Origin of the sequence: Arenibacter sp. 6A1 (genome assembly GCF_012272855.1) — a bacterium.
In the GTDB taxonomy this organism is placed as follows: domain Bacteria; phylum Bacteroidota; class Bacteroidia; order Flavobacteriales; family Flavobacteriaceae; genus Arenibacter.
In genome coordinates this window covers 230,687-288,357 of the sequence record NZ_JAAXCQ010000004.1, presented here as the reverse complement: position 1 = coordinate 288,357, position 57,671 = coordinate 230,687, and the positions used below count along the sequence as shown (strand labels likewise).

General features: G+C 38.1%; 59 protein-coding genes (2 of these 59 running past the window's edge). 28 read left to right on the top strand and 31 right to left on the bottom strand.

The annotated features are described in order from the left end of the window. The 4 genes from trmD to HCG49_RS05295 form a co-directional block, all read right to left on the bottom strand. A protein-coding gene (gene trmD / locus HCG49_RS05310; RefSeq protein ID WP_168468501.1) for a tRNA (guanosine(37)-N1)-methyltransferase TrmD crosses the window boundary here: on the bottom strand, positions 1-614 show its 5' portion. 61 nt of this gene lie to the left of the window's left edge; the window shows 614 of its 675 coding nt (coding positions 1-614); its start codon is at positions 612-614; its stop codon lies beyond the left edge, outside the window. 414 nt (positions 615-1,028) lie between these two features. Then, positions 1,029-1,652, bottom strand: coding sequence for a tRNA (guanine-N1)-methyltransferase (locus tag HCG49_RS05305; RefSeq protein WP_168468500.1), 624 nt, complete (start codon positions 1,650-1,652; stop codon positions 1,029-1,031). Between the two features lie 146 nt (positions 1,653-1,798). Then, complete coding sequence (locus HCG49_RS05300) at positions 1,799-3,247, bottom strand: glyceraldehyde-3-phosphate dehydrogenase (RefSeq protein ID WP_168468499.1); 1,449 nt, start codon at positions 3,245-3,247, stop codon at positions 1,799-1,801. Positions 3,248-3,375: 128 nt separating this feature from the next. After that, positions 3,376-4,773, bottom strand: a complete 1,398-nt coding sequence (locus HCG49_RS05295) for a S1C family serine protease (protein WP_168468498.1) — start codon at positions 4,771-4,773, stop codon at positions 3,376-3,378. A gap of 127 nt (positions 4,774-4,900) precedes the next feature. Here HCG49_RS05295 and dapF point away from each other — a divergent pair, with 127 nt between their 5' ends. From dapF to HCG49_RS05275, 4 genes are all read left to right on the top strand, one after another. Then, complete coding sequence (gene dapF, locus HCG49_RS05290; RefSeq protein WP_168468497.1) at positions 4,901-5,683, top strand: diaminopimelate epimerase; 783 nt, start codon at positions 4,901-4,903, stop codon at positions 5,681-5,683. Then, entirely contained in the window at positions 5,670-6,203 is a 534-nt protein-coding gene (locus HCG49_RS05285; protein WP_168468496.1) for a GNAT family N-acetyltransferase, read from the top strand. Before dapF ends, HCG49_RS05285 begins: the two co-directional genes overlap by 14 nt. After that, entirely contained in the window at positions 6,194-7,237 is a 1,044-nt protein-coding gene (gene mltG / locus HCG49_RS05280) for an endolytic transglycosylase MltG (protein ID WP_168468495.1), read from the top strand. The genes HCG49_RS05285 and mltG overlap by 10 nt, the downstream gene beginning before the upstream one ends. A gap of 150 nt (positions 7,238-7,387) precedes the next feature. Next, positions 7,388-8,023 (top strand): hypothetical protein, encoded by a 636-nt coding sequence (locus HCG49_RS05275; RefSeq protein WP_072765311.1) that lies wholly within the window; start codon positions 7,388-7,390, stop codon positions 8,021-8,023. A 50-nt stretch (positions 8,024-8,073) separates the two neighbouring features. On the opposite strand, the gene HCG49_RS05270 is transcribed toward HCG49_RS05275, so the two are convergent. From HCG49_RS05270 to dnaA, 3 genes are read right to left on the bottom strand one after another with little or no spacing between them, the layout of a single operon-like run. Beyond that, positions 8,074-8,796, bottom strand: coding sequence for an SAM-dependent methyltransferase (locus HCG49_RS05270; RefSeq protein WP_168468494.1), 723 nt, complete (start codon positions 8,794-8,796; stop codon positions 8,074-8,076). 9 nt (positions 8,797-8,805) lie between these two features. Next, positions 8,806-9,264, bottom strand: a complete 459-nt coding sequence (locus HCG49_RS05265; protein ID WP_168468493.1) for a low molecular weight protein-tyrosine-phosphatase — start codon at positions 9,262-9,264, stop codon at positions 8,806-8,808. A 12-nt stretch (positions 9,265-9,276) separates the two neighbouring features. After that, positions 9,277-10,701 carry a chromosomal replication initiator protein DnaA gene (gene dnaA, locus HCG49_RS05260; protein WP_072765308.1) on the bottom strand — a complete coding sequence of 475 codons (1,425 nt, stop codon included), beginning with the start codon at positions 10,699-10,701 and terminating at the stop codon, positions 9,277-9,279. A gap of 200 nt (positions 10,702-10,901) precedes the next feature. Between dnaA and HCG49_RS05255 the strand changes: the two genes are divergently transcribed. Further along, the gene (locus tag HCG49_RS05255; RefSeq protein ID WP_168468492.1) at positions 10,902-11,300 is read left to right on the top strand and encodes an acyl-CoA thioesterase; all 399 of its coding nucleotides are present in this window, start codon (positions 10,902-10,904) and stop codon (positions 11,298-11,300) included. Here HCG49_RS05255 and HCG49_RS05250 read toward each other — a convergent pair. From HCG49_RS05250 to ribD, 4 genes are read right to left on the bottom strand one after another with little or no spacing between them, the layout of a single operon-like run. Then, positions 11,297-11,905: an IMPACT family protein gene (locus HCG49_RS05250; protein WP_168468491.1), complete on the bottom strand. Its 609-nt coding sequence runs from the start codon at positions 11,903-11,905 to the stop codon at positions 11,297-11,299. The genes HCG49_RS05255 and HCG49_RS05250 overlap by 4 nt on opposite strands. An 8-nt stretch (positions 11,906-11,913) precedes the next feature. Continuing rightward, a complete protein-coding gene (locus HCG49_RS05245; protein WP_168468490.1) occupies positions 11,914-12,777 on the bottom strand; it encodes an EamA family transporter in 864 nt (287 codons plus the stop codon). 1 nt (position 12,778) lies between these two features. Beyond that, a complete protein-coding gene (locus tag HCG49_RS05240) occupies positions 12,779-13,381 on the bottom strand; it encodes an HAD family hydrolase (RefSeq protein ID WP_168468489.1) in 603 nt (200 codons plus the stop codon). After that, a complete protein-coding gene (ribD, locus tag HCG49_RS05235; RefSeq protein WP_168468488.1) occupies positions 13,374-14,426 on the bottom strand; it encodes a bifunctional diaminohydroxyphosphoribosylaminopyrimidine deaminase/5-amino-6-(5-phosphoribosylamino)uracil reductase RibD in 1,053 nt (350 codons plus the stop codon). The genes HCG49_RS05240 and ribD overlap by 8 nt, the downstream gene beginning before the upstream one ends. Before the next feature lie 42 nt (positions 14,427-14,468). Here ribD and HCG49_RS05230 point away from each other — a divergent pair, with 42 nt between their 5' ends. From HCG49_RS05230 to HCG49_RS05215, 4 genes are all read left to right on the top strand, one after another. After that, entirely contained in the window at positions 14,469-14,957 is a 489-nt protein-coding gene (locus HCG49_RS05230; RefSeq protein WP_168468487.1) for a GNAT family N-acetyltransferase, read from the top strand. 70 nt (positions 14,958-15,027) lie between these two features. Beyond that, entirely contained in the window at positions 15,028-15,903 is an 876-nt protein-coding gene (gene prmC, locus HCG49_RS05225; RefSeq protein ID WP_168468486.1) for a peptide chain release factor N(5)-glutamine methyltransferase, read from the top strand. Positions 15,904-16,012: 109 nt separating this feature from the next. Further along, positions 16,013-18,007, top strand: a complete 1,995-nt coding sequence (gene ligA / locus HCG49_RS05220) for an NAD-dependent DNA ligase LigA (RefSeq protein ID WP_168468485.1) — start codon at positions 16,013-16,015, stop codon at positions 18,005-18,007. Between the two features lie 106 nt (positions 18,008-18,113). Then, complete coding sequence (locus HCG49_RS05215) at positions 18,114-18,413, top strand: hypothetical protein (protein WP_168468484.1); 300 nt, start codon at positions 18,114-18,116, stop codon at positions 18,411-18,413. Between the two features lie 225 nt (positions 18,414-18,638). Here the strand turns inward: HCG49_RS05215 and HCG49_RS05210 are convergent, their stop codons facing one another. From HCG49_RS05210 to HCG49_RS05190, 5 genes are all read right to left on the bottom strand, one after another. Then, complete coding sequence (locus HCG49_RS05210) at positions 18,639-20,948, bottom strand: FdhF/YdeP family oxidoreductase (protein ID WP_168468483.1); 2,310 nt, start codon at positions 20,946-20,948, stop codon at positions 18,639-18,641. Next, entirely contained in the window at positions 20,948-21,319 is a 372-nt protein-coding gene (locus tag HCG49_RS05205) for a DUF7009 family protein (protein WP_168468482.1), read from the bottom strand. The genes HCG49_RS05210 and HCG49_RS05205 overlap by 1 nt, the downstream gene beginning before the upstream one ends. A gap of 146 nt (positions 21,320-21,465) precedes the next feature. Further along, positions 21,466-22,299 carry a formate dehydrogenase accessory sulfurtransferase FdhD gene (gene fdhD / locus HCG49_RS05200; protein ID WP_168468481.1) on the bottom strand — a complete coding sequence of 278 codons (834 nt, stop codon included), beginning with the start codon at positions 22,297-22,299 and terminating at the stop codon, positions 21,466-21,468. 10 nt (positions 22,300-22,309) lie between these two features. Continuing rightward, positions 22,310-23,221 (bottom strand): bifunctional metallophosphatase/5'-nucleotidase, encoded by a 912-nt coding sequence (locus tag HCG49_RS05195; protein WP_168468480.1) that lies wholly within the window; start codon positions 23,219-23,221, stop codon positions 22,310-22,312. 1 nt (position 23,222) lies between these two features. Next, on the bottom strand, positions 23,223-23,987 hold the full coding sequence (locus tag HCG49_RS05190; protein ID WP_168468479.1) for a 5'-nucleotidase C-terminal domain-containing protein: 765 nt from the start codon (positions 23,985-23,987) through the stop codon (positions 23,223-23,225). A 71-nt stretch (positions 23,988-24,058) separates the two neighbouring features. On the opposite strand from HCG49_RS05190, the gene HCG49_RS05185 reads away from it, so the two are divergent. The 13 genes from HCG49_RS05185 (at position 24,059) to HCG49_RS05125 (ending at position 36,423) form a co-directional block, all read left to right on the top strand. Continuing rightward, entirely contained in the window at positions 24,059-24,595 is a 537-nt protein-coding gene (locus HCG49_RS05185) for a DUF6913 domain-containing protein (RefSeq protein WP_168468478.1), read from the top strand. Continuing rightward, positions 24,595-25,485 (top strand): 4-hydroxy-tetrahydrodipicolinate synthase, encoded by an 891-nt coding sequence (gene dapA, locus HCG49_RS05180; protein ID WP_168468477.1) that lies wholly within the window; start codon positions 24,595-24,597, stop codon positions 25,483-25,485. Before HCG49_RS05185 ends, dapA begins: the two co-directional genes overlap by 1 nt. 144 nt (positions 25,486-25,629) lie before the next feature. Continuing rightward, positions 25,630-26,451, top strand: coding sequence for an outer membrane protein assembly factor BamD (locus HCG49_RS05175; protein ID WP_168468476.1), 822 nt, complete (start codon positions 25,630-25,632; stop codon positions 26,449-26,451). Between the two features lie 13 nt (positions 26,452-26,464). Continuing rightward, on the top strand, positions 26,465-26,797 hold the full coding sequence (locus HCG49_RS05170; protein ID WP_178338886.1) for a DNA-directed RNA polymerase subunit omega: 333 nt from the start codon (positions 26,465-26,467) through the stop codon (positions 26,795-26,797). Between the two features lie 5 nt (positions 26,798-26,802). Beyond that, positions 26,803-28,008, top strand: a complete 1,206-nt coding sequence (gene coaBC, locus HCG49_RS05165) for a bifunctional phosphopantothenoylcysteine decarboxylase/phosphopantothenate--cysteine ligase CoaBC (protein ID WP_168468475.1) — start codon at positions 26,803-26,805, stop codon at positions 28,006-28,008. Further along, positions 28,001-28,891, top strand: coding sequence for a DUF4835 family protein (locus tag HCG49_RS05160; protein WP_168468474.1), 891 nt, complete (start codon positions 28,001-28,003; stop codon positions 28,889-28,891). Before coaBC ends, HCG49_RS05160 begins: the two co-directional genes overlap by 8 nt. A gap of 54 nt (positions 28,892-28,945) precedes the next feature. Beyond that, positions 28,946-30,598 (top strand): DNA repair protein RecN, encoded by a 1,653-nt coding sequence (gene recN / locus HCG49_RS05155; RefSeq protein ID WP_168468473.1) that lies wholly within the window; start codon positions 28,946-28,948, stop codon positions 30,596-30,598. A 25-nt stretch (positions 30,599-30,623) separates the two neighbouring features. Further along, complete coding sequence (locus HCG49_RS05150; protein ID WP_168468472.1) at positions 30,624-31,436, top strand: enoyl-ACP reductase; 813 nt, start codon at positions 30,624-30,626, stop codon at positions 31,434-31,436. Positions 31,437-31,502: 66 nt separating this feature from the next. Continuing rightward, a complete protein-coding gene (locus HCG49_RS05145) occupies positions 31,503-32,525 on the top strand; it encodes a glycosyltransferase (RefSeq protein ID WP_168468471.1) in 1,023 nt (340 codons plus the stop codon). 64 nt (positions 32,526-32,589) lie between these two features. Then, entirely contained in the window at positions 32,590-33,471 is an 882-nt protein-coding gene (locus HCG49_RS05140; protein ID WP_168468470.1) for a hypothetical protein, read from the top strand. Further along, positions 33,468-34,049, top strand: coding sequence for a dephospho-CoA kinase (coaE, locus tag HCG49_RS05135; RefSeq protein ID WP_168468469.1), 582 nt, complete (start codon positions 33,468-33,470; stop codon positions 34,047-34,049). The genes HCG49_RS05140 and coaE overlap by 4 nt, the downstream gene beginning before the upstream one ends. An 85-nt stretch (positions 34,050-34,134) precedes the next feature. Further along, complete coding sequence (locus HCG49_RS05130; protein ID WP_168468468.1) at positions 34,135-35,709, top strand: sensor histidine kinase; 1,575 nt, start codon at positions 34,135-34,137, stop codon at positions 35,707-35,709. A gap of 6 nt (positions 35,710-35,715) precedes the next feature. Beyond that, a complete protein-coding gene (locus HCG49_RS05125) occupies positions 35,716-36,423 on the top strand; it encodes a response regulator transcription factor (RefSeq protein WP_168468519.1) in 708 nt (235 codons plus the stop codon). Positions 36,424-37,026: 603 nt separating this feature from the next. Here the strand turns inward: HCG49_RS05125 and miaA are convergent. The 6 genes from miaA to HCG49_RS05095 form a co-directional block, all read right to left on the bottom strand. Further along, on the bottom strand, positions 37,027-37,935 hold the full coding sequence (miaA, locus tag HCG49_RS05120; protein WP_168468467.1) for a tRNA (adenosine(37)-N6)-dimethylallyltransferase MiaA: 909 nt from the start codon (positions 37,933-37,935) through the stop codon (positions 37,027-37,029). Further along, a complete protein-coding gene (locus HCG49_RS05115; protein ID WP_168468466.1) occupies positions 37,932-38,771 on the bottom strand; it encodes an ion transporter in 840 nt (279 codons plus the stop codon). Before HCG49_RS05115 ends, miaA begins: the two co-directional genes overlap by 4 nt. A 3-nt stretch (positions 38,772-38,774) precedes the next feature. Further along, positions 38,775-40,142, bottom strand: coding sequence for an exonuclease domain-containing protein (locus HCG49_RS05110; RefSeq protein ID WP_168468465.1), 1,368 nt, complete (start codon positions 40,140-40,142; stop codon positions 38,775-38,777). A 71-nt stretch (positions 40,143-40,213) separates the two neighbouring features. Then, a complete protein-coding gene (locus HCG49_RS05105; protein WP_168468464.1) occupies positions 40,214-40,867 on the bottom strand; it encodes a YggS family pyridoxal phosphate-dependent enzyme in 654 nt (217 codons plus the stop codon). Positions 40,868-40,929: 62 nt separating this feature from the next. Beyond that, complete coding sequence (locus HCG49_RS05100; RefSeq protein ID WP_168468463.1) at positions 40,930-41,817, bottom strand: 3-hydroxyacyl-CoA dehydrogenase family protein; 888 nt, start codon at positions 41,815-41,817, stop codon at positions 40,930-40,932. 12 nt (positions 41,818-41,829) lie between these two features. Then, entirely contained in the window at positions 41,830-42,789 is a 960-nt protein-coding gene (locus HCG49_RS05095; RefSeq protein WP_168468518.1) for a Gfo/Idh/MocA family protein, read from the bottom strand. 83 nt (positions 42,790-42,872) lie between these two features. Here HCG49_RS05095 and HCG49_RS05090 point away from each other — a divergent pair, with 83 nt between their 5' ends. Together HCG49_RS05090 and HCG49_RS05085 are read left to right on the top strand one after the other, a co-directional pair. Further along, positions 42,873-43,046 (top strand): hypothetical protein, encoded by a 174-nt coding sequence (locus HCG49_RS05090; RefSeq protein ID WP_168468462.1) that lies wholly within the window; start codon positions 42,873-42,875, stop codon positions 43,044-43,046. Between the two features lie 111 nt (positions 43,047-43,157). Further along, positions 43,158-43,799, top strand: coding sequence for a protein-L-isoaspartate(D-aspartate) O-methyltransferase (locus tag HCG49_RS05085; protein ID WP_168468461.1), 642 nt, complete (start codon positions 43,158-43,160; stop codon positions 43,797-43,799). Positions 43,800-43,824: 25 nt separating this feature from the next. On the opposite strand, the gene smpB is transcribed toward HCG49_RS05085, so the two are convergent. Next, complete coding sequence (gene smpB / locus HCG49_RS05080) at positions 43,825-44,286, bottom strand: SsrA-binding protein SmpB (protein ID WP_168468460.1); 462 nt, start codon at positions 44,284-44,286, stop codon at positions 43,825-43,827. A gap of 112 nt (positions 44,287-44,398) precedes the next feature. Here smpB and HCG49_RS05075 point away from each other — a divergent pair, with 112 nt between their 5' ends. After that, positions 44,399-45,145 carry a DUF6503 family protein gene (locus tag HCG49_RS05075; RefSeq protein ID WP_168468459.1) on the top strand — a complete coding sequence of 249 codons (747 nt, stop codon included), beginning with the start codon at positions 44,399-44,401 and terminating at the stop codon, positions 45,143-45,145. Here the strand turns inward: HCG49_RS05075 and HCG49_RS05070 are convergent. Beyond that, positions 45,142-45,672, bottom strand: a complete 531-nt coding sequence (locus tag HCG49_RS05070; RefSeq protein ID WP_168468458.1) for a SixA phosphatase family protein — start codon at positions 45,670-45,672, stop codon at positions 45,142-45,144. The genes HCG49_RS05075 and HCG49_RS05070 overlap by 4 nt on opposite strands. A 95-nt stretch (positions 45,673-45,767) precedes the next feature. On the opposite strand from HCG49_RS05070, the gene HCG49_RS05065 reads away from it, so the two are divergent. Beyond that, positions 45,768-46,670 (top strand): PorP/SprF family type IX secretion system membrane protein, encoded by a 903-nt coding sequence (locus HCG49_RS05065; RefSeq protein ID WP_262888033.1) that lies wholly within the window; start codon positions 45,768-45,770, stop codon positions 46,668-46,670. 452 nt (positions 46,671-47,122) lie between these two features. Here HCG49_RS05065 and HCG49_RS05060 read toward each other — a convergent pair whose 3' ends face one another. Together HCG49_RS05060 and clpB are read right to left on the bottom strand one after the other, a co-directional pair. Next, a complete protein-coding gene (locus tag HCG49_RS05060) occupies positions 47,123-47,719 on the bottom strand; it encodes a TetR/AcrR family transcriptional regulator (protein ID WP_168468456.1) in 597 nt (198 codons plus the stop codon). Positions 47,720-47,825: 106 nt separating this feature from the next. Continuing rightward, complete coding sequence (gene clpB / locus HCG49_RS05055) at positions 47,826-50,429, bottom strand: ATP-dependent chaperone ClpB (RefSeq protein ID WP_168468455.1); 2,604 nt, start codon at positions 50,427-50,429, stop codon at positions 47,826-47,828. A gap of 169 nt (positions 50,430-50,598) precedes the next feature. Between clpB and ytxJ the strand changes: the two genes are divergently transcribed. After that, on the top strand, positions 50,599-50,994 hold the full coding sequence (gene ytxJ, locus HCG49_RS05050; RefSeq protein ID WP_168468454.1) for a bacillithiol system redox-active protein YtxJ: 396 nt from the start codon (positions 50,599-50,601) through the stop codon (positions 50,992-50,994). A gap of 167 nt (positions 50,995-51,161) precedes the next feature. Here ytxJ and HCG49_RS05045 read toward each other — a convergent pair whose 3' ends face one another. Beyond that, positions 51,162-52,349, bottom strand: a complete 1,188-nt coding sequence (locus HCG49_RS05045; RefSeq protein ID WP_168468453.1) for a hypothetical protein — start codon at positions 52,347-52,349, stop codon at positions 51,162-51,164. Positions 52,350-52,466: 117 nt separating this feature from the next. Then, the gene (fahA, locus tag HCG49_RS05040; protein ID WP_168468452.1) at positions 52,467-53,756 is read right to left on the bottom strand and encodes a fumarylacetoacetase; all 1,290 of its coding nucleotides are present in this window, start codon (positions 53,754-53,756) and stop codon (positions 52,467-52,469) included. Positions 53,757-53,869: 113 nt separating this feature from the next. On the opposite strand from fahA, the gene glyA reads away from it, so the two are divergent. Beyond that, a complete protein-coding gene (gene glyA, locus HCG49_RS05035) occupies positions 53,870-55,144 on the top strand; it encodes a serine hydroxymethyltransferase (protein ID WP_168468451.1) in 1,275 nt (424 codons plus the stop codon). Positions 55,145-55,225: 81 nt separating this feature from the next. Here glyA and HCG49_RS05030 read toward each other — a convergent pair whose 3' ends face one another. From HCG49_RS05030 to HCG49_RS05020, 3 genes are all read right to left on the bottom strand, one after another. After that, positions 55,226-55,885 (bottom strand): hypothetical protein, encoded by a 660-nt coding sequence (locus HCG49_RS05030; RefSeq protein WP_168468450.1) that lies wholly within the window; start codon positions 55,883-55,885, stop codon positions 55,226-55,228. Positions 55,886-56,078: 193 nt separating this feature from the next. Then, the gene (locus tag HCG49_RS05025) at positions 56,079-56,747 is read right to left on the bottom strand and encodes a response regulator transcription factor (protein WP_168468449.1); all 669 of its coding nucleotides are present in this window, start codon (positions 56,745-56,747) and stop codon (positions 56,079-56,081) included. A gap of 48 nt (positions 56,748-56,795) precedes the next feature. Further along, a protein-coding gene (locus HCG49_RS05020) for a sensor histidine kinase (RefSeq protein WP_168468448.1) crosses the window boundary here: on the bottom strand, positions 56,796-57,671 show its end. It continues 1,158 nt past the right edge of the window; only the last 876 of its 2,034 coding nucleotides appear in the window; its start codon lies beyond the right edge, outside the window; it ends in the stop codon at positions 56,796-56,798.

The window sequence follows — 57,671 nt, the reverse complement described above, 5'->3', positions numbered from 1 at the left end:
TCTTCAATTTTTGGGAAGTTTCCGCTTAATAAGACATCGGGTACTTTGGTGCCTTTATATTCTGCAGGCCTTGTGTATACGGGAGGGGCAAGTAGGTTGTCCTGGAAGGTGTCCGTTAAGGCCGAAGTTTCATTGCTCAATACTCCTGGTATAAGTCGAATAATGGTGTCGCACAAAACAGCGGCTCCAAGCTCACCACCAGATAAAACATAATCGCCGATAGAGATCTCTTTAGTAATAAACAGATCCCTAACCCTTTGGTCTACCCCCTTATAATGTCCGCATAAAATAATGATATTATTAAGTAACGATAGACTATTGGCTATTTTTTGATTTAAGGTAACCCCGTCTGGAGTCATATAAATTACCTCGTCATAATCGCGCTCCTTTTTTAAGGCTGTGATACATTTATCAATAGGTTCTATCATTAAAACCATCCCTGCACCACCTCCAAATTGGTAATCGTCAACCTGGTTGTAACTTAAGTCGGTGTAGTCGCGTAAATTGTGTACGTGGACTTCAACAATGTTTTTTTCTATAGATCTTTTTAATATGGAAGCCTCGAACGGACTTTTTAATATATCTGGTACTACGGTGATGATATCTATTCGCATCTTTTAATGGATAAGCAGTTTGTCAATTCCTTTATTAAGGAGCCATGCAAAAGTAAGGAAACCTTGCGAATCTTTAGGCAACACTTAGTAGTAGGAATAAGAATTGTCTATAGCTTTGTGTTGCTTCCTGATAGTATAACGCATCACTTGGAACTTAATTAGGATAAGAACAATATGTCATGGTGGTTTAAAATCTTACGGTACAGGATATAAGCACGGTAAAGTGAGCTGTAAAAAAAAGGATCGGACGCCCATTTTTCTTAAAAAATAGTTTTGTGGTCGGAAATTAAAACCAATATATCTGGATTTAGTAAATATCCTTTAGGATTAAAACTATTTCTTAAGGGAGGTCGTTTTAAAAAACGGGAAGTAGGCGCTAGCAAGACATAAAAAAAGCTCCATTAGGAGCTTTTTTTATTTTGTCTTTTTTTGCTTATTAATCTCGTCCTGTAATTGTCGGCTAATCTTTTGCTCTCTTTCCAAGGCGCGTCTTCTGTGATCTTCAAATTCAACTTCTACTTCGGCAAGGGATGTTTTGGCTTCCTGGGTTAGGATGTTACTGTTTCTAAACTTGTAAATAAAGAACAATAAAAGTAACAGTAGGCCAGCTATAATAGCCCATACGATAAAATTATAGGTGCTTTTTGCTACTAATAATCCTAAAAACGACATGCTGTCTTTTTCTTCCGTTACGGCAACAAGGGTATTTGTTGTTTCTTCCAGTTTCTGGTTTAAAGAAGCTACAGTTTCTTCCTGCCCCTGAATGGTAGCATTGAGTTTATTTATCTCTTTGTAATATTCATTGATAGAATCTAATACGTTTTGTCTTAACTTCAGTAGATTAGATTCCTTTACTACTTCGTACCGAATGCCATCGGCCCTGTAATTTCCCGATTTAACGGAGATATACTCAAATTGTGAACTCACTGGACCCTCATCTAAAGAAAGCTTGTCTGTTTCTTCTTCCGCCGTTTGGGAAAAGTGAATGTTAAATGACAATAGAGCCATTACAATAAAGAGTATTTTCGAAAATTTCATTTATGTAATTCTTATTGTTAATACTGATTTTGAACAGACAAAAGTACTTTAATAATCCCAATTAAGAAAAAAAAAGGGACACTACCTAGTTTTGTATTAGAAAACCGTGGTAGCGTCCTTTTCTTAGGTTTAGGGTTTGCTTCTTATTAATAGTAAGTAAATCTTCTGACCTTAGCGATGTATTTCGCCAATCTGATGACCTGATTAGAATAGCCGTATTCGTTGTCATACCATATATATAGAACAAGGTTTTTTCCGTCTTCCGAAACTATGGTTGCGGCACTGTCATAAATAGCCGGCGCGGAAGTGCCTACAATATCTGTAGAAACCAATTCTTGGCTCATCGAGTATTTTATCTGTTCTACCAAGTCGCCTTCCAAAGCATATTTTTTAATGATAGCATTAATGGTTTCTTTAGACGTTTTGCTTTTTATCGCTATATTTAAAATAGCCAACGAGCCATTTGGAACAGGGACTCTAATAGCATTGGAAGTGAATTTACCTTTTAGTTGTGGTAATGCTTTGCTTACTGCATTGCCAGCACCGGTTTCGGTAATCACCATATTTAGAGCAGCAGCTCTTCCACGCCTGTATTTTCCGTGCATGTTGTCTACCAAGTTTTGGTCATTGGTGTAGGCATGAATGGTTTCTATATGTCCTTTTTCGATGCCCAATGATTCCTCTACCGCCTTAAGGATTGGAGTAATGGCGTTTGTTGTACAAGAGGCTGCTGAAAATATTTTAGTAGTGCTAGGATCAAATTTTAGGTGATTGACACCATGTACAATATTAGGAACATCCTTTCCTGGGGCAGTAAGTAACACTTGACTGGCACCATTGGATTTTAAATGTCTGCTCAAGGCTTCATTGGTCCTGTAGGCACCTGTATTATCTATTATTAAGGCCGATGAAATTCCGAAAGCAGTATAATCAATATCTTCTGGCTGGTCGGCACTGATCATATGAACAGTAGTGCCGTTAATAATCATGGCCCGCTTTTTTAAATCTATATCTACAGTACCCATAAACTGGCCGTGAACAGAATCTGTCCGTAATAAATTGGCTCTTTTTTCTAGAATCTCGGCTGTAATAGCACCCCGAGTAACAATGGCCCTTAGTCTTAGCTGATTGCCCTTGCCTGTTTTAGCCATTAATTCTCGTGCAATTAACCTGCCAATCCTACCAAAACCGTACAATACTACATCTTTCGGGATTATTTCTTCACAAGATTTGGCTTTTTCCAGCTTTTCCATGATAAAGCTATTGATGTCGCTGGCGCTATCATGGTCCGAATGATATTCATAAGTAAGTTTTCCAATGTCTAGTTTGGACGGTGGTAAATTAATATCGTTGATGGTTCTTAAGATTTCCACAGAATCGAAAATGGAAATGGGCTTTTGGACAAATTGACCAGCGTATTCGTGTAGGTTGATAATATCGCTGACGTTTCTATCAATGACTTGATTTTTGAAAAGTACAATTTCGATGGATTTGTCGTACCATAGGTCACTGATGATTTTGATGAATTCGGTGGTGGCTTTTCTTCTGTCGGCCTGAAAAGCTAATTCCTTTTCATACAATGTGTTCGCATTCATTTGTCGTTGTTTGTTAGTTGTTGGTGAGTTATTTTTGGTAAAAATAGAAATTTCAAACGTTTTCGTAAACATTTATGAAATAAAAAAAGCGCCCCGTTAGGGGGCGCTTTTTACTAGTGTTTCTTTTCTTACTGAATAATCAGCCTTTCTTTTTCTCCTTTTGCCGTTAGCATGGTGATACTGGCTCTACCGTATCTAGAGATTCTGCCAAATAAGGTCTTGGCTTCTTTGATATTGTTGATTTCTTGGTCTCCAAAAGAAAGTAATACCTTTCCTTCTAAATCATAGGCTCTAAAAGTTTCGGGAACACCGATGATTTTTACTCCTTTTTTCGTCCTGAACAGCTTTTTGTCTTTTTCGGTAAGATTTTTTACTTCAAACCCGATTACCGGAATAACAATAGTCTGTCTTTCTTTTAGGGTAACATCAAATTCTAGGCTTTCACCATCTCTCAATACTGTAACTTTTACCTGGTCTCCTGGCCTTTTTGTAGCGATATACCCGGTTAGGTCGGAGGAAGTATGAATGTTAATCTCGTCAACTTTTTTAATGATATCACCTGTTTTCATCTCTGCATCATAGGCTCCAGAATCTTCTTCAATAGATTCCACATAAACGCCATCAATATTATGAAGGCCATTTTTTATGGCGTATTCACTAGATAGCCGAGGAGGGGTGATCCCTAGGATTCCCTTTTGAACGTTGCCGTATTCCATAATATCTTCTACTATCTTTTTGGCAATATTACTGGGAACAGCAAAAGAATATCCCACATAGGAACCTGTTTGGGAGGTGATTGCTGTGTTAATTCCGATAAGGTCACCATTGGTATTTACTAAGGCTCCACCGCTATTACCTGGATTTACCGCGGCATCGGTCTGGATAAACGACTGGTCTATTCTTCCTAATGCCCTTGCCTTGGCACTGACAATTCCGGCTGTAACCGTAGAAGTAAGGTTAAAAGGGTTGCCCACGGCCAATACCCATTCTCCGACCTTGGTATTGTCCGAGTCTCCAAAGGCTAAATAAGGAAGCTGCCTGTCTGCATTTATTTTTAATAAAGCAATATCTGTATTAGGGTCGGTACCGATTAATTCGGCATCATAGGTTTTATTGTTGTTTAGGGTAACTTGTAAATGGTCTGCCTTGTCTATTACGTGATTATTGGTGACAATATATCCATCCGATGAAATGACAACGCCAGAACCTGTACCTACCTGAGGTCTATGGGTGCTTCCGGAACCGTAAAAATATTCTATGATATTCGAAGGAGTCTTGTTTAAGGTGACATTTTTAACGTGTACTACAGCGTTTACAGTGCTTTCTGCTGCCGAAGTAAAATCTACCTCGTTAATTCCTGCTCCCCTAGCCGAGGTGGGTGTGTAGCTGGAGGTTGTTAATACGCGTGAACCATTATCTTGAGAAATGATTGCAAAGTTCGGTTTTTCGAAAAAAAACTTGTAAGCCCCCAAGGTAATTGCTCCTGCAAAAACAGCTACTAATAATAAACTTCCGATTTTTTTCATAAAAACAAATATTTGAATTAGCTTTTGTAAAATTAACATATTTTCGGAACCATAAATTTGGTTTAACGCCTTTTTAACTGCTAAAATAACCTTAATAAAATTATATCTTTGTGGTATAAAATTCAATATGAAACTACAGTTTTTTAAATATCAAGGGACAGGGAATGATTTTGTAATGATCGATAATCGGCAAGAGACTTTTCCGAAATCAAATACCAAATTGGTAGCTTTTTTATGTGACAGGAAATTTGGCATTGGTGCCGATGGACTAATTTTGTTGGAAAATGACGGGGCATCCGATTTTAAAATGGTGTATTACAATTCCGATGGCAACCAGAGTAGTATGTGTGGTAATGGGGGTAGGTGCTTGGTGGCCTTTGCTAATCATCTAGAAGTTATAAAAGGGGAGACCACTTTTATTGCCGTAGATGGGTTGCACCATGCTAGTATTACCGGTGATATGGTGAGTCTGCAAATGCAGGATGTGTCCGAAATTAATGAAAAGGAACATTACGATTTTTTAAATACAGGATCGCCACACCATGTGCAAATCGTCAGCAACCTTCAGGATCTTGATGTTTCCAAAGAGGGGAAAAAGTTGCGTTACGGAATATATGGAAAGGAAGGTAGTAATATTAACTTTGTTCAGCAAGAAGACCAGGCAGTGTTCAGTGTAAGGACTTATGAGCGAGGCGTTGAAGATGAAACCTTGTCTTGTGGTACAGGAGTGACGGCAGTGGCCCTGGCGATGCATAACAGCGGAAAAACACAAAGCAATCAGGTTGCTATAGGAACCTTAGGCGGTGAACTACAGGTGAAGTTTAATAAAACAAAAGAGGGTTATAAAGAAATATTTTTAATTGGCCCGGCCAAGTTAGTCTTTAAAGGAGAAATAGATGTTGAGCCTTAAAGGAAAACAGATTTACCTAAGAGCCTTGGAGCCTAAAGACCTAGAGTTTCTTTATCTCCTAGAAAATGATCCGGAGAATTGGGAGATTAGTGGGACAACAGCGCCGTATTCTAAACACGTATTGGAACTTTACTTGGAAAATGCTCATAAAGACATTTATGAAGTAAAGCAACTGCGTTTGTGTATATGCGATCTAAATGATCGTGCGATCGGTTTTATTGATCTTTTCGATTTTGATCCTAAAAACTTAAGGGTAGGATTAGGGATTATAGTGCGTCAGTCCGGAGACCGTAATAAAGGTATCGGTACAGAGGCAGTTGCTTTGTTAACAGACTATGTTTTTTCGGTTCTTGGATTAAAACAAATCTATACGAACGTTTTGGAAGATAATGACCCTAGTCTTCATTTGTTTGCGAAATTGGGTTTCGAAAAAGTAGGAGTAAAAAAAGATTGGATTGTTTCCAATGGTAAATTTAAAAATGAAATTTTGTTTCAAAAGCTAAATAAGCAATGTATATAAGAAAAATTATTCTGCTAATCGTATTGATAGGTGTACTGGTAGGCGGTTATTTTACCTATAAGGTTTATAGTGCCTTTTTTGTGCCAAACACAAAATTTAGCAATGAAACTGCCTACATCTATGTTTCTTCAGATGCCAATTTTGAATCGGTAAAAGAAAGTTTAGAGCCGTTATTGAAAGATATGGAGACCTTTGAAACGGCTGCCAAGAAAAAAGGATACGATGTTCATTTGAAGGCAGGTAAGTATGCTGTTAAAAAGAGCATGAATAATAATGAGATCATAAATTCTCTTCGAAGCGGAAATATTCCGGTTAAGGTGGCTTTTAATAACCAGGAAACCTTGGAAGAACTTGCGGGGAGGATTTCCCAACAGATCGAAGCGGACAGTATTTCTTTGGTAAGTGCCTTTAGGAATATAGACTTTTTGGAAGATAATGGTTTTAATAAAGCCACAGCTTTGAGCATGTATGTTCCTAATAGTTATGAGTTCTTTTGGAATACATCGGCAGAGGGCTTTATGAGCAGAATGCTTAAAGAATACCATAGGTTTTGGAACGATAAACGAAAGGAAAAAGCAAAGGCCTTGGGTCTTAGTCCGGCTGAGGTAGTTGTAGTGGCTTCTATTGTACATAAAGAAACGGCTAAGGTAGATGAAAGGCCAAGAGTGGCTGGGGTTTATCTTAATAGGTTGCGCATAAGAATGCCTTTGCAGGCCGATCCTACCGTTATTTATGCCATAAAGCTTCATTCCGGAAATTTTGATACCATTATTAAACGAGTGCTCTATAAGGATCTGGAATTAGATTCTCCTTACAATACATACAAGGTAGCAGGCTTGCCTCCTGGGCCTATAGCGATGCCCGACATATCGGCTATAGAGGCCGTATTGAACCCGGAAAAACACGATTATTTGTATTTCGTGGCCAATGTAGAAAATTTTGGTTACCATAAATTTGCCAAGACTTTATCGCAACACAACCGTAATAAGGAGCAATATGTGCGCTGGATCAACGCACAAAAGATTAACCGCTAAACTTTTTAATAAGGTCTTTTGACTATTAAAATTAATCCAAAAGATAATTTTTGGTTAAATTAGAGGGTGTCTCAAAAAACGGTTTTATATTTGCAGCCTGTAATTTAAGCAAATCAGTTTTTTGATTATAAGTCTTAAGAAAACAAACATATGAGAAAGTGGACAAATTATTTGTTCCCCGTTATCATTATTTTTATTCTTATTAGTTTTGGTTTTGGGTTTAATACTAAAAAGGTAGAAGTACCCGAATCCTTAAGAGTAAATGGACCTACTGAAGTTTTGTATCCCGAACACAAAACAATTTTAAAAATGCCGCTGGTTGCCCCTCCATTTTTAGGAACCTCCTATAATGGATTTAAAGAAGCCTTAGCGTTTAAGGAATCTCAAGGAAATTACTTTACGACCAATGCTTTTGGTTATCTGGGTAAATATCAATTTGGTATAGGAACCCTAGAGCTTCTTGGTGTGTATAATGCAACAAGGTTTTTAAACGATCCCATTTTACAGGAAAAGGTATTTCATACCAATCTTTCCAGGAATAAATGGATTCTCCGAAAAGACATTAAACGTTTTGTCGGAAAGGTGATTAATGGTCAGGAAATAACGGAATCTGGAATTTTAGCGGCAGCGCATTTGGCAGGAGCCGGGAATGTAAAAAAGTATCTGCGCTCCATGGGTACCATGAATGTGAGCGATAGTTTTGGGACTGGTATAGATTATTACATCAAAAAGTTTTCGGGATACGATGTTTCTCATGTAACCCCTAAACGAAACCCTAGGATTTAATGAAATGAATAAAATAAAAAAGCCTTAACTTTTATTGTTAAGGCTTTTTTTTATGCGTGGATGATAAATATCGTAGGTCTTTTATGGAGTTCCAGTTTTGCTTTTCCCCACTCTCTTACCGTTTTGGTTTTAATGTACTCTGTAGGTAAAGTGATATCGGTACCAATACAAATTTGAGTATTTTCGGAAAGGGTCTTTAATAATTCTTCAAATAATTTATTGTTCCTATAAGGAGTTTCTATAAATATTTGAGATTGGTTAAAGTCGCGAGAAGTCTTCTCATATTTCTTGATACTCTTCTTTCTTTCGCCAGATTCAATCGGTAAATAGCCGTTAAAGGCAAAGCTTTGACCGTTAAGACCACTGGCCATTAAAGCTAGTAAAATAGAAGATGGGCCAACCAAGGGAACAACTTGTATGCCTTTTTGATGGGCAATAGCAACGATGTCTGCTCCGGGATCTGCAATGCCAGGGCACCCGGCTTCCGATAAAATACCCACATCCAAACCATCGATGCATGGATCTAAGAAAGTAGGCAGAATTTCGGGAGGGGTAAATTTATTCAGTAAATTTAACTGTAAGCTTGGTTGGGACTTTTTAGGGCTAATTTTTTTTATGAAATGCCTGGCTGTTTTTTCGTTCTCTACAATATAGTGGTCAACTTCCTCAATGGTTCTTTTTATCGAAATGGGTAAAACCTCAAGAGGTTCGTTGTCGCCCAGGGTAGTGGGGATTAAAAATAATCTACCTCTTCTGTTTGTGTTTTGTTCCATTTGTTGCTGTTATTTTGCATTTAACTCTTTGGCTATTATAGTGCAGGCCTTGTCAATTAAATGATAAACCTGTTCAAAGCCTTCGTCTCCACCGTAATAGGGGTCGGGAACCTCGTGTAAGTTACTGTCTATATGTTTTAATAAAAGGCTTACTTTTTTTCGATCCTTATCGTTCTTGGTCAAGGCCATGATGTCCTTATAATTACTCTTGTCCATAACATAGATGTGATCGAATAACTCAAAGTCTGAGACATCGAATTTTCGGCACCGTTGTTGACTGATATCGATCCCGTACTTTCTTGCTATGGCAATAGATCGGGGGTCGGGACTTTTTTCAAGATGATAGCCGGCAGTGCCAGCAGAATCTACAAATACGTTATTAGGGTCTAATTTGTCGGTAAGAATGCCTTCTGCCAAGGGTGACCTGCAAATATTACCAAGGCAAACCATTAGAATTTTGGTTTTCATGGAATGCCTTGTTTATGAGAATTTTTTGCTTAAATCTTCAATGTATTTTTTGAACTGCTTGTCGGTTTCCGCCAAGTTATCAACTGTTTTACAAGCGTGCAATACAGTGGCATGGTCTCTTTTTCCGATCTGGGAACCTATACTAGCCAAAGAAGCTTTTGTGAATTTTTTTGCAAAAAACATGGCTAGTTGTCTTGCTTGTACGATGTGTCTCTTTCTAGTTTTTGACTGTAATGTGCTGACATCCATCTCAAAATAATCTGAAACTACCTTTTGGATATAGTCGATAGAAACTTCTCTCTTCGTATTCTTAACAAACTTTTCTACTACGAATTGTGCTAACTCTAAAGTAACTTCTTTTTTGTTGAAGGAAGATTGGGCTATTAATGAAATAATCGCACCTTCTAGCTCTCTGATATTAGATTTTATATGTTTGGCTACATATTCAATAATTTCCTCTGGCATTTCAACGCCATCACGATACAGCTTGTTTTTTAAAATGGAAATCCTAGTTTCATAACCTGGTGTTTGCAATTCTGCAGACAGTCCCCACTTAAAACGTGATAATAGGCGTTGTTCAATATCCTGCATATCCACAGGAGCTTTGTCCGAAGTCAAAATTACTTGCTTTCCATTTTGGTGCAAGTGGTTGAATATATGGAAGAATACATCTTGTGTACCCGATTTTCCGGATAAAAACTGTACGTCATCTATAACTAGGACATCTATCAATTGGTAGAAGTGGATAAAATCGTTCCTAGTATTCTTCTTTACAGATTCTATATATTGTTGTGTAAATTTCTCGGCAGAGATATAAAGTACTGTTTTCTCAGGATACTTGTCTTTTATTTCGACCCCTATAGCATGTACTAAATGGGTTTTTCCTAGTCCAACGCCTCCAAAAATTAATAAAGGGTTAAAAGAGGTGCCTCCTGGTTTATTGGCAACGGCCATACCGGCAGATCTTGCTAGTCTGTTAGCGTCTCCTTCCAGAAAATTATCAAAACTATAATTTGGGTTTAATTGGGATTCGATTTTTATATTTCGAATGCCAGGAATCACAAATGGATTTTTTAATTCCGGATTTTTTGATTTTATAGCAACATCGAGCTCTTGTGGCTCAACGCGCGATCTGTTAGCGCTTGGTATTTTTTCTGTAAAAGGCTCACGATTACCATAAGTATTTTCCATTTTGATAATATATACCAATTTTGCGGTTTCTCCTAATTCTTTTGTAAGGGAAACTTTTAAAAGCTTTACATAGTGCTCTTCGAGCCACTCGTAAAAGAATTTGCTTGGAACTTGTACACTTAAAGCGTTGTCGGATAGCTTTATAGGTTTAATCGGCTCAAACCAAGTTTTGAATGCCTGCGGCTGGATATTGTCCTTAATAAAGCTCAAACAATTGTTCCATACGGAAGTTGCAGTAACACTCATTTTTAAAATCCTCTTTTTTGTTGTTATTGTAAATATTGTTGATATTTTGCTTTGTTTTGCAGCGCTATCACGTTAGGCAAATATGTGAACAATTATTCTAAGAAAAAAATTGAAAAGGGGTTGAATATCTTGTTTTTTTTCCCCATGCCGGATGCCAATTTCGGCTCCTTTTAAAGATATCAAAAATAATAATGATTATTATGAAGTACGACGAAATTTCTTTCAGGGTTAGATATGGTGAGACAGACCAAATGGGAGTGGTGTACCACGGAAATTACGCCCAATACCTGGAAATGGGTAGAGTAGAGTGGTTAAGGAAAATAGGAGTGTCCTATAAAAAGATGGAGGCTAACGGTGTTATGCTCCCAGTGGTGTCATTGAATATAAATTTTAAGAAATCGGCCTTATACGACGACCTTATTACCGTGGTTACCATCTTGAAAAAAACACCTATGGTGAAAATAGAGTTTGACTATAAAATCTATAACCAAGACAAAGAGTTGTTGATAGAGGCTAATACCGTTTTGGCTTTTATAGATATGAAGGCAAATAAACCGATGAGATGTCCCGATTATATTTTAGAAAAATTGAAGCCCTAAGTATCCTGAACTATTTTTACAGGATGCATTAATGAAAATATTTTTTCTACGCGTGGTGCATCCTGTTTTCTTACTGACAATCGGATCTTACACTTCATGGTCATTTCTTGTGAAATTATTTCGAGCTGCTGCTGCTTAATGGTGCGCATAACTTTATCCATTTCCGGATAGTCAAAATGAAGGACAAATTCCTGTTTTAATGTTTTCTCTACGATTACGGCAGTATCTAGTGTCATTTGGGCAGCGGTCTTATAAGCGCTTATCAGTCCGCCCACCCCTAGCTTTGTGCCTCCGAAGATTCTGGCTACGGCAACAAGCACATTGGTGACCCCAAAAGATTGTATCTGGCCGTAAATAGGCATCCCTGCGCTATTATTAGGCTCGCCGTCATCATTGGCACGGTACCTGATTTGTTCTACCCCTAATTGCCATGCATAACAAACATGGTTGGCAGTATGGTGCATTTTTCTGAGGTCTTCAATAATAGTTTTTACATCGTCCTCGTTCTCTATCGGAAAGGCGTATCCGAAAAATTTGCTTTTTTTCTCCTTGAATAGGATTTCAGTCGAAGGAGTGTCTAGGGTTTTGTAGGTGTCTGTTTCCATAAGAATCTTCAAAATAACGCAACTAAAAAGATACTGGCAACTGCTAGTGCTATTCCTGCCCAATTTTTTTTGCTAATATGTTCCTTAAACAAGAGAATTCCCAAGAGAGTAGACAACATAACTATGGCAACATTATTTATGGTAAACACGGTTGCCGTACTCAAACTTTCATGTTGTAAGGCGTTTAATAAAAAATATACCGAAAAGTAATTTGGAACCCCAAGGCATACCCCAGCTAGGACGTTTTTTAAATTGATGGAAATCTTTGATCTAAAAGATTTAATCACTATGTATATAAAGCCAATGCCGGCAGCAGAAGCAAAAACAGCAGCTGAGAACAATGGAAACTCTTCCTGGGGAACCCAACTCGATTCTAAGTACTTTATACTAGTGTCAATGACCCCAGAACCGATAAAAACGGATAAAGGGAGAATTAGAACTCTTTTATCGATTTTAAGCCCCTTTTCTTTAACCGATACAAAATAGACCGCAGCAAGGGCTAGAACGATACCAATGATTTTAAGAATGGAAAGCTTTTCATTATAAAAAACAACGCTGAACAATACCGGGATCACCAAAGACATTTTGGTGGCCACCGAAGCCACCGATACGCCGCTCTTTTGGGAAGTGGCGGCCATAAGGTTAAAAACGAGAATAAATAAAAAACCAAGGAGCAGGGTGCCCAAAAACCATGGTTTTTGTGGAATCTCAGCATAGGTGATATTCTTTTGATAAAATAGTAACCCTACAATACACGCTACAAAATAATTGGTGATAATAGCGTAAAGTGTTTCTATTTCGTATTTCCTAAATAATTTAAAAATGACAAAAATTAGGCTTGAGAAAATAACACTTAACGCTAAATCAACCATTTTAAAGCCTTTCTTTTAAACTGATGATGTCTTCCTTGCCAACTAAAAGATTCCAGGTTTTTATTCCAAGTGGTGATGCGGCCAACGTATTTTCTATGGAATCGTCTATGAAAAATGTTTCTGAAGGCTTTAAATTGTTTTCATTCAGTACGAACTCAAAAATTTCTTGGTTTGGTTTTCTTAATCTAATTTCATGAGATAGATAAAATTGCTCAAAACAATTCCTAAAACGTTCAAATTGTTGTTTTCCCATTTGTTGTTCTACATGAGGAATGTGCAAGGCATTTGTATTGCTAAGTAGAAACAAGCGGTAATCTTGTTGTTTGACCAAATCTTCAAGAAATTGTAATCGATACTCGGGAAAATCCAGTAACATGGAATTCCATATTCTTTTTATTTCCGTAGGACTAACCTGGGGAAAATGTAAATGCAGTTCGTTTAGAAATTCTTCGGGGCCAATACTGCCTACTTCAAATGCTTCATTTAAGGGGGTTAACCTAGGTAGAAAATCATGGACCCCATGTTTTTCCATTTCCTTAAAAACAATTTGTTTGTCCAAGTTAATGAAAATGTCGCCAAAGTCGAAGATGATGTTTTTAATCATTTTTTAGAAAAATTAAGTTGTCCGTGTCAATATATTGTTCAAAATGTCGACGCCCATTTATTATAGGGGCTTTTAGTCCCTTTCCAAAAACGGGTTTACCGATAAAAATCCGAGCTTCATCCCATAGATTTTCAGAAATAAAGGTTTCCAGGGTTCGGCTGCCTCCTTCAATAATAACACTTAAAATCTGATGTTTGTGAAGTATCTCGCAAATTTGTTGGGCGATATTCCCTGAGAAATCTATGATTTCGTAGTCTATGCCTTTAAGATGGGCGTTTGTTGCTTCCACAGCGGTGATGACAATTGTTTTTACACTGCCGTCCATCATATGGTAATGGGGTGGAATTTTAAGCGCTTTATCTAATACTATTCTTATGGGGTTTTTTCCCTTCCAATGCCTTATATCTAATTTAGGATTGTCTTGCAAAGCGGTGTTGGTACCCACTAAAATGGCTTGTTCCTCAGAGCGCCATTGGTGGACCATTTGTTGTGAGTATGAATTGGTGATCCAAAAAGGTTCTGGGGTGCTGCTTCTTTTTTCTTGGGAAGGGGCTATATATCCGTCACTGGTTTCGGCCCATTTTAAAATAATATAAGGGCGTTTTTTATCGTAGAAGGTCAGAAAGCGTTTATGATGGTCCTTGCACTGGTTTTCCAAAACGCCAACACTTACATGGCAACCTGCAGCTCTTAGTTTCTCTATTCCTTTCCCAGCTACTTTTTCATGTGGGTCTAAAAGACCAATAACCACCTTTGGAATCTTATGTTTTAAGATAAGGTCGGCACAAGGAGGTGTTTTGCCAAAATGGGAGCAAGGTTCCAGGGTTACATAGATGGTTGCCTCGGCCAGTACACTAGGGTCGGCAACGGATAGAATGGCGTTTACTTCGGCATGTGGACCTCCATAAGGGCTCGTATAGCCCTCGCCAATTATTTTGTCGTTATGCACAATAACACTTCCTACCATAGGGTTGGGGAAGGTTGTGCCCAGGCCATTTTTAGCTAATTCAATGCACCTGGAAATATATTTTTCATGTATCTTCACTTCACAAAAATAGCATAATAATTATATAGTTATAAGAACCATATGGTCACAGCAATTATAAGGGAAATAAAGTCCGAAGACAACCAAGCGGTAGCCGGGTTAATCCGGAAAGTTTTGGAAGATATGGGGGTGCCTAAGGTAGGTACTGCCTATGAGGATAGTTCCTTAGACCATATGTTCGAAAATTATCAGCAACCCAAAGCCGATTATTTTGTGGTGGAGGACCGGGGAAAAATTATAGGGGGAGCAGGAATAGCCCCGCTAGAGAATTACCAAGGGAACGTATGTGAATTGCAAAAAATGTATTTTTTGGAAGAAGCTAGAGGCCGGGGTCTAGGGGGTAAGATGATGGAAATATGTATGCGGAAAGCTGTAGAATACGGTTTTGACCAATGTTATTTAGAGACCATGCCCTTTATGAAAGATGCCCAGAAACTATACCTTGCATCCGGATTTGAATATTTAGAATCGCCTATGGGAAATACAGGTCACTATTCTTGTCCTGTTTGGATGCTTAAGAAATTATCTTAAACTGTGGTTTACTTATTGATTGCAGAAATGAAATAGAAAGGCGAAATTTGGCGATTACAACGCTTATGCTATGCTGCTTAAAGAAATTAAAAATATTTTTCATCAAGAACTTGGCACTGTTTATCCCAAAGAGGAGATAGATAGCTTTTTTTATATGATGATAGAACATTATTTGGGGTTAGAAAGATTTGTTTTGGCCTTAGAGCCTAATTTGATGGTCTCTAAGGCAGAAGAAGGTTCTTTGTTTTCCGGATTGAGTCAATTAAAATTGCAACGCCCTATTCAACATATTCTAGGTAAGGCCCATTTTTTTGATTTGGAGTTTTCCGTGACCCAGGATGTATTGATTCCTAGGCCGGAAACAGAAGAACTGGTGCAATGGATTCTAGACACCATGAGAATCAGAAAGGAAGATGCTAGGGAGCCTAAGGAGCCAATACGGATTTTAGATATTGGGACCGGTAGTGGATGCATTGCTATTTCCTTGGCTAAAAATCTTGGCGAAGCAAAGGTTTTTGCGCTCGATGTTTCTCAGGATGCCTTAAAAATAGCCAAGCAAAACGCCTTGGATAATGAGGTGGAAATTGAATTTTTACACTCCGATATACTCCAATTGAAAACCCTAGATGACACCTTTGATGTTATTGTCTCTAATCCGCCTTATGTTAGGGAACTCGAAAAAAAAGAAATGAATGCCAATGTGCTCGATCATGAGCCTAATTTGGCTCTTTTTGTATCGGACCATGATCCGTTGGTGTTTTATAGGACGATAACAGCATTTGCCACTACTCATTTAAAAAATGAAGGGGTGTTGTTTTTTGAAATCAACCAATATTTGGGGGAGGCCTCGCAAGAGTTGTTGGAGGCTGCTAGTTTTACGGATATAGAACTCCGTAAAGATATGTTTGGAAACGACAGAATGCTGAAAGGCGTGTTAAAGCAATAAAGATATATAAGAAAATGACGACCCTTTAGTGAAAACTTGGTTGTTGTTTTATGAACGAAAAATTAAAAACCTTTTCTGTGTTGAACATGGGAAAAAGGAGCATTTTTAAATGGATATAAAACAAAAAATAGAAGAACTGCGCAAAGCGCTACAAGAGCATAATTATAATTATTATGTATTGGATAGTGCTACCATATCTGATTTTGAATTTGATATGAAATTAAAGGAATTACAGGAATTGGAAGCTAAATATCCTGAGTTCTACGACGCCACTTCTCCTACCTTAAGGGTTGGGGGAATGGTTACGAAAAACTTTGAAACTCTTGTTCATGAACATCGCATGTATTCTTTGGACAATTCATATTCCAAGGAGGATTTGGAAGATTGGGAAAAAAGGATTCAAAAAATATTGGGCGATGTGACCGTAGAATTTACCTGTGAGCTGAAATATGACGGAGCTTCTATTAGTTTAACCTACGAGGATGGTAAATTGGTCCGTGGTCTAACCCGTGGCGATGGTTTTCAAGGAGATGATGTCACTAATAATATCAAAACAATTAAGACCGTTCCTTTACAATTAAGAGGCGACTATCCTTCAAAATTCGATATAAGAGGAGAAATTGTCTTGCCTTTTGAAGCTTTCGAAAAGATGAACCTCGAAAGAATAGAAAACGGAGAGGAACCTTATATGAACCCAAGAAACACCGCTGCTGGAAGTTTAAAATTACAAGATAGCGCCTTGGTAGCGGAACGACCTTTAGAGTGTTTGCTGTATAGTGTTGTGGGAACAAATCTAGGACTGAGCTCGCAATATCAAGTATTGGAAAAAACCAGAAGCTGGGGTTTTAAAGTGCCTACCGTTGCAAAATTGTGTAAAACCACCGATGAGGTAATGGAATTTGTAGATTATTGGGATATTCATAGGCATGAATTGCCTTATGAAACCGATGGTGTGGTGGTTAAGGTTAATAGTATTCAACAACAGGAAGAATTGGGGTACACTTCCAAGGCACCACGTTGGGCCATGGCTTATAAATTTAAGGCAGAGCAAGTATCTACGGTTTTAGAAGAGATTACCTATCAGGTAGGTCGTACCGGGGCTATTACACCGGTCGCCAATTTAACACCGATACTTTTGGCCGGTACTACCGTAAAAAGAGCTTCTTTGCACAATGCCGATCAAATAGAAAAATTCGACATCAGGGTAGGAGATACCGTTTTTGTAGAAAAAGGAGGCGAGATAATACCGAAAATAGTCGGAGTGGACTTAACAAAAAGATCCGAAAATTCATTGCCGACGCAATATATTGACCACTGCCCAGAGTGCCATGCACCCTTGGTGCGTACAGAAGGCGATGCCAAGCATTATTGCCCCAATGAATATGGGTGTCCACCACAAATTACGGGGCGTATTCAACACTTTATTTCTAGAAAAGCCATGGATATAGAAGGCTTGGGCGGAGAAACAGTAGAATTGCTTTTTAAAGAAGGGCTAATTGAAAATTATGCCGATTTATATACCCTAACCAAAGAACAGTTATTGCCCTTGGAGCGAATGGCAGAAAAGTCGGCCGAAAACTTGATAAATGGGGTGGCGGCATCTGTTAATATTCCTTTCGAAAGGGTGCTGTTTGCCTTGGGGATTAGGTTTGTAGGAGAAACAGTGGCTAAAAAATTGGCCAAAGCCTATAAGAATATTGAGGCCTTAATGGTAGCTTCTGTCGAAGAACTGATCACTGTTGATGAAATTGGACAGCGTATTGCCGAAAGTGTTGTAGGTTTTTTTGGAAACGAAAAGAATTTGGAAATACTGAAAAGGTTAAGGGCTTATGGTGTGCAATTTGAACTTTCTGCAGATAAGCTTCTAAATCAGACAGAACTCTTTAAAGGGAAAACCTTTGTGGTTTCCGGGGTGTTCGAAAAAGTGAGTAGGGACGAGCTTAAAAAAATGATCGAGGATAATGGAGGTAAAGTGGGGTCGAGTATTTCTTCTAAAACTTCCTTTCTTGTCGCTGGGGATAAAATGGGGCCCAGTAAAAGAACGAAGGCAGAAAGTACAGGTGTGCCCATTATTTCTGAAGAAGATTTTCTCGAAATGCTATAAGGTATAGGGAAACTACCTTAGAACGGATTGAAGTAATAACGCAGTTTTTTTCTGGTAGGTGATACTGTCAGAAATTTTTATAAGTAGATTAAAAATTTAAATAAAAATGAAGCCCAAAACTTTTAAAGAATTCCAAGACACTTTACAAGCTGATACACCACCTTCATTTTGGTCCGAAGCCTTACGGGCAATGTGGTACGATTTAAAAGGGAATTGGAATGCTTCCCACAACATTGCACAAGATTTACATACGATGGAGGGGAGTTGGATTCATGGGTATTTACATAGACAAGAAGGCGATAAGTTTAATGCTGGCTATTGGTACCGACGGGCTGGTCGAGATTATCCAAAGGTAAGTTTAGAGGAGGAACGACAAATAATGGTAACGTATTTTTTAAGGCAATAAGCATTGCGGACTGCCGTGCGCAAATAGTTCATGAAAGGCCACTGCTGATAGTTGTTCAGCAGTGGCTTTTTTTGCGTTAGGGACCGCGGCGGCATCCCCGTAGCAGCGCAAGGGATATAGCCAAGTGCCCGCCCGACGAAGGAGGGAACGCCCAAATTATTTTTACGATAATTGAAAATATAGCACTACTGTTTGGACTTGATTTGTATTAAAGAAATTTCGGCTTTAGTCTTCTAATTGGTGTTTTTTTATTTTTATCACAACCGATTTGGAAGTAGGGGTATTGCTTTTATCGGCTGTACTGTCTAAGGGAACTAAGACGTTTGTTTCTGGAAAATAAGTGGCGCAACATTGTTGAGGAATGTTGTATGGGACCAGAATAAACTTTTTTGCGACTCTTGTGGCTTTGCCGTGAAAATTGTACAGATCTACTAAGTCGCCTTCTTTAAAACCGAATTTAGAAATGTCGGCTGGATTCATAAAGACCACTCTTCTTTCGTTATAAACACCTCTATAACGGTCATTTAGTCCGTAAATGGTGGTGTTGAATTGATCATGGCTACGGACGGTCATCATCATTAAATCGTCTCTTTCCAAAGGTATTGGGGTGTTATTGGAAATGGTAAAATGGGCTTTTCCTGTTGGGGTTGCATAGGTGTTTTCTCTGGCGGTATTGGGCAAATAAAACCCTTGCTGAACGCGATTGTTGTAATCTGTGAACCCTGGGATACAGGCTTCTATGCTATATCGGATATGATTGTAATGCACCAAAAAATGATCCCAGTTAACCTTACTTTCTTTAAGGGTGGCTTTGGCTACATTGCACACTATAGAAGGTTCGCTTTGTAGAAGCTCCGAAATTGGCCGTAGGCTTCCCTTGGAACTATGGATGACACCCATGGAGTTTTCTACGCTTACAAATTGTTGCTCTCCGTTAATGATGTCCTTATCTGTCCTGCCCAAACAGGGTAAAATTAAGGCTTCTTTACCGTGAACCAAATGGCTTCGATTTAATTTTGTAGATACCTGTACTGTCAGGTCGCATCGCTGTAATGCTTGGGCCGTATATAAAGTATCTGGAGTTGCTGAAAGGAAATTGCCGCCCATAGCAAAAAACACTTTTGCCCGGCCATCATGCATCGCTTTTATACTTTCAACCGTATCGTAGCCGTTTTTTCGGGGTGGTTTAAAGTGAAATTCTTTTTCTAAATTGTCTAATAATTCCTTGGGAGGCTTTTCATAGATGCCCATGGTGCGGTCTCCTTGAACATTGCTATGTCCGCGAACCGGACAAGTGCCCGCTCCTGGTTTTCCTATACTTCCTTTTAATAGCAGGAGATTGACAACTTCCTGAATAGTGGCGACTGCATTTTTGTGTTGGGTAAGGCCCATTGCCCAACAGGCGATAATTTTATTTTTGTTGCTCAATATGGTAGCTAGCTGTTGTAGTTGTACCAAGGGTATGCCGCAGGCCGAGATAAGGGTGTCTAAATCAAGGCTTTCGATGTGGTTGAGGTAATCGTGAAAGCCCTTTGTTTTTTCATTAATAAAAGACAGGTCAAATACCTTTCCCGCATTGTTTTTCTCCTCGGCTATCATAAGCTTTACCAAAGCTTGTAACAGGGCCATATCGCCATTTATTTTTACCTGAAGATACATATCGGACAGCTTGGTCTTGTTTCCTAAAATGGCCTTTACTTCTTGTGGATTTTTAAAATTGAGCAATCCTGTTTCCATGATAGGGTTTACAGCAATGATGACAGCTCCATTTTCCTTAGCTTTTTGCAGGGCGCTAAGCATTCTTGGGTGGTTAGTACCTGGATTTTGTCCTAAAATAAGGATGACTTCTGTATTATAGAAGTCGTCTAAGGTAACAGATCCTTTACCGATGCCTAGGGTGTCGTTAAGGGCTACACCGCTACTTTCATGGCACATATTGCTGCAATCGGGCATGTTGTTGGTCCCAAATTCCCTGACAAAGAGCTGGTATAGAAAAGCGGCTTCGTTACTAGTACGTCCAGAAGTGTAAAAAATAGCTTGGTCGGGGGTATCTAAAGCGTTTAAATAATCCCCGATTTTTTTATAAGCCGCTTTCCAGCTTATAGCTTGGTAATGATCGGATCCTTTGGGAAGGTACATCGGTTGGGCGATTCGGCCTTTTTTGCCAATTTCATAGTCCGATAGTTTTGATAGTTCGGAGACACTATTGGTTTTGAAAAAAGCGGGTCCTAGTTTTTTGGTCGTCGCTTCCTCTGCAATGGCCTTAGCGCCATTTTCACAGTATTCGGCAATAGGGCTGCGTTCGTCGTCCGGGTCTGGCCATGCACAGCCGGGGCAATCAATTCCGCCTTTTTGGTTGAGGTTTGCCATAGCTTTGAAGCCCCTAAGAATACCCATTTCACTAAATACATGTTTGGCAGACGAAATGACGGCAGGGATTCCTGCAGCTACTTTTTTGGGCTCGGAAGTCCGTAGACCGGTTAATTTTGCCGGTGATTCAGCCTTGGGCGTCTTGTCTTTAGAAGAAGGATCCATTATTTTTTGGCTGCTGCCGGATTAGGGTAATTATCAGATTGATCTTCTATGCGTTCATCTAAACAAACGAAGTCTTTTTCTAATAAAAGGGATAAGGTATTTCCATTGTTTAAAACCATTTTGTGTTCATACCCAATACGCTCACTTTGTGGCCATAGGTTTTGTTCTGAAGCCGGTAAGAATAAGGTGATGGTGTCATGTTTGAATTCGGCCAATAGGGTGGTAATGTCTGGTTTTGTTCTTACCACATAAATAAAACTTTTTCCGTTAAACTCCGTACGTTGCTCAATATAGCCGCTCTGTCCTAATTTTTGAACTTCGGAACGAGTAAGTCTATAGCGAATGGAATTGCCTTGAATTCTTATTTTCATAGGTAGTTATTTTTGTTTTTTAACGGCCATATGTAATTTGCATATCTTCATTCGTCCTTGCGACCAAATTTCCGGAATGATCATTTCATGATTACACTTGCTTCCTAAATTTAGGAATTAAGAATTTGGCCTCAAAGAATTTTAGGCTAAAGTTTTATGCGCTCCGCACCACTGTATATATTGTATCGAGTTTCGTTTAGAAAACCTATTAAAGTTATATGGTGTTCCTTGGCCATTTCGACTGCCAAGCTCGAAGGGGCCCCTACGGCCATGACAAAGTGAATTCCGGCCATTACAGCTTTTTGAATGAGTTCAAAACTAGCGCGGCCGCTTAGTAATAATAGATGTTGGTCTAAGGGCAATTGGTCTTTTAGAAAAAAGTGTCCTATTAGTTTGTCCAGGGCATTGTGCCTTCCAACATCTTCTTTTAGGCAAACAAAACTTCCACTGGTATTAAATATGGCAGCCGCATGGAGGCCTCCTGTATTTTTAAAAATAGCTTGTTTTTGTTTTAATATGGTAGGAAAGGATTTGATGGTATCTGGCGCTATTTGAAAATTGCCAGAAGTGTTGGGCAATCGGCAAACGGTCTTTATGGCATCTAAGCTGGCTTTTCCGCAAACTCCACAACTGCTGCTGGTATAAAAATGTCTGTCTAAGGAGCTGAGGTTTAATTTTTCGGAAGTATTGAGGTATACATGTGTGGTGTTAGGGGTAGTGTCTACCTTGTCTACTTGTTGCTTGGTAGAGATAATACCTTCGGTAAATAAAAACCCAAGAGCCAATTCTTTATCACTGCCCGGGGTTCGCATGGTAATGGATATATTTTTATGGTTTACCTTAGGGGAGGCGTCAAGGATGCTGAGGCTAATCTCCAAAGGATCTTCTATGGCCAAAAAATCGGCTACTTCCTCTATAATGTCGCCCTTAATTTTAATGATTTGCTTTTTTAAGGTAGATTTTCCGGTGTCCTTTTCCATAGTATTTTCTTTACACTGTAATGGATATTCCCTCTGTACGAATGTTTTTTTGTTCGTCCAAGTAAAAGTCGATCCTTCCTAAATTAATCCCGAAACAACCTACTTGGTTGACCAATACTTGCCGGTCGTTTTTGTTTTTTACAATGGTAGGTTTGTCTAAGAAGGTATGGGTATGTCCGCCAATAATTAAATCGATATGCTCTGTTTGGGCAGCCAGTTTTAAGTCGTCTGGTTTTTGAAGGTTTTGGTATTGATATCCCATATGCGATAAGCAAACAATGATATCACATTTTTCTACCACTTTTAAGGTACGGCTAATATCCTGCGCTATCTCTATTGGGTTCAGGTATTCGGTTTCTTTATATAGATTTTTGCTTACCAGGCCATTTAGTTGTATTCCTAAGCCAAAAACGCCAACTTTTACTCCATCGCGTAAATAGGTTTTATAGGGTTTTACGTGGCCATCTATAAGGGTGTTTGAAAAATCGTAATTGGCCGATAAGAAATCAAATTTCGCATAGGGCAACTGGGCGTAAAGTCCTTCCAGACCATTGTCAAAATCGTGATTTCCCAAGGTGGCGGCATCATATTTTAGCATGCTCATTAATTTAAATTCCAGTTCTCCGCCATAAAAGTTAAAATAGGGGGTGCCCTGAAATATATCCCCTGCATCGAATAAAAGGGTGTTGGGGTTTTCTTTTCGGATTTGGGATACCAATGTAGCGCGTCTTGCTAATCCTCCTAAATTAGGGAAATTAGAATGATGGGCCGGAAAGGGGTCAATGTGGCTGTGTACATCATTGGTGTGTAAAATTGTGATATGCTTTTTAGCGGTACTTTGGCAAGAACTAAAAGATAAGCCACCTAGACCAATAAAAGCTGAGGTACCTGCAGTTTTCGATATAAATTTTCTACGCTCCATTTTAATTTTCTTGTATAAATCTGTCGTCTACTACAGAAGTAATCGTGTCCTTTTTAGAGAAATAATCAATCAAAGTATTTCTAACCAAATAATCAGCATTGGTCAGAGAGAGGTGGTCTTTAAAGAAAGTCATATTATCACCTCCTGTTATTAAATAATCTGATGTGGCCACAAAATAAACGTTGTCCTTGTCGAATGGTTTGCCTTGGATATTTACAGTTTTTAAATTTTTATTCTTGTCCACTATTATTTGGATGCCGGCAATAGGGTGTGGTTTGGTAGACTTTATAAGATAAGATACCAAGGCTTCTACAGAGGTCCCATTTAATTCGGCAATAAAAATGGAATTTTCAAACGGCATTACTGCATAGGCAGTCCTAGTGGTGATATTGCCTTTAGAAATATTAGTCCTTATGCCGCCATGGTTAAGAAGAACAAAATCTATATTTTTGCCGGTTCTTGATTTAAAAATCGGATTTACTTGCTCTAGGACAATATCGGCCATTAAATTTCCGGCCGTAGAATTGTATTTGCCGTCCGTTTTCGAGATTGTTTTGGGGGCATAAGCAAGGGTGCTGTCCAATACCTGATTTATCCGCTCTCTATAAGGGCTTACAAATGCTTCAATAGTGCCTTCAGAGGTGTAAGAAGAATCGATTTTTATAATTTTTCCTTCTATGGTATCTACTTTGGGAACGGAGTGTTTGCAGGAGGCAAATAGTAGTGTTGTTACAAAAATAACAAAATGTTGGTTTTTTAAAATCATATAGTTATTACCTTCGTATTATTATTGAGATGATATTATTTACTTTTACCACCACGATAATGTAAAAGTACATGTTTTTAAAATCGCTCACAGAAAAAATTAAGTTTAAAGCCGGTAAAAAGGCTTTAAAAAAAGGGTTAAAGGAGTCGGCAAGGCTTGTTAGTCCTAATAAAGGAATAAGTTCTATAGGTTGTATTGTTGATTTGGATGAGGTGACGGATACTGCGCAGTTTTATGAGTTTATAGAAGAATTTTCATTGCGTTCCAATGCTGTTCAGATAATTGGATATAAAAAACATCACGACAAAAACTCGCCTTATACCACTGCTATATTTACCGATAAGGATTTAGGCTGGGGTGGAAAAATTGAAAACAGTCATGTTTCAGAATTCTTAGGCAGAGAGTACGATCTATTGGTGAACTATTATACCAAAGACAAGTTGTTGTTGCAATTAATGACGATAAAAGCCAAGACCAAGTTAAAAGTAGGTTTTGGGGAAGTGGATAAAAATTTAAATGATTTGATATTGAATATTCCTATTAAGGATTTTCAAACGTTCAAAAAAGAACTGGCGAAATACTTAAGGGTTTTAAATGCGATTAAATAATGAAACAATTGATTGGTACGGGTGTTGCCTTGGTTACTCCATTTAAGGAGGATCTCTCTATTGATACGCTTGCGTTAGAGAAAATAGTAAATTACTGTGTTGACGGTGGGGTAGAATACCTTGTTGTCCTGGGTACAACGGCAGAATCTGTAGTGCTGACCGATAAGGAAAAGCAACTTGTAATCGATACCGTGGTAGCGGCCAATGCAGGTAGGCTTCCATTGGTGTTGGGTGTCGGTGGAAATAACACAGTAGCGGTGGTAGAAGAATTAGAGAAGACGAATTTGGATGAATTTGCTGCTATTTTATCAGTTTCCCCTTATTATAATAGACCTACCCAGGAAGGTATTTATCAGCATTTTAAAGCGGTTTCCATTGCTTCTTCCAAACCTATTATACTTTATAATGTACCAGGAAGAACGGGAAGTAATATGTTGCCCGAAACAGTATTAAGGTTGGCCAACGATTTTACAAATATCGTTGCTATAAAGGAAGCTTCTGGCGATATGGTTCAGATAATGAAGATTATTAAAGACAAGCCAGAAGATTTTATGGTGATATCCGGTGACGATTTTACGGCGCTGTCTACCGTGGTTGCCGGTGGGGCAGGGGTGATTTCTGTTTTAGGACAAGGGGTGCCCGTAGCCTTTTCACAAATGATTCGTTTTGGGCTGGAAGGAAAAGTAAAAGAGGCTTTCGAGTTACAGTATGCCCTACAAGATGGTGCCGACCTAATTTTTAAGGAAGGGAATCCGGCAGGTATTAAGGCTGTGTTTGAAATTTTGGGACTATGTTCTGGTCAGGTAAGATTACCTTTGGTGGAGGCCACTTCGTCGCTGAAAAGCAGCCTAAAAGCATTTATGGATAGCCTAATTAAAACTGTTGCGTAGGTGTTTGGGGGTTCCTTATATTCACAAAAATGAATATGATTAAAGTTAAAACTTGCACAAAAGATTGTAGTTGGCAGGGCAGGTAGTTATTTTAGTGCTATAAAAATGTTTTTTATATCCGTTTAGAATCCCTAATTTTGCAGAATGTTTTTAAAAATGAAGAGACTATTTTCCATATTATTTGCAGCCGTACTATTAAACTCTTGTAGTGAGTATCAAAAGGTGCTTAAAAACGAGGATGTTAAAGCAAAGTACGACTTGGCAGAAAAGTTTTATGACGAAGGCGATTATAAAAGAGCCAATCGTTTGTTAGAGCAAATAGCTCCTAAATATATAGGGAAACCTCAAGGAGAGAGGGTAATGTTTTTTCTAGCGAATTCTTATTTCGAGAATAGGGATTATAATATGGCAGGATATCAGTTCGAAAGATTTTTGAAATCGTATCCTAAAAGTGATAAGGCGGTAGAAGCTGGGTTTTTAGGAGCTAAAAGTTATTACAAGCTTTCTCCAAAATATTCTTTGGATCAGACAGATACAGATAAAGCTTTGATGAAATTGCAGAATTTTATCAATACATATCCAGATGCCGAGTATATGGCCGAAGCTAATATTATGGCTAAGGAATTAACTACCAAAAAGGAACGTAAAGCTTTTGAAATTGCGAAGCAATACAACACCATTGGTGAGTTCGATTATTCTTTTTTGACCCCTGCAGTAACTGCTTTTGATAATTTTATTTCAGACAACCCAGGGTCGGTATATAGAGAAGATGCTTTGTATTATAAATTTATGGCCTCTACAAGTTTGGCTATGAACAGTTTCGACTATTTAAAGAAACAACGATTGACCGATGCGAAATCTGTTTATACTGTGTTGAAAAAATATTATCCAGAGTCCGGTTATCTAAAAGATGCTAATAAGACTTTAGAGAAAATAGATAAAGAATTACAAAATTATTCCAAATAAAACTCCTTTTCACATGAATATGAATGACTTAAAAAATTCGAAAGCTCCTGTTTCTACGGTAACTATCAATAAGAACGATTTTGATGCACCTACAGGAAACATATACGAAGCTATATCCATTGCCTCTAAAAGAGCTGTTCAGATAAATTCTGAAATTAAGAAGGAGCTTTTAGAGAAATTGGAAGAGTTTGCTACTTATAGCGATAGTTTGGAAGAGGTTTTTGAAAACAAGGAGCAGATTGAAGTTTCCAAGTTTTACGAAAAATTACCAAAACCACACGCATTGGCAGTAAGAGAGTGGTTAGACGATAAGATTTATCACAGGAACACAGAAAAAGACGCTTAATAAGGATGTTGAGCGGTAAAAAAGTACTTTTAGGAATTTCTGGGGGTATAGCTGCATATAAGACTACCTTTTTAGTTCGTTTACTTATTAAAGCTGGCGCTGATGTTAAAGTTGTTTTAACAGAAAGCGCCAGCTCTTTTGTTACTCCCCTTACCTTAGCAACACTGTCAAAAAATCCGGTACTGACTTCTTTTGTGAATCATGAGGAGGGAAGTTTGGATTGGAACAATCATGTGGCCTTAGGGCTTTGGGCAGATATGATGCTGATTGCTCCGGCTACGGCAAATACCTTGTCTAAAATGGCCAATGGTACTTGCGATAATTTGCTGATGGCAACCTATCTATCGGCTAAATGTCCGGTATATTTTGCTCCTGCAATGGATTTGGATATGTACCAACATCCGTCTACAGCGGCCTCTTTTGAAAAATTAGCTTCTTTTGGTAATATCATGATTCCGGCAACTTCGGGGGAATTGGCTAGCGGACTTTATGGTGAAGGAAGAATGGCAGAGCCAGAGGAAATCGTCGATTTTATACAAGAGCATCTTGCAAAGGGATTGCCCTTAAGCGGGAAACGAGTGTTAATTACTGCAGGGCCGACCTATGAGGCTATTGATCCGGTTCGTTATATTGGGAACCATTCCACCGGTTTAATGGGGTATGAATTGGCTAAAAAAGCAGCTTCTTTTGGTGCTAAAGTGGTGCTAGTATCAGGGCCTTCGCACTTATCGATTCAACATAACAATATTGAGTTGATAAAAGTGAAATCGGCAGACGAAATGTACCAGGCAACCTTAAAGGAATACCATCTTTGTGATATTGTGATCTGTGCAGCTGCGGTAGCCGATTACAGGCCTAAGGCTGTCGCTGATCAGAAAATAAAAAAAGCTACAGAGGAATTTACGATTACCTTGGTTAAAAACCGGGATATCTTATTTTCATTGGGAGAATTAAAAAAGAAGCAATTCCTTGTTGGCTTTGCTTTGGAAACCCAGAATGAAGTGGAAAATGCGATAGGAAAATTAAAAAGGAAAAACCTTGATGCGATTGTTCTCAATTCATTAAACGATTCAGGAGCTGGTTTTGGAAAATTAACCAATAAAATATCCTTCATAGATAAGAATTTGGATATTAAAACGTTTGATCTAAAAACCAAGTCAGCGGTGGCTGCGGATATTTTAAATGAAATTATAGCTAAAATCTATGCGTAAGCTGCTAATTACCCTATTCTTTATAAGTTTCTCCTTTCTTTTAGGGGCTCAGGAGTTGAACTGTGTCGTCACTGTAAATTCCGACCAGGTAGGGCAAACCAATCAGCAAATATTTAAAACCTTGGAACGCTCTTTGAACGATTTTGTCAATAAAACCACTTGGTCCGACAGAATTTATAAGGAGAACGAAAGGGTAAGCGCCCAGATGTTTATTACTATTTCTGAATTGGAATCCAATAGGTTTAAGGCCAGTATACAAATACAATCTTCTAGGCCTGTATTTAATACCTCCTACGAAAGCCCAATTTTTAACTATAAGGACAATCAATTTAATTTTGAGTATATAGAGTTTCAGCCTTTGGTCTTTAATGAAAACAATATACAATCTAATCTGGTGGCAGTGGTTTCGTACTATGCTAATATAATTTTGGGATTAGATGCCGATACGTTTTCCTTGGAAGGAGGGAATGACTATTTTAAAAAGGCCCAACAGATTGTAGCCTTGGCGCAAAGCGCTAATTTTTCGGGCTGGGCACAGGCATCCGGGAATCGTAGTAGGTTTGAACTAGTAGACAACCTATTGTCTAATACTTACAAGGAATACCGCGTGGCATTGTATAATTACCACAGAAAAGGCTTAGATATATTAGCCGAAAATACCAGTTCGGGAAAACAGATAGTAGCGGGTACCATGCGATTGTTGGAAACCATGGTCAACCGCCGGCCGAATGCTTTTTTAATGCAGACCTTTTTTGATGCCAAGGCAGAAGAGATTCAAAATGTATTTTCCGACGGACCCAAAGTCGATATGGTAGCCTTAAAAGAAACCTTAAATAAGATAGCCCCGCTATATTCTTCCAATTGGAATGAAATAAAATTTTAAACCGTTTTTTTCCACTGGAATAAAATTTATCTTTACTGCAATAAACTTTATACATTGCTGACAAATTTATCCATAAAAAACTACGCCTTAATAGACCATTTAAACGTAAAGTTTACTAATGGTTTTACCATAATTACCGGGGAAACCGGTGCTGGTAAGTCAATCTTACTAGGTGGGTTGTCCTTGGTGCTGGGCAATAGAGCAGATTTATCATCCTTAAAAGAAAAAGAGAATAAATGTATTGTCGAGGCCGAATTTGAGGTCTCTAAATATGGGTTAAAACCTTTTTTTGAGGCTAATGATCTAGAATACGAGGAAAAGACCATTATTAGAAGAGAAATATTGCCGAGTGGCAAGTCTCGTGCTTTTATCAACGATTCTCCTGTGAACCTAGGGGTATTGACCCAATTGGGTGAACGGTTAATTGATGTACATTCGCAACACCAAACCTTAAAGTTGGGGGAGAACGATTTTCAATTAAAGGTCATCGATGCCTTGGCGGATAATGAAAAACCACTTCAAGCATATAGAGAAGACCTTATGGTGTATCAAAAGACTTCTAAGGAGTTAGATCGCCTAATTAACTTTCAAAAAACAGCCACTAAGGAGCACGAATACAATAGTTTTTTGCTACAGGAATTGAGTGCTGCCCCTTTAAAAGAAGGGATTGTAGCAGAATTGGAAGAGCAGTACGAGGAACTTAACAATGTCGAGGTTATTATGGACCAGCTCTCCCATGGGGAGCAGCTCCTTAATGACGAACAAGTAGGGGTGCTACAGTTATTGACACAATTAAAACAGACCTCCAGTAAATTGTCTGCCTTTGGGAACCAATATCAGGCTATAAATGAACGTATTATTTCGGTATTCATTGAATTAGATGATATATCTGGAGAACTTAACCAGTTTCAGGAGCGCTTGGAGGTGAATCCACAATTGCTAGAAGAAGTCAATGGAAAACTACAATTGTTGTACGACCTGTTTAAGAAGCACAAGGTCCAAGAGGTGTCCGAGCTGATAGTTATAAAGGAAGAGCTTGAAAAAAGCGTCAGTGCAACGGAGAATATCGATGCCGATATTTTGGCAAAGAAGAAAGAATTACAACTTTTAGAAAAAGAGCTAAATAAAAAGGCTCAGCACATCAGTAACAATAGAAAGTCGGTTATAGAGACTTTAAAAGAGCAATTGGCAGCCAGTTTAGCAGAATTGGGAATGGCTAGTGCTACCTTTAAAATTGAGATCAATCCAAGTAAGGAGTTTACCTCCTCGGGAAAGGATGATCTAGTCTTTTTGTTTTCGGCGAATAAAGGCTCTGCCTATGGCGAATTAAAGCGCGTAGCTTCGGGAGGGGAGTTGTCGCGGATAATGTTGGCCATTAAAGCTATTTTGGCGAAGTATGAAAACTTGCCTACGATGATGTTCGACGAAATTGATACGGGGGTGTCTGGAGAAATATCTACCAAAATGGGAGCTATCATGCAGGAAATGAGTAAAACAATGCAGATATTTTCCATTACCCATTTGCCTCAGGTGGCGGCTAAAGGGAAATACCATTATAAAGTATATAAGGAAGAGGAGCTTTTGGGAACCAATACAAAAATGAAAAAGCTGTCCGAAGAAGAAAGAGTTGTAGAACTGGCCGAAATGCTAGGCGGAAAAACAATCTCCCAGTCGGCCTTGGCCCATGCAAAACAGTTGTTGAATTAATGATCTTAAAGAAATAAAGATTCGTATGTCGTTTAATTTATTGAAAGGAAAAAAAGGAATTATTTTTGGGGCTTTGGACGAAAATTCAATAGCCTGGAAGACAGCAGAAACAGTACATGCACAGGGCGGTACTTTTGTGCTCACCAATGCACCCATCGCCATGCGTATGGGGCAAATAGATGAATTAGCAAAAAAAACAGGCTCAGAAATTATTCCTGCCGATGCTACGAGTGAGGCAGATTTAGATAATTTAGTAGCCAAAGCTATGGAAATTCTAGGTGGGAAAATAGATTTCGTTCTACATGCTATTGGGATGTCCGTAAACGTGCGTAAGGGCAGGGCATATACCGATGAGAAATACGATTTTACGACCAAAGGTTGGGATGTGTCCGCCTTGTCCTTTCACAAGGTGTTACAAAGCTTGTACAAGGCCGATGCCATGAACGAATGGGGAAGTGTGGTAGCCTTGTCCTATATCGCGGCTCAACGTACCTTTCCCGATTATAACGATATGGCAGATAACAAAGCCTATCTCGAGTCCGTAGCACGTAGTTTCGGATACTTTTTTGGAAAAGAGAAAAAAGTAAGAGTAAATACCATTTCTCAGTCCCCAACGCCTACAACGGCCGGACAAGGAGTAAAAGGATTCAATAATTTTATCTCTTATGCCGAAAAAATGTCGCCCTTGGGCAATGCTTCTGCGCAAGACTGTGCCGATTATACCGTTACTTTGTTTTCGGATTTTACCAAAAAGGTAACCATGCAAAACTTATTCCATGATGGCGGTTTCTCCAATACAGGGGTGAGCCAGGAAATAGTAGATAAATTCTCGGAATAAAATTATAATACTAATGTAAAAGCCATCCGATCATTGGGATGGCTTTTGTTTTTATATACAAAATTAATGGACTTGTTTTTTTCTTTTATCGTTCCTGTGTATAACAGACCTATCGAAATAAAAGAGCTGTTGCAAAGCCTCAGCTTGCAAACGTACGGGAAACCTTTTGAGATAGTGATTGTTGAAGATGGTTCTGAAGATAGTTCCCAAGAGGTGGTAACAGCTTTTCGGGACAAACTTTCTATTACCTACTTGACAAAGAAAAATTCTGGCCCAGGCGATTCTAGGAACTATGGGATGAAACGAGCCAAAGGAAACTATTTTATTGTCCTGGATTCTGATTGTATTTTGCCGCCTCAGTACCTAGATGCGGTAGAGGAATCCTTGAGCAAAAAATACGTTCCTTGTTTTGGTGGTCCCGATGCTGCACACGAATCTTTTACCGTCGTTCAAAAGGCAATAAACTACGGGATGACTTCTATATTGACCACTGGGGGGATAAGAGGTTCCAAGGCGGCTGTAGGTAAGTTTCAACCGAGGAGTTTTAATATGGGTATTTCTAAAGAAGCCTTTGAAAAAACAAAAGGATATGGCAATATTCATCCCGGAGAAGATCCGGATCTTACTTTTAGAATCTGGAAGGAAGGATTTGATACTAAATTGATTCCAGAGGCTTTTGTATACCATAAAAGAAGGATCGATTGGCATAAGTTTTATATTCAAGTAAGTAAATTTGGAAAGGTAAGGCCAATTCTAAACCGTTGGCATCCGGGAACGGCTAAAATCACCTATTGGTTTCCTACATTGTTCTGTGTCGGTTTTATCGCAGCCATAGTGTTTGCGATCCTAGGGAATTATTGGCTTATTTTATTGTTCGCTTTGTATTTTATAGCGCTATTTGTTCATTCTTTAGTGCTGCATAAGAATATTGTTATTGCATTTCTGTCCCTAATCGCAGCCTCCATTCAGTTTATGGGATATGGTTTAGGATTTTTAAAGAATACGGTTCTTATGGCCCTAAGTAAAAAGGAGCCGCAAGAATTGTTCCCTAAGTTATTTTTTAAACCTAATTTGCAGCGTGATAAATAGTATAAAAAAGCGACTTGATAAAAGGAAAGTAAAGCTTTCGTTAATTTTTTTAACGTGTTCGTTTTTGGCGTGGTTTGTTACTAATTTAACCGAAAACTATACCGAGAATGCCGAATTCGATTTGCAATACAGTCGACCCCCAGATAGTTTGTTGTTTAACGGCGCTTCTAAAAACAAAATTAAGGTGAGACTGCGCACTAGTGGATTTCAGTTCTTATTGTTTGGTTTTAGAAACAAGCAAGTGCATTTATCGCTGTCGTCCCTAAAACAAAGGGGGGCAAAGTATTATATACCTCCTTCCGTATATAAAAATCAGATTGAAAATCAATTGCCAAAATCGATCTCCATATTGGATATGGATAGGGATACCTTGTTTTTTGACTTCGAAAAATTATATAAAAGGGAGATTCCAATAAAGGCTAATGTTAAACTGAATTTAGAACCACATTACTTAATTGATGGAGCGCTGCGAATAGAGCCTAGCAAACTTACTGTGATAGGACCTAAAAATGAAATCGATAGCTTGAAGTTTATAGAGACGGAATCCTTGGTTGTGCCTCAAGTAAAAATGGATTTTAATAAAAAGTTGCCCCTAAGGCTTCCCAAGAACTTAAAACATACCCGATATTCGCATAGGGAAACAACGGTTTCTGTACAGGTGTTTAAATTTTCTGAGAAACTTTTAGAAGTTCCCGTGCAGGTAATTAATGTGCCCGAAGGAACTATGGTAAGAACCTTTCCAGATCGGGTATCGGTGATTTGTAAAGCCCGATTGGAAGATCTGAAAAACATAAGCGTAACCAATTTTTTGGTGGTGGTAGATTATGCCGAGATCAAGGAAGGGCGAGATAATATTCTTCCGTTGAAACTGCTTAAAAAGCCCGATCATTTAAACGTGGTTGAACTTAAGGAAAATGAAGTGGAATTTATTTTAAAAAGAGAATGAAGATTGTAGGCCTGACAGGTGGTATTGGTAGTGGGAAATCTACGGTAGGAGAAATGTTCCGAGAATTGGGAGTGCCTGTTTATAACTCGGATATTCAAGCTAAAATACTGATGGGCGAATCCAAGGAACTTCAGGAACAAATTCGAGGCTTGCTGGGGGCAGAAAGTTATGAAAATGGCGTGTTGAATAGGGCCTTTATCGCAAATAAGGTGTTTAAGGATAAGGAATTGCTCCAGGCTTTAAATAGTATCGTACATCCAGCAGTGAGACAGCATTTTTTGCAATGGGCAAAAAAGCAAAATGTACCTTACATCATTCAGGAAGCAGCTATTATTTTTGAAAATAATAGTGTCGATTTTTATGATAAAATTATTTTGGTAACCGCACCCAAAGATGTTAGAGTCTATAGAGTGGTAAAGAGAGACCAGGTGGAGGCGAAGAAAGTAGAGGATAGAATGGAAAATCAATGGCCCGATGAAAAAAAAGAGGAAGTTTCCGATTTTGTAATTCATAACACCGATCTTGAACAAACTCTTAAAGAAGTGTATAAGGTGCACGAAATCCTACTTAAAATGTAGGTAGGTGACAAGGTTTTAACATCTTTGTTAAGATTAGGTTAAAGGGGCAATTCCCTAAATGTTAAATTTATAATTTTACTTGCAAATGAATAAAAGGTTATTTGGTCTTTTGGTGGTCTTAATGAGCCTTTCCTTAATTGGAATTATTTTTGTCCAAAGTTATTGGATCAATAAGTCTGTACAAGATAAAGAAGAACAGTTTTCCAATACGGTAACCCAGATATTGAATAGGGTTGTCGAAAATATTGAAAAAAGAGAAGTTCAAGATTATCTCGATGAATTTTACAAACTAAAGGATTCCATAGGAGAGCCTAAAGCAGCCCATCTTAAGAACTTCTTTTTTTTCGATCGTGATATTAATTCCAATGAAATTAGGTTTTATACGCACGGTATTTTAGAAGAAGATTACGATTTGGCCTCTACGCTCTTTGATATTGGTTCAGAAACCACCACTTTTAAAAATATTACGAGTACTAAAACTACCGAAATATTTAAAGAAGAATTTGGTTTGGACGGCAAATCATATGCCTTGACTCCGGTTCAGAAAATAAAGAAAATCGGTGAGCTTGCTTCAGTAGATCGGATTGGTATGGATCTGGCTTTTAGGGAGCTGGCAAAGTCCAGGTCTATTCATAAACGAGTGACCAGACAGGAGATCGAACTGTTCTTGAGTCGAGAGCTTAAAAATAGTGGTATAGATATTGATTATGAATATGGGGTATATAGTAAAGGTTTGCCCACGAAAGTGAAATCTAAGAAATTTAAATTTTCGAATACAAGCCTGTATAAATCCCCGTTGTTTTCAGATAGTGAAGGAAATACAAATTTTTCCCTTTTGTTGACCTTTCCTAAAAAGAAAAGGTTTTTAATACAATCAATTCTAGGGATGGCAATTTTGTCCCTAACGTTTACATTAATTATTGTGGTGGCGTATGCAGGTGCAATTTATCAATTGATAAAGCAAAAACAGATTTCAAAAATAAAGTCTGACTTTATTAATAATATGACGCATGAATTTAAAACACCTATTGCCACGATAAATTTAGCGGTGGAGGCTATTAAGAATCCAAAAATAATAAGTGATAAAGATAAGGTGCTCCGGTACCTACAAATGATAAGGGATGAGAACAAAAGAATGCATGCCCAAGTAGAAAATGTATTGAGGATTTCAAAATTAGAAAAGAATCAACTCGATATTAGTAAGGATAGGGAAGATGTTCACGACATAATAGAAGATGCGATTACACATGTAGAACTAATCGTTGCCGATAGAGGTGGGTATATCAATACCCATTTAAATGCAGAGCGTTCGGAAGTATTGGCCAATGAAATGCATTTTACCAATGTAATGGTAAACATATTGGATAATGCTGTAAAGTATTCTCCGGATACGCCAAAAATTGATGTATTTACGGAATTGGCGAATAATTTTATTGTTATCAAGGTTCAAGATCAAGGGGCAGGAATGAGTAAATCTGTACTTAAAAAGGTTTTTGAACAGTTCTATAGAGAACACACAGGAGATATACACAATGTAAAGGGGCACGGATTGGGGCTCGCTTACGTGAAAAAAATAATTGATGATCACCAAGGAGAAGTTTTTGCAGAAAGTGAAAAAGGAAAAGGAAGCACTTTTTATATAAAACTACCTTTAATTTAAACTATGATGGAAACAGTTGAAAAGAAAATACTTTTAGTAGAGGACGACCCTAATTTTGGGATTGTTCTAAAAGATTATTTGGCAATGAACGATTTTGATGTGACGTTGGCAAAAAATGGAATGGAAGGTTTCGAGAAATTTAAAAAAGATAATTTCGATGTTTGTATTCTAGATGTAATGATGCCATATAAAGATGGTTTTACCTTGGCTAAAGAAATTAGAGAAAAGAACGAAAATGTGCCGATAGTTTTTCTTACCGCTAAAACCATGAAAGAAGATGTGTTAAAGGGGTATAAGGCCGGGGCCGATGATTATTTGAACAAGCCTTTTGATTCTGAAGTGTTATTGATGAAATTAAGGGCCTTGCTACAAAGGAAATCCACAAGTTCTTTGTCCGATAGCAAACAGTTCGAATTTAATATAGGTGGATTCCATTTGAATTCAAAACTCCGATTCTTGAAATATAAAGATGAAGAAGCTATCAAATTATCGCCAAAAGAAAATGAGTTGTTGCGCTTGTTAGCCCTGCACGAGAACGATTTAATGCCAAGGGAGCTTGCCTTGACAAAAATATGGAGAGACGATAATTATTTCACCTCTCGTAGTATGGATGTGTATATTGCTAAATTGCGTAAGTACCTTAAAAAGGATGATACCGTGGAGATTTTAAATATACACGGCGAAGGGTTTAGGTTAGTTGTGAAATCGGAATAATATCGCTCGCCCTTTTCTTATTTATGTAGAAATATCGTAAAAGGAACACAGATAGTCAATCATATTATAATGTCATTTGACTAGAATAGTTGTGGAACTATAACGAAGACAAATCGTTAGAATTTGCCAAATATATAATAGAGCACCTGGATTTTTCAGGTGCTTTTTTTGTTTTTACAAGGAACAAGAGCTGGTCAATTTCCAATTAAAAGACATAAAATTTCGCGATAAGAACAGAACATTTCAAATTCTAAAAGCCTTGGTCATTTTAATTTGGGCGTTCCCTCCTGCGTCGGTCGGGCTCTTGGCTATATCCCTTGCTCCGCTGCGGGGATGCCGCCGCTATCCCTAACGCATACAAAGGGCAAATGTGGCAATGATAGTAATGGATGTAACTATAAAGTTTAATTGGCACAGATTTTACAGAGAGCTGCCGTAGGGTAGTCAAGGGGCTTTTAGAATCATACGTTTCCGTAAAAATATAAAACCATTACCCATGGGCTGTTTTTATGTGTATTTGGGAAAGACCTACAACGGTTTATCCTTGCTTATAAAGGAATTATTTTATGGGTGTTGTTGCTAAAAGAATAAGAACACCTTCTGTTATATCAACTCTTGATCTATTTTTACAATAAGATCTTCCGTTTCTTCGGAAGGGGTAGTCCAAATGGTATCGGTCTTTTTGTTAAACCAGGTCATTTGTCTTTTTGCGAACCTTCTAGTGTTTTTCTTGATTTCAGAAATTGCAAATTCTAGCGGAATTTCACCATTCAAATAACGGAAAAGTTCTCGGTAACCAACGGTCTGTAACGCGTTTAGGGCCTGATGCTCTAATAAAGGCTTTACCTCGTCTAACAAGCCTTCCTTCATCATAAGATCTACGCGCTGATTGATACGGTCGTAAATGATCTCCCTTTCGGCTTTAATGCCCACTGTAATGGTTTTAAAGGGACGGGGTTCTTTCTCTTTGTTTAAAAATGAAGAGTAGGGCTGTCCTGTTCCTAGGCAGATCTCCAAAGCTCTAATAAGCCTATGTGGATTGTTAATGTCAACCTTCTGATAATAGTCAACATCTAATTCTTCTAATAGCTTTTGAAGTTTAGCAATCCCTTCTGTCTCTAAAGTTTTATTTAGTTCGGCGCGTATTGATGGAGAAACGTCTGGGAAAGAGTCTAGTCCTTTGACCACCGCATCAATATATAGTCCGCTGCCACCCACCATGATAATAATATCATTGGTTTTGTATAATTCAGCCAACAATTCAAGAGTATCCCTTTCAAAATCTCCAACCGAGTATTCCTCAAAAATACTTTTGTGCTGAATAAAATAATGTTTGGCTGCCTGCAACTCCTCCTTCGACGGAACAGCAGTTCCTATGGTCATTTCCTTAAAAAACTGCCTAGAATCTGCAGATATTATAACGGTCTTATAATGTTGTGCCAAGGCAATGGCTAATTTTGTTTTACCGATCGCAGTAGGGCCAACTACTGAAATTAATACTTTCTCTTTCATTCTTCTTCTCTCAATTTATTCCCGCATTGCCTACAGTAATGGGCATCGGCACGTAATATTTCCGAGCCGCACTCGGTACATGCTCTGCCGGCATCCATTTTTTTAGCCGTATTCATTCTAGAGGCGTATTCGGATGATACAATTCCTGTAGGAACGGCAATTATGCCATAACCGATGATCATAACAATGGTGGCAATGAATTGTCCCAAAGGAGTTTCTGGGGAAATATCTCCGTACCCTACGGTGGTTAAGGTTACAACAGTCCAATATACGCTATGTGGAATGCTATTGAATCCGTGTTGAGGCCCCTCTACAATATACATTACGGTACCTAATAAAATAGATATCACAACGATAAAAAATACGAATACAAATATTTTTGTCTTACTAGCGTTCAATGCCCGGATCAAATTATTAGACTCGCCAACAAAACGAACTAATTTAAGAATTCGGAAAACCCTTAACAATCGCAATATTCTAAAAGCCGTTAGATATTGGGACCCAATTAAGAATAATGATAGGTATTTTGGAATGGTTGAAAGAAAATCAACAATACCGAAAAAACTGAAAATATACTTCTTGGGCTGTCGGATAGAAATGATCCTTAGGATATACTCAATGGAAAATAAAATAGTAACAACCCACTCGGAGTAATTTAGGAATTTATGGTAATGTTGATCAATCCAAGGAACACTCTCTAGCATTACAATAATAACGCTATAGACAATTATAACCAATAATAAGATATCAAAAAGCCTCCCGGCGGGAGTATGGGTCCCATAAATAATTTCGTGAAGCTTGGCTATCCATTTCTTATTTGGTTGCTGTGTTTTCAAAATTTAAAAATTTAAATCTATAATTTTTAAAACTCTTTTTTTTCGAAGGTACGATTCTATGAGGTAAGAACTATTCGGATTTGCCTTCATAGGGGTTATAATAGACTCTAAGATATGGTTATTATTAATTTGATGGTTTAAATTAAAATACCCCAAGCCTTTAAAAACACCATTCTTAATTAAAATACCGCTGCGTTCCCCTATTTCTCTGCCTTTATCCGTGATTAATATGTTTTTTCCAGACAAACTGTATTTATCGATGGCCTGTTGTACCCTTTGGTTGTAACTTTCGGGTGATTCCTTTTTAATACATCCACCGTAACAAGCTTGCTCCTCGTAATGTGAACAGTGTTTTTTTGCCTGTGACAAGCCATTGATCTTATTGCAAAGGTTAAATTCGTCTCTAAGTTTATACAGGAAATTCTCTGCTGCCAGGGCACTGTTGAAAGTTGTAATGGGCTTTGTTCTTGGTGCTATTTTGGCAACTTGAATTGTTATATAGCCATGTTCGTTGACCGCCTTGTACAAACCATGGGAAAACAACCTCTTTTTAGAAAATGTATTGTATTTGGGTTTGTTTCTTGTTAATTCGGCGTTTTCTTTTAAAAGAGCTATCAATTCGTTGCCTGTTTTTTCGAAAGTAGCACTCTTGGTTTCTTTTTGAATTTTTTTAGCACGGCTGCCATTACTGGTAAAATATTGGTTGACCCTTTTTTTTATATTACTGCTTTTTCCCAATAATATTAGGTCTCCATCTTTGTTGTGCAAATAGTACATTCCGGTTTCTGAAGGTAGCCCATCTATAATATCCAATTGCCTAGGCGATAGTTCTCCTTGGTTTTCACTTCTTAGGACGCTCTTGATAATGGTTTTGTCCAAGTCTTTAGATAGTAGTAGCTTAAAGAGTTGTAAGGTCGCTAAAGCGTCTCCGTTGGCCCTGTGGCGATCACTGACCGGGATTCCGAGCGAACGCACTAATTTACCCAGACTATAAGAGTCGGCATCCGGAAGTAGTTGTTTGGATAGCTCTACAGTACAAAGCGTTTTTCGTTCAAAATTATACCCCAGTCTTCTAAATTCCGTTCTTAGAATACGGTAGTCGAACTGGGCATTATGTGCTACGATCACTGCGTCTTGGGTAATCTCTACGATGCGTTTGGCAACCTCGTGAAATTTAGGGGCCGTTCGTAACATATTGTTGTTGATTCCGGTAAGTTTTACAACAAAAGGCTGAATTTCTTTTTCGGGATTAACAAGGCTTATAAATTGATCAACAACTTGATGTCCGTCAAATCTATGGATTGCAATTTCCGTAACCCCCTCTTCATTATATTTTCCGCCGGTGGTTTCTATGTCAAGTATAACGTACATGTATGCTGCTATGATTCAAATTTAAAACAAATATAGGTATTCCCTTTGCAAGTCTTAGGGTTGTAGAAGGGCTATTTTCGGGAGCCAAAAATACTGCTCCCTAACCGTACCATCGTACTGCCTTCTTCAATAGCAATTTGATAGTCGCCACTCATTCCCATAGATAAGGTAGATATTTCTGGAAATTTTGTTTTAGCGCGATCGAATAGGGTTTTAAGGGTTTTAAACTCCCTTCTTATTTGATGCTGGTCATCTGTAAAGGTAGCCATTCCCATACAGCCGACTATTTTAATATGTTGCAGAGCCGATATGTTTCCGGAGGCAATAAGCGCGTTGAATTCTGCTTCGTCAAACCCAAACTTGGTAGCTTCCTCGGCAATATGGAACTGAAGCAAACATGGAATTACACGTTGGTGTTTTTTGGCTTGTTTGTTAATTTCCTGAAGTAGCTTTAAGCTGTCTACCCCGTGAATCAATGACACGTATTCTGCCATGTATTTCACCTTATTGCGTTGCACGTGGCCAATCATATGCCAAGCGATATCTTTTGGCAAGGCTTCCCATTTTTGGGTCATTTCCTGTATCTTGTTTTCGCCAAATATCCGTTGCCCAGCAGCATAGGCCTCCTCAATATCACTAATTGGCTTGGTTTTGGAAACGGCCACTAAGGTGACATGGGCCGGAAGGGACTCCTTGATGGTTATAAGATTATCTTTAACAGACATGTTTTGTGTTATAAAATTTTATTTGTTGTAGGGCTAGCGCCTTACACTACATAGCGCTTTGATTATTGAAATTGTTTGGAGACGGTTTCTGCCTTGCGAGAGGCAGCATAATCGTAAAAACCTTCCCCGGACTTTACCCCCAACTTGCCTGCCATAACCATATTTACCAGTAAGGGACAAGGGGCGTATTTTGGATTTTTAAATCCATCGTACATTACGTTTAATATGGATAAACAAACGTCGAGTCCTATAAAATCGGCCAATTGTAGGGGGCCCATAGGATGGGCCATGCCCAATCTCATTACCGTATCTATTTCGTCAACTCCGGCCACACCGTTGTAAAGCGTTTCAACAGCCTCGTTTATCATTGGCATTAATATTCTATTGGCAACAAAACCAGGGTAGTCATTTACGGCTGTAGGGGTTTTGTCGAGTTTACGCGATAATGCCATAATCAATTCGGAGACTTCATCGGAAGTACTATATCCGCGAATGATTTCTACCAGTTTCATGATGGGTACAGGATTCATAAAATGCATCCCGATAACTTTATCGGGACGCTGGGTAGCAGCAGCTATTTGCGTAATGGAAATGGAAGAGGTATTGGTGGCTAAAATGGTTTTAGGCTCACAAAGAAGATCGAGCTCCTTGAATATCTTTAATTTTAAGGCCAAGTTTTCGGTGGCCGCTTCTACTACCAAATCAACATTTTTCACCCCTTGGTCTAAGTCGGTGTAGGTACTTATTTTTCCTAAGGTTTTTGCCTTTTCTTCCTCAGTAATGACGGCTTTCGCTAGCATTCTATCCAAATTTTTGGCAATAGTGGCCACGCCTTTTTCTAAGGATGTTGGGGAAATATCGATAAGATTGGTAGCGTATCCATTTTGGGCAAATACATGGGCAATTCCATTTCCCATCGTTCCGGCACCGATAACTGCAATATTCTTCATACTCCTGTTTTTTTAAAAAGATGCAATAATTTGTAAGGCTACTCGCAATGCCTGGGTTCCTTGTGCAAGGGTTACTACCGGAGTAGTATCATTGTTTATGGCATCGGCAAAAGTTTCCAATTCGTCTAATATAGCATTGTTGCCTGGGATCTCGGGATTCTCAAAATAGATTTGTTTTTTTACCCCTTCGGCATTTTGTAATATCATATCAAAATCTCCTGCTACTTCAGGAGCTTCCTTCATCTTTACAACTTCTACTTTTTTCTCTAGGAAGTCTACCGAAATATACGCGTCTCGTTGAAAGAAGCGCGATTTACGCATGTTTTTTAAGGAAATTCGGCTGGCCGTTAAGTTGGCGACACATCCGTTTTTGAATTCAATCCTGGCATTGGCGATATCTGGAGAATTACTGATCACCGATACTCCACTGGCGTTTATTTGTTTTACCTCGGAATTTACCACACTTAAAATGGCGTCTATATCATGGATCATTAAGTCTAAAACCACTGGTACGTCGGTTCCTCTCGGATTAAATTCGGCCAATCGGTGTGTTTCAATGAACATAGGGCTGTCGATATTATCTTTTACCGCCATAAAAGCCGGATTAAACCGTTCTACATGACCTACCTGTCCTTTAACCCCGTATTCTTTTTCTAAAACAAGGAGTTCTTCTGCTTCTTCTAAAGTGTTAGTGATGGGTTTTTCTATAAAAACGTGTTTCCCTTTGGTTATTGCCTTTTTGGCACAATCAAAATGCGACAAGGTTGGGGTTACAATATCGATGACATCTACAGCATCTAACAATGTATTTATATTGTCATAATATTCATACCCGAATTCTGCTGCTACCTTATTTCCATTAATGGCATCTGGATCGTAAAAACCGACTAAGGTATATTTTGTAGATTGATTGAGTAATCGGAGGTGTATTTTCCCTAAATGTCCTGCTCCTAGGACGCCCACTTTTAGCATAGTTTTAGTTTTCTTCAAAAATAGGGATAGTTTGTTATTCTTTGGTCTTAAATGGAAAAAGTTCGGCCTTTTAAAATGAATTATTGAAGGGGTGTAAGGTTGTTCTTAATAACAATAAGGAGACGTTGTGCTTTGGTTTGGGTAATGGTGTTGCTAAGGTATTGGACGACAGTGTGATTGTTATGGATGTAGATCGTCCTTTGTTTTTAGGAAGAATAACGGTTGACCCGGCCCTCACAGATGTAAATGGCCCTTAGGCGAATATTTCTAAAATATAGTACGGATGTATCTCTGAAAGGATTAGATTGCGGTCTTTATATTTTGTTTTATTTTAATTCAACTTTACCTTAGTAGCCAAAATAAACCTTGTGAAAGATACCCTAAAACATAGAGGAATGCGCAATAAATTGGTAGATGTCCTTATCGAAAAAGGAATTGCCAATGAAAGTGTATTAAATGCGATTCGTACTATCCCGAGGCATTTGTTCCTCGATAGTAGTTTTGAGGATCACGCCTATCAGGATAAAGCTTTTCCGATAGGGGCCGATCAAACAATTTCACAGCCCTATACCGTTGCTTTTCAATCAGAACTTTTGGAGGTGCAGCCAAATGATAAAATTTTGGAAATAGGCACAGGAAGTGGTTACCAAACTGCAGTGCTTTTAAAGCTAGGAGCAAAAGTGTATACCATAGAACGTCAGTTAGAATTGTTTAAGAAGACCAACATCTTTTTTAATAAGATGGGATATAGGCCAAAAAGCGTCATTTTTGGTGATGGCTATAAAGGATTGTCCGAAGAAGCACCTTTTGACGGTATTATTGTAACAGCTGGAGCCCCATTTGTTCCCAATCCTTTGTTGGCACAACTGAAAATAGGAGGTAGACTCGTAATTCCAGTAGGTGTAGATGAACAAATTATGACCGTTTTTATACGTAAATCGGCTAAAGAATTTGAAAAGAAAGAATTGGGATCCTTTAGGTTTGTTCCTTTATTGGAAGATAAGAACTAAGGCTACAAATAAGTTGTAGCCTATATTAGTTGTTAAAACTTTTTTTAATCCGATCCAGGTTCTTTTTGTTGTCCCTGTCCTTAATGGTCTCTCGTTTGTCGTAAAGTTTCTTTCCTTTTGCCAAGGCTATATTTATCTTGGCAAGTCCACGGTCGTTAACAAATAGATTTAAGGGAACTATAGTAAGGCCCGAATTCTTTACTTCTTTTTCTAGCTTTTTTAATTCACCGCGCTGAAGCAAAAGTTTTCGTTCGGCTTTAGGTTTGTGATTGTAATGCGTACCGTGTGAATATTCATCGACCTGCATGTTAATAACAAATAGCTCACCGTGATCGTTGAATTCACAAAAACTTTCCGAAATAGAAGCCTGGCTTTCACGGATAGATTTTATTTCGGTACCCGATAAAACGATTCCGGCGGTATAGGTGTCTAGAATTTCATAATCGAATCTAGCTCTTTTATTTTTTATGTTTACTTTTTTCTGCATAGGTTTGACAAAAATAGGAACAATTCTGTGATTTACCATTTAGATAAATCAGAATCTAACGAATGTTTTAATTAAATTTGAGGTTTTTGCGATGATATTAAAAATAAAATTCATGAGGGGTTTATTGTTCTTGTTTGTTGGTCTTTTTTTGGTAGGATGTAAAGATAAAACCAAAAGGGGTTTAACAGCCCAGGAGATTGTAGATAATGCTATTTTAGCTAGTGGCGGGCCCTTGTATAAAACTACGGATGTTTCCTTTGAGTTTAGAGACCTTTTGTACAAGTCGGAATGGCAGAAAGGAAAACGGATTCTTAAAAGAATACGCAAGCAAGATTCCGATACCATCATCGATATAAGAGACCCTAAGGGGTTTAGGCGATTCATTCAAGGCAGGAAAGTGCCATTGACGGATTCCCTGGCTACCTTATATTCGAATTCCGTGAATTCTGTACATTATTTTGCCTTTTTACCCTATGGCCTTAATGACAATGCCGTTAACAAAGAGTTGTTGGGCGAGGTTACAATTGGTGATCAGGAATATTATAAAATAAAAGTAACCTTTGACCAAGAGGGCGGAGGAGACGATTTTGATGATGTTTACCTGTATTGGTTTAACAAACAATCTTTTAAGCCCGATTATCTGGCCTATAAATTTCATGTAAATGGTGGCGGAATCAGATTTAGGGTAGCATATAATGAACGGTATGTGAACGGGATTCGATTTGTAGACTATAAAAACCTAAAAACAGAAGGCCAAGAAGTTTCCTTTTATGAGGTAGATCGTTTATATCAAGACAGTAAATTACAGTTGCTTTCTACAATAGAATTGGAAAATATTTCAGTGAATACATCTCTCTAATCAATTTTTAATCGGATATCTGTCGGTATACCGTCCATTATCCGCACAATAAAAAGACTCCCATTGTCATAGTCGTCCATGGCCGAATATTTTTGTGCCCCTAATATTTGGTTTACAAATTCGGGTATCGTGTTGCTATGGCCTACTACCAACACATTTTTTCCCAAATTATCGTTTTTAAAGGCTTCTATATCTAGGGTAGATAAATTATACAGTTGAAGTGTGAGGTTCTTTTTTATTTCTGTGGGTGCCGCGGTCATAGTAGTCCTTTTGAAATCGGTGCTATAAATAGCGTCTATGGCTACGGGATCCAAAACCTCGGCCCATTTAATTGCCCTGCCCAGTCCTTCTTGATTTAATTCTGGATTCTTGTTTTCTGGATCGCTACGGTCTTTTTCGGCATGCCTTATAAAATAAAAGGTAGAAATGCCCGGTTGCATAGGAATTTCTACTGATTTCTGTTCTTCTTTACAGCTAATTGCACTGAAGAAGATAGATAGAATAAATAAGAGTTTTATGGTCTTCATTGTAAAGGATGTTCGTTCTGTCCTAAGATTATATAATTTTAACTAAAAATACACTAAAATAGTATTCCTTACACATCCTTTTTGTTCTTTTGTATATGTTGAAAAAGTGTATTTTATATTCTTTTTTGTTGATGACAGTAGTGTCGTATGCACAAGTAGTGGAATTGCCCCAAGACTTACGGCATCATAATTTATCTTTATTTAATTCCAGTCTCCTCCATCCGTCGCAGTCATTGAACAGCCAAAATCGTAATACTATTGCGTATTGGTCCCGTTACCAATGGCAGTATATTGATGGTAATCCAACTACTTTTTATTTGAATTATACTAGACAGTTAACCACTAATTCGGCAATTGGTGTAGGTTTGCTTCAGCACAATACTGGGGTGTTTTTAAATACGGGGGGGATGTTTAATTATGCCTTCTCTTTTAAATTGGCCGCCAAGATAGAATTGGCGATCGGAATGAATGTAATGGGATATAAAAGTGCATTTGCCGACCATTTGTTTCCTCCCAATCCAGATATCTCTTTACCTCAGTTAAGAACATCGGATGATTTTATAGTGCAGTTTTCCCCAGGAGTAATGTTTACCATGGCTGGTTTGAGTATAGGTCTTACATCTGAAAATATAATTGATTATAATTTTTCAGATCGGGAGGTACATACTAGAAAAGAAGAAAGAATATATTTAGGAGTAGCCAGTTATCAAATACCACTTTCTGTTTTTATGAGAAATGAAACCTTTCTTGAGCCCATGGTATACCTGAAAACCACACCAAATGATGATTCTCAAATAGGACTTAAAATTTTATTGAGGTCCGAAAAATTTTGGCTACAAGGCGGATATAATAGTTTTTATGGGGTTTCTGGAGGTGTAGGTGGGGTGTTTCGTAAACGATTTTTTGTGGGTGCTTTGGTAGAATTTGGTGTCGATAGTCGCTTGAAGGGTAAGGATCCTAGTTTTGAGATTGTTACAGCTTTTGGGTTTGGACAGTAGGAAATGGTGCTTTTATAGTTGAAAATAAATTCCAAAAATGTAAAAACTTGATTATTAATGACTAACAAAGAGTCAGGTAGTTGTAGAAGGGGTATTTCGGATAATTAATTAGAAGGACAAAGGGCCTCGCTTAAGAAATATGAAAAATGCAATACGTGTAAGCAATGAAAAAGACACATGATAAGCAGTTATTTCTAAGTATTTATTATAAAGGGATTACTTCATAAGAGGGTTTAATAGTTTGGTTTTGAGTATTAGTTCGTTTATGGCTAAAAGTCAAAACCAAAATAATAGCCCGAAAATCCTTTTAAAGGGCCATCAATTATGATCACCATGTTTATTTGGACAATTCTCTAGTTTCAGCTAAGGTAGAACAAGTCAGAGAGAACATTTTTATGCCAGGCACACAAAAAACCTTCGGTTTTTAGAATGAAGGAGCCTAAATAAAACTACTACATTTTAATCTCTTTTATGATCAACTGATCTAAATAAGCTAGCGTATTTAATAAATATTTTCTATCTCCTGTGATTGTAGCCATGGCAACAGCTCCCTGTATCATGGTGTATAATTGCTTGGAAAATTGAAGCGGGGTAACCGGTAATTTCAATTCACTGCTGTTGACCCCGTTTTCTAGGACCAAGGCAATTTTACCCTCTATTGTTTTAATGGTCTCCTTGGTTGCTGCTAATAATTGGGAATTATTATGGTTGGCATCTATGCCAACATTCAGAATGGGGCATCCTCCCAGGTCTTCAATAAAAACATCGTAGTGACGATAAAAATTGGTGAGCACAAATAATTTTTGGATTGAAGTGCCACTAGTATTTAATTTCTCATCAATCTCTCGAAGTAGCTTTTTGCTATTGTATTCAAAGGCGGCAAGGGCCAAAGAATCTTTGTTTTCAAAATTCCCGTAAATGGCTCCTTTTGTAAGGCCTGTGGCTTCAGTAAGGTCACTCATGCTGGTGCCAATATAACCAAGTCTATTAAAAATAGGTGCTACGGTTTCTATAATATAGGCGGTTGTTCTTTCTGCTTTAGTAGACATATACTTACAGTTTTATGCTAATATAGATTTTTATACTGTATGGTATTTAAAAATAGCAAAAAAAAGGACGTTCTCGATAAAAAGAACGTCCTTTTTGGGGATGCTGTTATTGCTTTGTTACTGTTGTGTCGTTTCTAAATACCAATTGGTCATTAAAGGAATCAATTAAGATGCCACTACCGGCATGGATTTTTCCACCGAGAAGTTCTTTAGAAATATTGTTCAAGACTTCTTTTTGGATGACTCTTTTAATTGGGCGTGCGCCATATTGCGGTTCATATCCTTTATCTGCCAAATAATCTATAGCCTCATCGGTAACATTAATATTGATTTGTTGTTTGGCTACCAATTTTTTAAGATGCTCTAATTGTAGCAGTACTATCTCCCTGATATGTTCTTTGCTTAGAGGGGTAAACATTATAATATCGTCTATTCTGTTTAAGAATTCGGGTCGTATAGTTTTCCTTAGCAAGCCCATTACTTCTACCTTTGCTGTTTCTGCGGCACTAAAAGTGTCCTCGGTGGCTTCGAATTTTTCTTGAATAATATGGCTTCCCATATTACTGGTCATTACAATAATGGTATTTTTAAAATCGGCTACCCTGCCTTTGTTATCGGTCAGTCGGCCTTCGTCCAATACTTGTAGTAGCACGTTAAAAGTGTCTGGATGAGCCTTTTCTATTTCGTCTAAAAGTACTACGGAATAAGGTCTTCTTCGAACAGCTTCCGTTAATTGTCCCCCTTCGTCATAGCCTACGTATCCTGGAGGTGCTCCTACCAGTCTACTTACAGAATGACGTTCTTGGTATTCGCTCATATCAATTCGGGTCATCGCATTTTCATCGTCAAAGAGGTAGGCGGCCAAGGTTTTAGCCAATTCCGTTTTTCCTACACCTGTAGTACCTAAAAACAAGAAAGAACCAATGGGGCGGTTACTGTCTTGTAAACCTGCTCTGCTTCGCCTTATGGCGTTAGAAACGGCTTGTATCGCCTCTTCTTGTCCTACTACTCTCTTGTGGAGTACATCTTCTAGATGTAAAAGTTTTTCACGTTCGCTTTGCAACATTTTAGTAACCGGTATGCCTGTCCACTTAGCCACTACTTCGGCAATATCTTCGTGGGTAACTTCTTCTTTAATAAGGGTTTCTCCTTGTTGTTGAACGTCTAAGTCGGACTGTAGTTTTTCTAATTTTTCCTGTGCCTCTTTTATTTTTCCATACCGGATTTCGGCAACCTTGCCGTAATCGCCATTACGTTCGGCACGTTCGGCCTCTAACTTGAAGTTTTCAATGTCATTTTTAGTTTTTTGGATATCATCGACAACTGTTTTTTCGCTTTCCCATTTGGCAAAAATCTCATTACGCTGTTCTTTGACATTGGCAAGATCTTCGTTTAATACCTTTAATTTTGAGGTGTCATTTTCTCGTTTAATTGCTGCAATCTCAATTTCGAGCTGCATTACCTTTCTGTCCAAAACATCCAATTCTTCGGGCTTGGAGTTTATTTCCATACGTAGTTTTGCCGCGGCCTCGTCCATAAGGTCAATGGCCTTATCTGGTAAAAACCTATTGGTAATGTACCGTTGCGAGAGTTCGACGGCTGCAATTACCGCGTCATCTTTAATTCTTACCTTATGATGCGCTTCATATTTCTCTTTTATACCCCTTAGAATAGTAATGGCGCTTTCGGTATCTGGTTCGTCAACGACAACCTTTTGGAACCTGCGTTCTAGGGCTTTGTCCTTCTCAAAATACTTTTGGTATTCGTCTAGGGTAGTAGCTCCAATGGCGCGCAGCTCTCCACGGGCCAAAGCTGGTTTAAGGATGTTGGCGGCATCCATGGCGCCTTGTCCGCCTCCGGCACCGACAAGGGTGTGAATTTCATCTATAAATAAGACTATGTTTCCATCCGAAGTGGTCACTTCCTTGATAACTGCCTTTAAACGCTCTTCAAACTCTCCCTTATATTTGGCTCCGGCAATTAAAGCTCCCATGTCTAAAGAGTAGATGATCTTTTCTTTAAGGTTTTCGGGAATATCGCCCTGAACAATTCTATGGGCCAATCCTTCTGCAATGGCGGTTTTCCCGACCCCTGGTTCCCCAACCAACATCGGGTTGTTTTTGGTCCTACGTGATAAAATCTGTAATACTCTTCTGATTTCTTCGTCCCTTCCAATGACAGGATCCAGCTTTCCCGAATCGGCTAGTTCATTTAAATTCCTGGCGTATTTGTTTAAGGAATTATAGGTGTCTTCAGCACTTTGAGAGGTTACTTTTCCCCCTTTTCGCAATTCAGTAATTGCGGCCTTAAAGTCCTTTTCCGTGGCTCCTTGATCTTTGAGGATATGGGAAATCTTGCTTTTAGACTTAAAAATTGCCAATAAAAGATGCTCAATCGAAACGTATTCGTCCTCCATCTTTTTGGCTATAATACTAGCTTCATTGAGTGTTTTTCCTGCTTCTCTAGAAAATATGATTTCTCCACCAGAGACTTTTGGGAAGCTTTCTAACTCTTTGGATAAAATTTGTTGTAGTAGGGCTGTGTTTACATTTAATTTTTTAAGTATAAATGGCAATACATTTTCTTCGACTTCAGAAATAGCCTTAAAAATATGTTCGTTTTCTATTTGCTGATGTCCTAGGCCTTGGGCAATCTGTTGTGCCTGTTGCACTGCCTCCTGCGATTTTATGGTAAAGTTGTTAAAGTTCATATAGTGGTATTTTTTATAATGTTATTGACTATTTTTGAAATGTTAATGGCAACAACCTTACCAATGGAGAGGGTAAGACAAAATGTCGGATAATTCCCTGCAATACAAGACATAAAGTCAGTAATGTAGGTGGTTTAGAAGCTGAACAACATAAATATAAAGTTACGAAATGGGATTGTTTAATAATTTATTTGGGAATAAAAATATTCAGGAGAAAAGAGACGAAAAAGAGCTACCTTGGATACCTCTGACATCTTTGGAGCAGTTAGATGAAATTAAAGAAAAATCAGTGCAAAAAACGCAGGTGATATTTAAACATTCTACGACCTGCGGTATTAGTAGTATGGTTATGAAACGATTTAAGGAAGCTTATGATATGCCCGAAAATAGTGTAGATCTGTACTATTTAGATCTGCTGCGTTTTAGGGAAGTGTCCAATGAAGTGGGGTATAAATTCCAAATTACCCACGAATCTCCCCAATTGTTGATTATAAGAAATGAAGTGGTAGTAGCTCATGAATCGCACGGTGCAATTTCACAGCTGTCCTTACAAAAGTATATATAAGGGAGTGTGTTCGTTTTTAAAGGAAATGCTAAAACCAAATAAAAAAGGTGTTCAACATGCAATTTTATTGCCTAAGAAAGTAAATGTAGGTAGGGAATAAGGAAAAGGAAGCCAAAAATTATGAGGTATGGAATCTTATGCTCCATACCTCATAGAAAGGTGTTTTTTTAGTAAAATCTGTGTTGTGATATAATGCCCTTTAATTTTAGTTTTAGGTCTTCTCCAGCGTCATAGACCATTTGTTCGTTTGATGGAAAGCTGACAGCGCTAATTTTAAGAAGGTCGATCAATTCGTTCTCCAAAGCTCTTTTGTCACCGTCGTACCTGGCATAGACATGGTCAAAAACAAACTCGCTAACTAGGGGGTAGGAGTTAAGTTGTTGCTGAGTGTGTAAATCTATAAAGCTTACGTTGCCTACCACCTGTACTTTTTTAAACTGTGTAAATTGATAAAAGTTGCATTTGACTGTTTTAAACTTATCGATCTTAATTTTATTGCCCAAACTATCTTTTAATATATTGCCTTGAGCGTCTTCGGCATATTTGTAGCCATCGATTACTTGCTTCTCCTTAGAGCTTTCTTTTTCCCTAACTTGTTCTGGACTGATATTGATTTCGCGAAAAGCAAGCTGCATTTCATAATCATAAGAAATATCTTTTATAGGAGTGGTGTGGTAAACAGTCCATATATCATTTATGCCATAGGTATTGAAATTTAAAAGGTCGCTTTCAAGCTTGGCAGGTACAATTTGTTCAGAATCGTTTGTCATGACCACTTGCACGTAGTCTAGGCCCTTGTTGTAGGCTTCTTCAATTTTTTGCCTAGTATCTTTATAGCCCGGGGTTATTTCGTTTAAATACTTAAAATCTTCATAGGCTTTTCTAAACTCATGTTTTGAAGCGCTTGTATTGAGAGCCTCGGTGGCACTAGCGTATAAAAACTCTGAGAATTGACTTTTTGCCGCTAATATTTCCTCATCATAATTTTTAAATGAAAATTTAGCATTTCTATTCTCTTCGTAAAGTCTAAGTGGTAATAAGGGCTTGATTCTTTGTTGAATGGTCTTTAAGTTTTGATAGCTATTGAAAATACTTTCCAAATTGGATGGATTTCCATCTTTTTTTAAAAATGCAATTTCTTGAAGTTCTCTTTCCGTATTTTTCTTATACGCCTCTTCTAAGAGTAGAATGTACGGCTGATGGCTTTTTTTGGTTTTGTTTTCCGCCAGATTCTTTAAAGCATTGTCTATAGCGTTCCTGTAATTTCCCAAATTAAGAGCTTCTTGGGTTTTTTTAACCCCGCCACAGGAAACGAAAGCCAATAAAAGGATTGATAATAGTATAGTTTTTTTCATAATGACCATTTTAGATATTTTTAAACGTAACCAAAGGTTGTGCCAAAAATACTTTATGAAAAAACGCTGTACAATTAATATTAGTATATAAATAAGCAATAGTTTTGGCCTTCTCGCTTATTTTTTCTTGTTTTGATTGACCGGTAAAAGCTTGGTTGATACTTCACCAAAACCAATACGGCTCCCGTTTTTAGAGCAATATCCGGTAAAGGTAACGGTGTCGTGATCTTCAATGTATGTTCTGCTGCTGCCGTCGGAAAGCACTATTGGTTTGCTGCCTCCCCAGGTAATTTCTAACATAGAACCATAGGAATCTGGAGTAGGACCGGAAATGGTGCCACTTCCCATCATATCGCCGCTATTTATATTGCATCCGTTTACTGTATGGTGGGCCAATTGTTGGGACATGGTCCAATACATATGTTTGAAATTAGACTTGGAAACGGTGGTAGGAGCTGCTCCTTCAGGAGTAATGGAAACTTCTAAATTAATGTCGAAACCTCTTTTTCCTGTTTGCTGCAAATAGGGTAGGGGTTCTGGATGTTGTTTAGGACTAGCTACTCTAAATGGCTCTAAAGCGTCTAGGGTAACGATCCAAGGAGAGATAGAGGAAGCGAAGTTTTTGGCCAAAAACGGGCCTAAGGGTACGTACTCCCATTTCTGAATATCGCGGGCGCTCCAATCATTAAACAATACCATTCCAAAAATATAATTCTCGGCCTCTGCAACCGAAATTTGTTCGCCCAAAAGATTGGCATCGGTGGTGATAAAAGCCATTTCCAATTCAAAATCAACTGCTTTGGAAGGTCCAAAAACAGGCTGGGTGGCTCCTTGGGGCATGGTTTGTCCCATAGGCCTTCTAATTGGGGTGTTGCTAGGAACTATAGAAGAGCTTCTGCCGTGATAGCCTACAGGAATATGCAGCCAATTGGGGAGAAGTGCGTTTTCTGGGTCCCGGAACATTTTGCCCACATTGGTGGCGTGTTCTTTACTCGAATAAAAGTCGGTGTAATCCCCGATGTGTACCGGAAGTTGCATTTCTATTTCATCTAAGGTAAAAAGAACAATGTTTTTATGCGATTCGTTATTCTTTAATTGTTCATTTTTGATATCAAATATTTCACTGATTCTGTTTCGGACCAAGCGCCAAGTTTTTTTTCCGTCAGATATAAAGTCGTTGAGAGTGTCTTGTAGAAAAATATCCTCTGTTAACGGAATACCTTTAAAATAACCTAACTGGTGCAGTGCGCCTAAGTCAATGGCATAATCTCCTATCCTAGTACCTATGGTAATAATGTCGTCCCGGGTCAAGAAAACTCCAAAAGGAATATTCTGTATCGGGAAGTCAGAATTTGCAGGCACATGGAGCCAAGTTTTTTTTTCTGGACTATTTGTGAGTAGAGGCATCTTTGGTCTGTTTAGTTATATTTGATAATTATCTTATCAAATATATTATTTTCTTCCAATTAACGCTCTGTAATTTGTATTTTTACGCCTCATTAATAGAATCTTTTTAGAGTATGCAACGCGACAATCAAATTTTTGAACTAATAGAGGCGGAAAAGGAACGCCAGATTAACGGGATTGAGCTTATAGCTTCAGAAAACTTTACCAGCGAACAAGTAATGGAAGCCGCCGGATCTGTTTTGACCAACAAATATGCCGAGGGGTATCCAGGGAAGCGGTACTATGGTGGTTGTGAAGTTGTAGATGAGATAGAACAACTTGCCATTGATAGAGCAAAAGAATTATTTGGTGCTGCTTATGCAAATGTTCAGCCTCATTCTGGTTCACAGGCAAATGCTTCTGTTTACCATGCGTGTTTAAAGCCTGGAGATACCATTCTTGGTTTTGATCTTTCTCATGGAGGACACCTTACTCATGGATCTCCGGTGAATTTTTCAGGGAGACTTTACAATCCTGTGTTTTACGGGGTCGATGAGGAAACTGGATTGTTGAATTATGATAAAATTCAGGAAATAGCTACTAAAGAACAGCCAAAGTTAATTATAGCAGGTGCATCTGCCTATTCAAGGGATATGGACTTTAAAAGGTTTAGGGAAATTGCCGATAGTGTAGGCGCTATTTTATTGGCAGATATTTCTCATCCTGCTGGATTAATAGCAAAAGGAATATTAAACGATCCTATTCCACATTGTCATATCGTTACCACTACAACCCATAAAACTTTAAGAGGACCAAGAGGTGGTCTTATATTAATGGGTGAAGATTTTGATAATCCATTTGGAATTAAATTAAATAATGGTAGTCTTAGAAAAATGTCAGCTTTATTGGATTTGGCAGTTTTCCCAGGAAACCAAGGTGGACCATTAGAGCATATTATTGCTGCTAAGGCAATTGCTTTTGGAGAAGCTCTTAGCGATAATTTCTTGCACTATATGTTACAGGTTAAGAAAAATGCGGCAGCAATGGCGCAGGCTTTTGTGGCAAAAGGATATAAAATCATCTCTGGAGGTACAGACAACCATATGATGCTTATCGATCTTAGAAATAAGAACATCACAGGTAAAGATGCAGAAAAAGCATTGGTGAAAGCAGATATAACCGCAAACAAGAACATGGTTCCGTTTGACGACAAGTCTCCTTTTGTGACTTCAGGAATACGTTTTGGTACTGCTGCAATTACCACTAGAGGTTTGAAGGAAGATCAAATGGCTACTATTGTAGAATTTATCGATCAAGTGCTTATGAATCCTGAGGATGAAAATCTTATAGACGAAGTAAGAGAAAAGGTAAATGCCTTAATGAACGAAAGAGCCTTGTTTAACGCTTAATTGCATTAATAAGGAGATATAAAAAAACCAATAGCAGTGCTATTGGTTTTTTTGTTTTCTAACGCTTTTGTTTTTTTTAATTTAAGGTGTAAGTACATTGATGTCCCCGATAATAATACTTTTTGTCTCTAAATTGTAAACTACACATTCCTCGCTTCTTTCCCCATAGATACCCCAGTATTTGTAATAATCCTTACTGGTTTTGGAGCTGATTTTTTCTGATGAAATGTATTCGAAGGCGGTTTTGTCTTCAAAAACAGGAATGAAAATTTCAAAAGGAACAACGGTCCCCCCGTTGGTGTAATAGGTGCTGTGCTCAATAAGTTTATTGAAGATTTCGTCTAACTGTTCGGGAATACTTTGGTCGTAGATTTTTGAAATTAATAAGGTAGTGTCCTCAAAAAATACGGTGATTTCCGAAATATCTATAGGAAAGTTATTTGCCTGTTTTAATTTTTTCAAGACCCATGAGAAGTAAAAAGTGATTTCTTTACTGTTTATTGCAGTACCTTCACTGTTCCTATTTCTAAGCATTAAGTGGTGAAGTGCCTCGCTAAGGCTAAAATTACATTCAATCTCTATCACCAACTTTGCCGCACTATGGGGCGTTCCATAATTGTGAATATTGAAGTCTGAGAAAAAATACTTTTCTAATTGCCTTTTAAAAGTATCTAAACCTTTAATATGTTCTATACTTTTATATTCCGTCTTGGGGTTGTTGAAAAAGTCTTCTGATAACATAGGCGTCTTGAGATATTATATTTTTAATTGACCGAAACTCAAAATTATGTTAATTATTAAATTTGAACGTAATGAAAACCTTAAATAAACTAAGGTTTTGCTTTTCGTAGGTGAATTTTATCGAAAAAATAATAGATGAAATGTAAAAAAGACAAATTTGTATTAAATTGGGTTAAAATAAACGTAGGGCGGCTTAGAGGAACCCCCTGTTTTTAGCTTCGGTAATTAGTGCCATGTCATTTTGTTTTTCTACTCCAAAAACAACTTTAAGTTGCCTTTTGCGATTTTCTATACCTGCGAGGGAAAGGTTAACGAAATTTACAATATCGATGGTTTTGGTGCCAATAGAAATGTGATAGAGTATTTTTTTGTCCTTGTTATCTAAAATGAGGTCGTTTGCTACTTTTTTCCTTATCGCAACTAGGGCTTTCTGACTGTAGTAAGGAGGGCAGGTAGTAACGGTTTTAACCATGGCGATCAATGATTTTTCGTCTACCTCGGATTTCACCATATAACCTTCAGGATTTACATTTTCAAGAATACTGTTAATTCTGTAATTGTCACTGAAGGAAGACATAAAAACAACCTTGGAGTCAGGGACTACCTTTCTTGCCAACACCCCTAACTCTTCGCCAGAGTGAGGTTCTTTTTCCTGAGAGGGCGTTAGTTGAATATCTAATAATATTAGGTCGAACAGAAAGGAACGGGCCGAGTCCATAATTTTCTGCGCCCCAAGTTCATAAGAATTGGCGGACTCCATCTTTACTTTAAAGTCATCAAATTCAGCAGCTTCCAAAATGTATTTGTATCCAGTAGTAATCATTTCATGATCATCTACAGCTAATATTCGTATCGTCTTCATTATCTATAGCTTGTTTGTCAAGGATGTTATTTAAAGCCGTTAGTGAGTTTAGTCAAGCAGGTATGGGATAGTGGCCGTAAGCTGGGTGCCCTGATTAACGCTACTTTCAATAGAATAGTGTCCATTTAGTTTTTTTAGTCGAGAATGTATGTTCTTAAGGCCAATCCCCTTTTTGCTTTTTTTGGTGTTAAAGCCTATTCCGTTATCTTGTATTATAATTTTTAATGTGTCTTTTTGGTTAATAAGGGATAATTCGACTCGACTAGCTTGGGCGTGTTTTATACAGTTTTGAAAACTTTCTTGTATAATACGGTATATGTTAATTTTAATTTCTCCCTTCAATTGGTCCCAATCCATGCTTTCATCATATTGAAAATGACATTCGATTTTAGAAGATTCTTGGGTCGAATGAATTAATTCTTCAATAGACACTATAAAGTTATGTATTTTTTCTTGAGAAGCCTTGTTTAATTCGTGCGAAATTGTACGGATTTCTTCCTCTATATTCTGTAAACTTTTTATGTATTCGGCGCGTTTTTCTATGATCTCGGAGTCCGTTTTATTGTTAAGTGAGGCTAAAATCAGTCTTGTGCCAAATAGTTTTCCAATGATGCCGTCGTGCAATTCCTCCGAAATTCGTTTTTTTTCTAATTGTTTGCCTTCCTCTACTTTTTGGTTTTGTGTAAGTAGAAGGTTAAATATTTCTTGGTTTTTCTGTTGTTGAAGCTGTTCGAACCTTAATTTTTGGTTTTTTCTTCGTTGGTCCAAAATTATAAGTGTTGCGCCTGCTAAAAGAAGAATGGCAACCGAAATACCTAATAATAGTTGACGCTGACGGGATAGTAATTTGTTTTGTGCTATAAATTCATCGGTTTCGAAACGGATTTTAGTGAATTTATTTCGTACAGCCCGTTCTGCAAGTTG

Bases quoted from the DNA above. Each gene is read 5' to 3' on its own strand.
- HCG49_RS05150 (WP_168468472.1), top strand. From the start codon at position 30,624: ATGTCGTTTAATTTATTGAAAGGAAAAAAAGGAATTATTTTTGGGGCT.
- HCG49_RS05285 (WP_168468496.1), top strand. From the start codon at position 5,670: ATGTTGAGCCTTAAAGGAAAACAGATTTACCTAAGAGCCTTGGAGCCT.
- HCG49_RS05025 (WP_168468449.1), bottom strand. From the start codon at position 56,747: ATGAAGACGATACGAATATTAGCTGTAGATGATCATGAAATGATTACT.
- HCG49_RS05110 (WP_168468465.1), bottom strand. From the start codon at position 40,142: ATGTACGTTATACTTGACATAGAAACCACCGGCGGAAAATATAATGAA.
- HCG49_RS05270 (WP_168468494.1), bottom strand. From the start codon at position 8,796: ATGGAACAAAACACAAACAGAAGAGGTAGATTATTTTTAATCCCCACT.
- HCG49_RS05245 (WP_168468490.1), bottom strand. From the start codon at position 12,777: ATGGTTGATTTAGCGTTAAGTGTTATTTTCTCAAGCCTAATTTTTGTC.
- clpB (WP_168468455.1), bottom strand. From the start codon at position 50,429: ATGAACTTTAACAACTTTACCATAAAATCGCAGGAGGCAGTGCAACAG.
- HCG49_RS05160 (WP_168468474.1), top strand. From the start codon at position 28,001: ATGCGTAAGCTGCTAATTACCCTATTCTTTATAAGTTTCTCCTTTCTT.
- coaBC (WP_168468475.1), top strand. From the start codon at position 26,803: ATGTTGAGCGGTAAAAAAGTACTTTTAGGAATTTCTGGGGGTATAGCT.
- HCG49_RS05185 (WP_168468478.1), top strand. From the start codon at position 24,059: ATGTTTTTAAAATCGCTCACAGAAAAAATTAAGTTTAAAGCCGGTAAA.
- HCG49_RS05105 (WP_168468464.1), bottom strand. From the start codon at position 40,867: ATGTCTGTTAAAGATAATCTTATAACCATCAAGGAGTCCCTTCCGGCC.
- HCG49_RS05060 (WP_168468456.1), bottom strand. From the start codon at position 47,719: ATGTCTACTAAAGCAGAAAGAACAACCGCCTATATTATAGAAACCGTA.
- HCG49_RS05145 (WP_168468471.1), top strand. From the start codon at position 31,503: ATGGACTTGTTTTTTTCTTTTATCGTTCCTGTGTATAACAGACCTATC.
- HCG49_RS05065 (WP_262888033.1), top strand. From the start codon at position 45,768: ATGTTGAAAAAGTGTATTTTATATTCTTTTTTGTTGATGACAGTAGTG.
- HCG49_RS05125 (WP_168468519.1), top strand. From the start codon at position 35,716: ATGGAAACAGTTGAAAAGAAAATACTTTTAGTAGAGGACGACCCTAAT.
- HCG49_RS05205 (WP_168468482.1), bottom strand. From the start codon at position 21,319: ATGAAAATAAGAATTCAAGGCAATTCCATTCGCTATAGACTTACTCGT.
- HCG49_RS05195 (WP_168468480.1), bottom strand. From the start codon at position 23,221: ATGGAGCGTAGAAAATTTATATCGAAAACTGCAGGTACCTCAGCTTTT.
- fahA (WP_168468452.1), bottom strand. From the start codon at position 53,756: ATGCCTCTACTCACAAATAGTCCAGAAAAAAAAACTTGGCTCCATGTG.
- dnaA (WP_072765308.1), bottom strand. From the start codon at position 10,701: ATGAGTGTTACTGCAACTTCCGTATGGAACAATTGTTTGAGCTTTATT.
- glyA (WP_168468451.1), top strand. From the start codon at position 53,870: ATGCAACGCGACAATCAAATTTTTGAACTAATAGAGGCGGAAAAGGAA.
- HCG49_RS05045 (WP_168468453.1), bottom strand. From the start codon at position 52,349: ATGAAAAAAACTATACTATTATCAATCCTTTTATTGGCTTTCGTTTCC.
- HCG49_RS05170 (WP_178338886.1), top strand. From the start codon at position 26,465: ATGAATATGAATGACTTAAAAAATTCGAAAGCTCCTGTTTCTACGGTA.
- HCG49_RS05030 (WP_168468450.1), bottom strand. From the start codon at position 55,885: ATGTTATCAGAAGACTTTTTCAACAACCCCAAGACGGAATATAAAAGT.
- HCG49_RS05230 (WP_168468487.1), top strand. From the start codon at position 14,469: ATGGTCACAGCAATTATAAGGGAAATAAAGTCCGAAGACAACCAAGCG.
- ligA (WP_168468485.1), top strand. From the start codon at position 16,013: ATGGATATAAAACAAAAAATAGAAGAACTGCGCAAAGCGCTACAAGAG.
- HCG49_RS05305 (WP_168468500.1), bottom strand. From the start codon at position 1,652: ATGAAATTTTCGAAAATACTCTTTATTGTAATGGCTCTATTGTCATTT.
- HCG49_RS05130 (WP_168468468.1), top strand. From the start codon at position 34,135: ATGAATAAAAGGTTATTTGGTCTTTTGGTGGTCTTAATGAGCCTTTCC.
- HCG49_RS05240 (WP_168468489.1), bottom strand. From the start codon at position 13,381: ATGATTAAAAACATCATCTTCGACTTTGGCGACATTTTCATTAACTTG.
- HCG49_RS05190 (WP_168468479.1), bottom strand. From the start codon at position 23,987: ATGATTTTAAAAAACCAACATTTTGTTATTTTTGTAACAACACTACTA.
- HCG49_RS05175 (WP_168468476.1), top strand. From the start codon at position 25,630: ATGTTTTTAAAAATGAAGAGACTATTTTCCATATTATTTGCAGCCGTA.
- HCG49_RS05250 (WP_168468491.1), bottom strand. From the start codon at position 11,905: ATGGAAACAGACACCTACAAAACCCTAGACACTCCTTCGACTGAAATC.
- coaE (WP_168468469.1), top strand. From the start codon at position 33,468: ATGAAGATTGTAGGCCTGACAGGTGGTATTGGTAGTGGGAAATCTACG.
- HCG49_RS05095 (WP_168468518.1), bottom strand. From the start codon at position 42,789: ATGCTAAAAGTGGGCGTCCTAGGAGCAGGACATTTAGGGAAAATACAC.
- prmC (WP_168468486.1), top strand. From the start codon at position 15,028: ATGCTGCTTAAAGAAATTAAAAATATTTTTCATCAAGAACTTGGCACT.
- dapA (WP_168468477.1), top strand. From the start codon at position 24,595: ATGAAACAATTGATTGGTACGGGTGTTGCCTTGGTTACTCCATTTAAG.
- dapF (WP_168468497.1), top strand. From the start codon at position 4,901: ATGAAACTACAGTTTTTTAAATATCAAGGGACAGGGAATGATTTTGTA.
- mltG (WP_168468495.1), top strand. From the start codon at position 6,194: ATGTATATAAGAAAAATTATTCTGCTAATCGTATTGATAGGTGTACTG.
- HCG49_RS05100 (WP_168468463.1), bottom strand. From the start codon at position 41,817: ATGAAGAATATTGCAGTTATCGGTGCCGGAACGATGGGAAATGGAATT.
- miaA (WP_168468467.1), bottom strand. From the start codon at position 37,935: ATGAAAGAGAAAGTATTAATTTCAGTAGTTGGCCCTACTGCGATCGGT.
- HCG49_RS05300 (WP_168468499.1), bottom strand. From the start codon at position 3,247: ATGAATGCGAACACATTGTATGAAAAGGAATTAGCTTTTCAGGCCGAC.
- HCG49_RS05075 (WP_168468459.1), top strand. From the start codon at position 44,399: ATGAGGGGTTTATTGTTCTTGTTTGTTGGTCTTTTTTTGGTAGGATGT.
- HCG49_RS05265 (WP_168468493.1), bottom strand. From the start codon at position 9,264: ATGAAAACCAAAATTCTAATGGTTTGCCTTGGTAATATTTGCAGGTCA.
- smpB (WP_168468460.1), bottom strand. From the start codon at position 44,286: ATGCAGAAAAAAGTAAACATAAAAAATAAAAGAGCTAGATTCGATTAT.
- fdhD (WP_168468481.1), bottom strand. From the start codon at position 22,299: ATGGAAAAGGACACCGGAAAATCTACCTTAAAAAAGCAAATCATTAAA.
- HCG49_RS05070 (WP_168468458.1), bottom strand. From the start codon at position 45,672: ATGAAGACCATAAAACTCTTATTTATTCTATCTATCTTCTTCAGTGCA.
- HCG49_RS05275 (WP_072765311.1), top strand. From the start codon at position 7,388: ATGAGAAAGTGGACAAATTATTTGTTCCCCGTTATCATTATTTTTATT.
- HCG49_RS05215 (WP_168468484.1), top strand. From the start codon at position 18,114: ATGAAGCCCAAAACTTTTAAAGAATTCCAAGACACTTTACAAGCTGAT.
- HCG49_RS05255 (WP_168468492.1), top strand. From the start codon at position 10,902: ATGAAGTACGACGAAATTTCTTTCAGGGTTAGATATGGTGAGACAGAC.
- ytxJ (WP_168468454.1), top strand. From the start codon at position 50,599: ATGGGATTGTTTAATAATTTATTTGGGAATAAAAATATTCAGGAGAAA.
- HCG49_RS05295 (WP_168468498.1), bottom strand. From the start codon at position 4,773: ATGAAAAAAATCGGAAGTTTATTATTAGTAGCTGTTTTTGCAGGAGCA.
- HCG49_RS05210 (WP_168468483.1), bottom strand. From the start codon at position 20,948: ATGGATCCTTCTTCTAAAGACAAGACGCCCAAGGCTGAATCACCGGCA.